Source organism: Coleofasciculaceae cyanobacterium (assembly GCA_036703275.1).
In the GTDB taxonomy this organism is placed as follows: Bacteria; Cyanobacteriota; Cyanobacteriia; order Cyanobacteriales; family Xenococcaceae; genus Waterburya.
Window position 1 is genome coordinate 173,014 of record DATNPK010000089.1, and the last position, 57,671, is coordinate 230,684.

The following is a 57,671-nucleotide window of genomic DNA, read 5'->3' on the forward strand; positions in this document are numbered from 1 at the left end:
TTTTGATCTGGCTCGGATTTTTGAGGCTGGAGCGAACTTTGAGGATAAATAGATAGTATTATCTGATGAGTTTGAAGATCGATTAATTGAATTTCTAAATTGTATCGAAAGACGTTGGCAATTGAATTGACAAACTTTAATGATTCTTGATTATCGGGATTTAACATACCCAAAACTAAATCCTTGCCGACTAGCTTTAGTGGCAGAACTTGGTAGTACCGACAAGAATCCACGGGAAAAATTTGCTCAATCAGCTGAAAAATTTCTTGATTATTAGCAAGACAATCGGCAAGTGTCGCTGTTTTGAAGTTACCAGAATTAGAACTATTATTCATTTGAGACATCGTGCCTAGCTTAAGAATTTGTTGAGTAATAATATAGATAATCTAGTAGTTGCCGAGCTGACTCTGATTTTGAGCTGCTGTTGATTGATAATTAAAATTCATTAGTTACTCCATCGCCTCGACAATGCCTTTAATTTTAAGTTACCCAAATAAGTCAATAAGATTAGCAAAATTCTGGAGGAATTATTCTGGTTTATTTTCCCGTAGCTAGTAATAGCTATTTATATTTACTATACTTTTGCTCTTTTGTTTCCCATCGTCTCATCGGCGATCGCTTATAGATCTCCTTGGTCCTCAATTTGTTTTAAAATAATCCCTCTAAAGACAGTTAATAAATATTGAGACAAATGACAAATAAATCGCCGATTCCAGTGGTAGTTAATGGTGCTTTGGGTCAAATGGGTAGGGAGGTAATCAAAGCCGTATCTCAAGCAGAAGACATGATGTTAGTTGGCGCGGTAGATCTTAATCCTGAATATATGGGTCAAGATATTGGCGAAATTATTGGTATTGGTGCGCTAGAAGTTCCTGTGCTGAATGATTTACAGAGTGTTTTGGTGTTGGCAACTCAAGAAAAGGTGCAGGGCGTGATGGTAGATTTTACTCATCCTGACAGCGTGTATGAAAACACTCGTAGCGCGATCGCCTATGGAGTTCGTCCAGTAGTGGGTACGACAGGGTTAACCGATGAGCAGCTTCGAGATTTGAGTGATTTTGCTGAAAAAGCTAGTACAGGGACTCTAATTATTCCTAACTTTTCAATTGGCATGGTATTACTCCAGCAGGCAGCGATCGCCGCTACTAAATATTTTGACCACGTAGAAATTATCGAGCTACATCACGATCGCAAAGCTGATGCTCCTAGTGGCACAGCGATAAAAACGGCTCAAATGTTGGCAGAAATGGGTAAATCGTTCAATCGGGCCAAAGTTGTCGCCAAAGAGACTATAACTGGAGCGAGAGGCGGTATGGCAAACAGTAATATTCCCATTCACAGCATTCGCTTACCAGGTTTGATTGCCCATCAAGAGGTGTTATTTGGCGCATCTGGTCAACTCTATACCCTGCGTCATGACACAAGCGATCGCTCTTGCTATATGCCTGGCGTACTGCTTTCAATTCGTAAAGTGACCGAACTAACTTCCTTGGTTTATGGTTTAGAAAAAATAGTTTAGCTATGATGTCGTTGCTGAGTATTTGACGATTAAGACGATCTAGAGTCAGCTTTAGGGAGTTTTGAATCTAGTTTTTAACCTTTTAGATTCGATTAATAATTTTTCATGCTTAAGCCTTTAACCAGGGAAAAAATGGAGCAGTTAATTCCTTTAATTGCTACAGGAAAACAATATAACTACTATTGGGGTAAGTGGTCTGATGTCTTAAATCGACTCTTAATTTCCGTAGTCGGAGTAGTTGTAGTTGTAATTTTGGATGTATTGCTTGGCGATCAAGGAGAAGCTTTAATTCTGCTTGTGGGTGGAATTGCCTCTCTCTACTGGTTGTGGTGTCCCGTTTATCAGGCAAGTCGGCGCAATGCTGCTAATCGTCGTTTCAAGTATGCAGGCTTTTGGCGGGGCAGAGTGCTAGAGGTGTTTCTCACCGAAGAATTAATCGGTGAGGAGGAAACAGTTAATCAACGTGGGGAACTTGTTATTGTTGAAAATCGCGAACGCTGGATTAATCTGATACTGGGGGATGAAACTGGTTTTGAGCTGCAAGTCCAAGCCCCTTTACAACGAATTTATAAAGGAATTAAGCCGGGACAGACTGCGGAATTGTTAGTGTTATCAAATAACTTAGATCTGAGTCAGATTAATAAGATTTCTGATGCCTACATTCCTCAACAAAATATCTGGGTAGGACAATATCCCTATATTCAAAGAGATGTCTTTATTGAGGTAAGTCGCCAACTAGGAGGAATAACTCCTCAAAGAGTAAGTCGCAATCGTAACCGCAATATAAAACGTCGCGATCGCTAAAGGAGGCAACAGGCAAACTATTTTCCCCATTCCCCATTTCCCATTCCCTAGAAGGGCGGTGTAACCTTGACTTCTGTTTTTGCTGTACCTATTGCTCCTTTGGCTTACCTATAATCCATCTTGGCGATATGCTTGCCAGGTTAACCTAATCAAACCATTAAAAATTGCCGCAGCTACGTTAGAACCACCTTTTGAGCTATTGACACAAACATGAGGAATATTAGAGTTTAGCAGTCTTTGTTTGACGGTTGATTCGATAAATATTGGGGGAGTGGCGATCGCTAAACTCGGTTCAATAATTTTATTTTGGAGTAAGTCTACCATCGTAGACATGGCAGCTTCATCTTGACCAATAATAAAAATGCTAGTTGGATGTTTAGCACCTAAGATCTCTAGTCCGCTAGATGCTCTAGTTGCTTTGTTGATAACTTCGGTGCTAGTAGTAGCGCAACAATAAACAGGATTGCCAAAAGTCTGCTGTAGTTTAGGAACAATGCTGACTTGAATCTCGGGTACATCTACTATGATGGGTGTAACTGCTGTTAGCGCTGCTGCACCTTTTGCCAACGCACCATCGGAAAATTTAAGCAGAGATTCATACTCTAAATCTGCTGTATGGTAGATAACCTGACGAATTATTTCGTATTGGGCAGGAGAAATATTTGCTTTGATCTCCTGAATTTGACGATCAATTATTGCCAAAGAAGAAGCCTCTGTAAAATTTAAATTCATCTGTTTTATTTATGATTAATCGATACTTTTGTTGAGAAAGTATTTTAAAGTTAGCTCTATCAAACGCCTAATAAATCAAAGCTATTCCAGAAAACAGCTTAAGGCTGCGATTGGTATAGTTATAGTTCACATATAATTCACATTCAGCAACTCCACAGCTAAAAATTGTCTCAAACCGTGATTTTCTTTTCAAGAAAAAGCTTAATTTAATCAACGAAGAATTAATTATCGTACATTTTAGGCTAATATAGCCGTACAAAATTAGATTAGGACACAAAACGGACATAACGAGCTTTTGAGGTTTCCTCAAAAGACGTGTCCTCAACTATTGGCTCGTAAGTAGAGGTTGCGACCCCGCGTCTATCACGGATGCCGCGAAGGACGCGAAGCTAATCCTTTAGGGCTAGTCCGTGCATGATAAGCTTCGAGACCGAAGGGAATCATGCACGGGCATATCCTTTAGGGCATATCGACGAAAGGCGTTTACCCTCAAAGCTATAAGGGCAAGCATCGCATAGTTTGATGCAAGGGCAGGAGTGCGGTTTAACCGTGAAAGCGCACCTCCCGAAGGGTAAGTACTAATCAAATAAAATTGTCCTAACTTTTATACGTAGTGCTATAAAACGATTAAAGGAGGTTAATGATCGTTAACCAACAAATCGACAGCAAATCAATAAGGTTAAAAATCTGTTAAACATCAATTTTGAAATGCTTTTGCTCTAACTAATTGCCACCAGCAAAACCAGCCAGAGATTAAAAATAAACAACCAGCTACAATTAATCCTGTAAATAGATCGTAGCCAGAGGCAATCGCACCAATCATCGGTGCAACCACAGCAAAACCAAGGCCAAATATTAAACTATTGATGGAAAGAATAGTAGCTCTAACCGATGAAGATATTTGTTGATTGATTGCGTTGAGAATCAAGGGTGAAGATAAACCCCGCACTAGATAAAGACTCATAATAAAAACCATGCCCCAAACCTGGTTGATACTGCCCAGGCAAATATAAGAAATTCCTAAGATTAGTATCAATAGAAAAGTAGCTTTTTTAATACCAAAAATACGCTCTACGCGATGTGCATTTACCGAAGCCACGCTCATACCTAGATGAAAGATTGCCCAAGCCCAACCAAAAGCCTGAATCGGAATATTTAATTGCTTTAAGTAATCTTGTGATAACCAGACAATTAGAAAGCTAGCACTAGAAAAAGTACCGCTTAATAATATCAACCATCTGAGTTTCGGACGATTAAAAACATTAATAATTATGGTTTGTAGCTGTTTTAGCTTCTGAGTTTGGGCAATGGCTTGATGATCTTTTGGCTCAACTAAGGTTAATGCCAAACAAAAATAAATGACTAAACAAACCGTTTGTAAATAAAAAGGATAGACTAAATTAATTGAAGCGATCGCCGCACCGATGATGCCACAAACCGCCTCACTAATTCCAGCGATCGCGACTAATCTTCCTTCCCAAACCTGATAATATTTTTCTCTGCCTAACTGTAATAAAGTATCGTAACCGATCGCCGTATTTGCTCCAGAAATCAAACTTGCTGCCACTCCCGCTAAGACTTCGGCGAGCGCAAATTGATTAAAAGAAGTACCGACACAATAAATTAACCAGCTAACAATCCAAACCCCACTACCAATAACTAGACAGGCTTTTCTCCCCCACAGATCGGCGAGGTATCCTGACGGCACTTCTAGCACCAAAACTGACAGAGATAAAATAGTTTTAAGTAGGACAATTTGCTCTATATCAAGCCCGTAACTTTCATAAAATAAAACAATAGTCGGAATCGGAAACCAAGCAAAAGCTAATCCTCGGAGAATGTATAGCTTGATTAGATTTGAGGCGAGGGATTTTTCCAAGTAATAATTAAAGTAATTAAAGCAGCTGGTTAGTGACTATGGTGCGAGAAAGTAAATTCTTGATTGTCAGATTGCATTTGGTATTTAATTTGTAGCCCGGGAATATTTAATTGCTCGATCAGCTTTTCGACAATTGATTTATCTGTAATTAGCTGCACATATATCTTATTATTCTGCATCGTGATGGGATAATGATGGTTACCCAGAACATGACCTAAGTAGACTAATTCAGCAGTAGAAACACTTAAATCTATAGCAGATAAATCTAATACTAACAACTCTTGTTCTTGCATGTAAATTAATAAGAGTTTACCCGAATTAGTTTTAAAAATGTCTCCCGATCGCAAAGCGAGATCGCGACTTTTAATTATTCCTACCGCCACTCCAGAATCAGTATGAGCATGAATTCTACCTTTATGGCGATCGCTTTCTAGTAGGGTTACTGCTAAACAAGTTTCGATGGTAATTAATTCAGCTAAATCTGAATTATCTTGAATATTTCCGATATATGTTTGAGCTACTTCTGTCATATTTATTATTTAGCAATGTAAGGCAGAGGCGATTGATTAGTTATGGTTCGGATACAATTAAGCGCATAGGTAAAATATTTTTTTAATTCTCTAGTTTTATTGCTTAAAGCGCGAATCAAAATACCGTTGTTTGTGGGTAAAATCGTTGTCGCTACTGCGATATTTTGCTGGTTAATTAATTTTAGATCTTTTAGATGTGTCGTTAATAACTGTAAATCAATATTTGGTAATATGGCGATCGCATTTCCCATAATAGGTAAGGAGGCAAAAATTTGATTATCTTTAAATTTATTTTGCTTACCTGCTAAACGCATCACATCGGTAAACAATAATTTTTCTTGTAAATCTGTAACTCTCAAGCGATTAAAGTAATAGTTAAAATTATAATATTCTCCCTTAGCCAATCTACCAGTCAAGATAATTTCACTTAAGAAAAGCCTTGCTGTCGGGTGAAGCCTAATTACTGTTTCCTGCTCTAAAACTGCATCCGTATAGAGGATAATTGGCTCGGGGACTAATTCTAAACTGGCACCAGCATCAACAGTAATTTGATAATTAACCCTTGCTTTGCTATTAATTTCTGGCATAGGATGTACTTTAGTTGCCGCCTGATCCGTAAGATACAAACTAGTGTTAGATCCAAGCTGCAAAGATAAATCTAATCGATCCCCAGCAAGTAACCCAGGGGAAATATTAATTAAGTAATGATAGGCTCGATTAGAGTTCGCTCCTTCTAAGCGAAAGATTGAAGACAAGCGCAAGGGATAGGTAGTGTATTGATGCTGACAAACTGTTTGAAAGCGATCGCACCGCAGCGACAACTCAAGATTATGTTGATATTTAATACTCTCCATTCTTTACCGCTAGCTTGAAGGCAGACAACGATTCGCCTCTACGTAAAATAAAACCGTTTCCAAAATAAAACTTTTAACTTGTTCTAAACCTTCTTTGGTCTTACAGTTAGTATAGGCAATGGGTTTTTCTTTGCGGTGTTGTGGTGCTTGCTGACGAATCAAATCCAAATTTGCCCCAACATAAGGAGCAAGATCGATTTTATTAATCACAACTAAATCTGCTTGAACAAAACCTGGGCCGTTTTTGCGCGGAATATCATCTCCCGCACCTACATCAATAACAAAGATATAGGAATCAACCAAATCATAGCTAAAGGTAGAAGCCAAATTATCTCCGCCACTTTCGATAAAAATTAAGTCCAGCTGAGGATAAAGTAACTCTAAATCTTTTACCGCTAACAAATTCATCGTCGGATCTTCTCGAATAGCCGTATGAGGACAGCTACCAGTTTCTACTCCAATAATTCTCTCGGGCGAGAGAAATCCTTTGCTTTTCAAACGATCTGCATCTTCAGTAGTTAATAAATCGTTAGTAATTACTGCAACTTCAATACCCTGCTGAGTTAGCATCGGGATTAAGCACTCTAGTAGCGCAGTTTTCCCGCTACCTACAGGGCCTCCTATTCCTAATCTGGCGACATTTTTCATTGAATTTTAAAACGACGATCGTCCCATCATACTTGCCCTTCGACAAGACCATTAAAACCGTAAATTTCTCTGCTTCCGGCGATCGCCACTAAGGTGACTGTCTTCTCGTCTCCTGGCTCAAATCTAACGGCTGTACCTGCGGGAATATCTAGGCGCATCCCTATGGTAGCCTCACGGTTAAACTGTAGTGCCGAATTAACTTCAAAAAAATGAAAATGTGAACCGATCTGGATAGGGCGATCGCCTGTATTAGCGACTTCAACTTCTAGAGTTTCTCGACCAACATTTAATTCAATTGTCCCTGGTTGGGTAATTATCTCACCTGGAATCATAATTTGATTACTGATTACTGAATTGGGTTATGTACCGTGACTAGTTTTGTACCGTCAGGAAAAGTAGCCTCTACCTGTACTTCGTGAATCATTTCGGCAATACCTTCGATTACCTCATTTCGACTGAGTATTGTCGTTCCATAACTCATTAATTCGGCAACAGATCTTCCTTCTCTTGCACCCTCTAAAATAGCAGCAGAAATGTAGGCTACTGCTTCAGGATAATTTAACTTTAGACCTTTATTTTTACGCCGTTCAGCAAGTAATCCTACAGTGAAAATAGTTAACTTATCTCGTTCTTGGGGTGATAGCTGCATTTCTATTTTGTCGCATAATGAACAACTAGGAGTTTAGTTTTATATCCTACAGTTGCAGGCTGTCTCAAGCTCCAAAACCTAAGATTTTGATCATAAATGCTTTAGCTTTAACCTTCGCTTGCCCATACGCGCCTATAGCCCGTCTCATTCAATTATGTGACAGATACTTAACTTAATATTTCTTCCCGAATAACAAACAAATAATAAACATCTTGTCGAAGTCTACAAAACTTAAAGAGATATATAGAGCAATAATTATAGCCATATACATTGATGGCAATTATCTGTTTACTGTCGATAGAATATATAAAAATATAATTACAGCAGCTTTGACACAGCACCAAGCGTAATAACTTTCGCAAATATTGCCCTGGCTGCATCATTTTTTGCGATCGTCAATTAAAGTTATGAACGATGCCATTTACGCCAACGCCGAACTTGATTTTCCTTATTTTTATCCCAACCAGGACGCCGAATTATTAAAACAGTTTGGCTTTATTCCTGGCTTAAAAGAGTTTTTGCTCATCCGTCAGGTACACGCCTTAGAACATGCTACTGTCTGGATGTTAAGCGATACAATTAATTTGACTAAAAGAACCAAGTTATCGACTAGCTATTTATCCGCAGATAACGAAACTATCGGCGGACTGTCCACAGAAAAAGGATTCTATCTTTACGGAGAGATTGACCCGCTTAAACTAAGAAAAGCAGTTAATTTAGCTTTAACTCGTTTACAACAAGGAGAGTGGAATTTAGCACTCCATCCTCGCTGTGGCACAAATTCATCTGTAGCAGCAATACTTACCGCAGGAATGGCGATGACAGCGCATTTTACCCTACCGCGATCGCCCCTACACCAAATTATGGGCGTGGGATTAGCTGCTGTTGCTGCCAACTATCTTGCCCCCGATCTTGGCATCTACGTCCAGAAATACATTACTACGGCAATTCCTTTTAATCTTAAACTGCAAAAAATTACTAAAATAACTGATAAATCAGAAAACTTAGGCTATTTCGTCAGTCTAAACTGGATAACAAACAGTAATTAGCTGTTTAAATGCTGTTTGCTCAAATTCCTGCGTGTCCCAAAGCAATACCTGTAAAGAGCATTCCGAATACTAAAAACGGCTGTGCGCTGGCTTGATACTTCACATCGTTTTCCAAAGGATCGCGGAGAAAATACATATCCTGAAACACAATTTGAGGAAGAACTAACAGAAAAACAATAGTAGCGTAGAGATTCTCATGAATTGCTACTAAATAACCGCTGATTCCAATTTGGAAAACATCGATCGCAATAACACAAATCCAAGCAGCAGTAGTCACGCCAAACATTACAGGGAGGGATTTTAAACCCAAAGCGCGATCGCCTTCTACACTTTTAAAGTCGTTAACAATAGCAATTCCTAACCCAGCACAGCTATAGATTAAGGTTAAAATGGCGATCGTCCAGTTCAAGTCGCCAAACAAAGCATGACCAGTCCACCAAGGTAAGGCGATGTAACTAGAACCCAAAGCATAAGTACCCAACCAACCATTTTGCTTTAGTTTTAACGGCGGTGCAGAGTAAATATATGCTACAAAAGCACCCCCTAACGCAATACACAAAATAGTCGGGAAATCATGACCCACTGCTACGTCCAAAGTATAAGCCAATGCCAACCCTGCAATCAGCAAAACAAAAATCTGGATCTTGACCTGTGGTAGAGAAATTGCCCCAGAAGGTATCGGACGGTAGGGTTCGTTAATCGCGTCAATTTCGCGATCGTACAGTTCGTTGACGGTTTGAGTATAACCAGTCATTAAAGGGCCTGAAAGCAACATACAGGCTGCTGCTAGTAAGACATTTCCCAACGTCCAGGTATAGTTGCCTGAAGAAGCTGCACCACAAATTACACCCCAAATCAGCGGAATCCAGGTAATCGGCTTCATTAACTGCAATCGTATTTTCCAGAGAGAAGTTTCTCCCGATGCTGCACCCTTCATCCCCAGTAGTTGACGGGTTTTAGAATTGCCTGAGTTTTCTGGTTTATCTAAATTATCTGGATTAGTTGTGATATCAGACATGGTGATATTAAACGCTTGGTGTGAATCAGCTTAGTTAATCTTAAACGTTTTTTAGCTTTTAGCTCTTCTTACGAAGTTTGCGACGCGCAGCTAGTCCTTTAGGGCTCAACGGGTCACAGACCCGCAACGCAACTTCGCGCTTAGCTTTTAGCTAAAAATTACCCATAGACAAGAAGGGCGTTTAACTTATTACTCCTGCTTACCTATCCTACCGTTACTTCCAAGTAACCATTAGCAAATTTTGCACCTGTCACAGAATTACCACGCCAAGCAGGAGGCAGGGTAATATTGCGTCTTTGATCTCCAGCCTCAATGGTAATTTCAGGACCATATTGAGTCAGCTTGACATCTTTTTTGTCAAGTCCTGGGAGAAAAACTTTAATTTTGCGCTCTGATATGATGAATTCCGTTGCTTGAGGTATATCGACGCTCTCCACCATAGCAGGTAGTCCATCAACTAGAGGCTGCCAGTTGCTACCGTCGTATTGAGGCAAAGAAATAACTTTCAAAGGAGCAAATTCAGTCGTTATCGAGTCTATAGTCTCTGCTTGAGTGACTAAAACTCCAGCCACACCTAAATTAACTTGTTGGGCGCTGCCCCAGAGATACTTTGCTGTTGCTACTGCTGCGGGGTCTGGAGTAGTTACCAGATAGGCAATAACGTTTCCCTTGCTCAAGGCTGCTGTTCCTTCTTCTAGCATCTGAGTTGCAGGGTTATTAGTATTTCCTTGAATGTCGTTCGCTGTCCATGATGTATTTAGTACCGCACTGGTTATTGGCTGAACAAAAGGAGAAAGAGTTTTCACAATATCAGATTCGGCAAAGATGCCTCGGAAGCGACGGAAATACCAGCTTAATATTTCTGGCATTCCCAACATTCTAAGGGTGTCGATTCCCCCCGTACCATCATAGATAATTACGTCGTATCGATCGCTTTGATAATATTCGCGGATTTTATTGAGAGCTAATGCTCGATCCATTCCTGGCAAAATACCCAACTCTTGACCATATACCTTTTTAAGAATTGGCGATCGCAAGTATTGGGCTTCTAGTTGCTTAACCTGTTCCCAGCTATTTTCTAGTAAGACAGCAGAATTTAATTGCATGGCGGCAAAATTAGCGCTAATCTCTTGCGGTTCAGTAGTAGGAGTTGTTCCTAATGCCATACCAAAAGCAGGACTAGAATCCTGAGCGAGCAAGAGAACTTTTTTGCCTTCTTTAGCTAGCTTTTTAGCAGTTGCGATCGCGCTAATGGTGCGACCCGTACCGCCTTTACCCAAAAAGGTGACGATCGATGACATATTTAAAAATTTAATCGGTTATAGATTTAATTTATTATGACTAGTTTACGGGCTTAATTTCATCTTCAAAAAACCAAGTAGAGCGGCGATCGTCAAATTGAACAACTACGCCAACCCCACTGCCGTCAGTCATTTTATATTCTTTAATAATGCCTACTTTACCTAACGTTCCGGCAACGTTTCTATTTACTCGATCTCTAAGGCGATAAACTTTTACTTTTTGCCCGATTTCCATTGCTGTCAATTTATTCTGAATTATAATGAGCCATCTCACAGTTTAAAGCAAAATCTCCCTTCTTTAAAGCAAGGAAATAGTCGCTGATGCGACTTGCCTGAAAAGCGAGCTGCTGAACCTTAATTATCTAAGTCATAGCTTCTGGGCGATCGCCTTAGAGATATTGCCATCTACCAGTAATTGAGTTTATAGTTACTGTCTAAATCAATCAAAGCAACAAAACTCATGCTCATTTTTTTTGCTTTGATTGACTACAATACGTCCCATAGGTAAAACTCGTAAAATAATCACTATATGGTGACATCTATTCCCAAAAATCTGCGAAATCACCAATTATCCTGGTATCGCGAATTATTAATTGTTTTGATTAGGCGTAACCTAAAAAGAAGATATCGCGGCTCTTTTTTAGGTATCTACTGGTCTTTATTAAATCCTTTGGTAATGACGGCATTGTATACGGCAATTTTTGGTACTACTTTTGCCCAGTACTATAACAACTCCGCTCTTAATTACGTTTTAGCTGCCTTTACTGGTCTAATAGTAATCAATTTCTTTTCTGCTTCCACGGCTCAAGCACTTGCCAGCGTAGTAGAAAATGGCTCAATAGTTAATAAGATTCGCTTACCATTATTTGTTTTTCCCCTGTCTACTATTGGGGCTAACATTTTTCAATTACTAATGGGCGCTTTCCCTTTACTAGTTGTAATCACCCTAATTATTTCTAAAAGTCTGATTAATGTAGCTGCTTTACTGTTACCCATAACAGGTCTAATTTTGGTTTGCACGGGAATTGGCATGCTGATGAGTGCGCTCTATGTATTTTTCCGTGACTTATCCTATTTTTATGAGTTACTGACCTTTTTATTGTGGATTAGCTCACCAATTTTTTATCCAGTTGATATTGTTCCTGAAGCTGTCAGCCGATTTTTAGTTTTCAATCCGATCTTACCCATTATTGAAAGTATTCGTCAGATTTCTCTGTCAGGAGATGTACCCGACTTGACTTTGATTGCTCACAGTTTAAGTAGTGGTGTAATAGTTCTAGTAATTGGGACGGTTGCTTTTTCAAATTGGCGTTCTCAATTTATGGATTTACTATAGAAAATAAATTAAATAATGCAAGAATCGATTAGATTAGATCAAGTGTCTTTATGGCGCAGAACTCAAGAGGAGTTCTCTTACGATCTTAAAAGAACTTTGCTTTCTTTCTTAGAAGGTAAATATCATCATCCTGCCAAAAAAATTGTTTTAGATAACGTTAATCTTACTATTGAGCGTGGGGAGAAGATTGGCATTATTGGCGCTAATGGTTCGGGCAAATCTACCATGCTTAAGATAATTTCAGGTATTCTCCAGCCTACTTCTGGCACAGTCAGAGTTAAGGGAAAAATTGCCCCTTTAATCGAGCTTGGCGCTGGGTTTGACACTGAACTAGCGGTTATAGATAATATTATTCTTTACGGAGTAATGCTGGGCTATTCTCAAGCAGAAATGAAGGCCAGAGCTAAATTTATCTTAGAATTTGCTGAATTAGAAAATTATGCCCTGGTGCCTGTCAAGGGATTGTCTTCAGGGATGACTGCCCGTTTAGGATTTGCGATCGCTACCGACGTAAAACCAGACATTCTGATTCTGGATGAAGTGTTATCCGTAGGAGATGTCAGCTTTAAAAATAAGTGTAGCCAGAAAATGGAAGAGTTTTGGCAAGATCATGTTACGGTGCTGCTCGTTTCTCACTCGATGGAATTAATTCGCAAAAATTGCCACAAAACTATCTGGATGGAGCAGGGACGAATCAAAATGATTGGGGCAGCCGATAATGTAGTAGATGAATACTTAAGATGCGTTGCTCCAGATGCAGAAATTCCTCAGTCAGTAATGACTTCGGGTTAACTATCAGCAAACCCAAACAGTTTAATCTAAAAGATAAAATCAAAGCATTTCTCTAACTTGCCGGTGGAGGGGATGCTTTTTCTAAATTTAATTAAATTTTAGCAATGGACAACCCAACCAATTCAAACTAATCTAGCTCAGATATTAAATAAGCTAGACGGCAAATTAGACAAGCTAGAGACTAAATTTAATGACAAATTAGACAAACTAGACGAAAAAATCGACAAGTTAGCAATAGCTCAAGCTGAAATCAAAGGCGATGTTAAAGCTTTAGATGTCAAAACAGAACAACTGAATACCAGAGTCGGTAACGTAAAGTTTGCCGTCCGAGGGATTTTAATCGGTTTGGCTGTAGTAGTACTCGGCGGATTTGCCATGTTTTTCTAGATGTCGAGTATTTAACTCAACTCCATTCAAACCCTCCACCCTCTACATTTAAACAATCATTTGAGGAATATCGCTAAAAAAAAATTGCTTCTTCTTAAGCAGATCGTTATAAATTGCTTTTAGCCGTACTAGAAAATACTAAATTTAGGGACTCTAGTCTCTAATTTAGCAAACACTTAAGATCTATACTCAGGCTGAACTATTACAATAAATGTATAAAATATAGACAAAATAGACAAAACATTTTTTAGATAGTATGGCTGCTGCCGTTTTAATCGAAAACCTACAAAAAAGCTATGGCGATATCCAAGCGGTAAAAGATATTTCTTTTACAGTTGAGCCAGGCGAGATCTTCGGTCTATTAGGCCCAAACGGTGCGGGCAAAACCACCATTATTCGCTGTTTGTGTACACTTGCTAAACCTGACAATGGCAAAATTGAGGTAGGGGGAATTAGCGCGATCGCATCGCCGAAAGCGGTACGGCAAAGGCTAGGTTATGTGGCTCAGGAAGTAGCGATTGATAAGGTATTGACGGGAAGAGAATTATTGAAGCTACAGGCAGCACTATATCATCTACCTAAATCAACAATTAGCGATCGCACAGAGCAGCTAATCGAAGTGTTAGGACTCCAGGAATATGCGGATAAGAAAACAGGCACGTATTCTGGGGGAATTCGTAAACGTCTAGATTTAGCAGCAGGATTACTACATCAGCCTGAGGTATTAGTTTTAGACGAGCCTACTGTTGGTCTAGATATCGAAAGCCGTATGGTAGTGTGGAAGTTTTTACGAGAGTTGCAAGCCGCAGGGACAACTGTACTGATTACCAGCCATTACCTAGAAGAAATTGATGCTCTAGCCGATCGCCTGGCAATTATCGATCGAGGAGTAGTAATTGATGAGGGAACACCATCGCAATTGAAAGACAAGCTGGGGGGCGATCGGGTAACTTTAAGGATTCGAGAATTCACCTCAGAGGTCGAAGCAGATAAAGCCAAACATATTTTAGAATCTTTACCTTTTGTCGAAGAAGTAATTATTAACTCTGTTCAGGGCAATTCCCTTAACTTAATTGTCAAATCTGGTCAGAGTTCACTCAGTCAAATTGAGCAGTCCTTGGCAGAAGTCGAGCTACCTACCTTTAGTCTAGCGCAGTCTCGTCCAAGCCTTGATGATGTATATCTGGCAGCAACAGGGCAAACCATTATGGATGCACAATTAGCAGCAGCTAGCACCAGAGATCTCAAAAAAGAGAAAAAACAGCAAATGAAATAACCGTTGTTTATTAGAGCGGCAATATTTTCAAAAATATCTTTAAATTGGTCTTTTGGTAGCTATCAGCTTTAAAGACAAGTTTTTTTCCCAAAGTTTATCATTGTAAAAAAATTATGAGTCAGTCTATTTCCAGTGGCAAAATTAAATCTGCATTAGCCCCTAATCCTAGTATTAGCAGACACAACGAGCAAAGCAGTTCCTTGAGTGATTTTATTCAAGAAACATTAGCCCTTACTCAACGTCTATTTATTCAACTGCAACGTCGTCCTTCGACTTTGGTTGCGGGAGTAATTCAGCCATTTATGTGGCTAATTCTTTTTGGCGCACTGTTTAGCAAAGCACCAGCCAATTTATTTGGTAACGATTTAAGCTACGCCAAATTTCTGGCACCAGGCTTGATTGTATTTGCAGCTTTTTCTGGGGCTTTAAATGCAGGACTACCCGTAATGTTTGACCGTGAATTTGGTTTTTTGAACCGTTTACTAGTTGCGCCATTATCATCTCGCTACTCAATTGTCGCAGCTTCGACAATTTATATTATTGCTTTGAGCTTTATTCAAACCGCAGTGATTGTCTTGGCTAGTGCTATTTTAGGAGCAGGATTACCAGGAATTATTGGCATAAGCGCGATCGCTTTAATTGTCTTTTTAATTGTTTTAGGAGTTACCGCCTTAAGTCTAGGCTTGGCTTTTGCCTTACCTGGTCATATTGAACTAATTGCGGTAATTTTTGTGACTAACCTGCCTCTGCTATTTGCTAGTACTGCCCTGGCACCGCTTAGCTTTATGGCCGGATGGCTACAGGTAATTGCTAGTCTTAATCCTTTAACCTATGCGATCGAACCAATTCGCTATATCTATGGTCATGGAGATTGGGCAATTAATAGTATCGTGTTTAATACTCCCTGGTTTGGTTTTAGTTTTGGTGCTGTTATCTTAGTATTACTGGCTTTCGATGCTTTAGTCTTACTGACAATTCAGCCACTATTACGTCGCCGTTTTGCCTAAAAAGTAACTTTAATTTTTATTTTGAGGTGTAACTATGTTTAAGAATAATCGACGCAACCAACTTAGTCTAAGTTTATCTTTGGGTATGGCTTTGACTTTAATGGCAGGATTGTATTCATCTGCTGTTGCTCAGTCTCGAACTGACGAACAGGGTTATCAATCCAACGAAAAAGATTCCCTTTATGGCGATGCACCTGGGGGATTAAATCCTTTAGATTTGATGCACCGCGCCCAACAATTGAATGGACGTAGCACCGCCGAGTTTAATCAAGAGTCTCAAGTGCAGCTCAATAATTCAGTCTCTGATTTTAAGCGGCTTCAGCAACAGAGGCTTTTAGAACAACAATCGACAACAACTACAGAACCAGCAGAAAGAGAAACAAGGCAAATAGAACAATAGAGTATAGCAGCTATTTAATTATTTATTAGGATGGTTTGGCGATCGCCGAACCTGTCTTTTTATGATTAAAATTAAGGCGAGCGTAATTATGGTTGGATTAACGGCATCTACTTTTAATCTAAAACCTCAATAATTGTCTGGTTTATCTCCTGCTCTTTTTTGATTTCCTCATACTCATATTGTCATAAGATATCTATAATATTTGTTGACAATTAATCAGCTTTGCTTTTCGTTAAAACAATTTATGATTTATTTTTAATGACATTAATTCGTATTCCAGAATCGTGGTCAATATCAGAAAATCAGATTACTCCTTCCAGACTTTATTACAGTCGCCGTAGCTTTATTAAAACTCTGATTGGTGCAGGTATAGGTGCTAATTTATTACCTTTGGCTGGATGTCGTTCGGGAATAGGCAAATCTGCCTCACAGACGGAATTAGAAAAAAGTATTAATTTGCCAGAAATAGACTCATTTAGCCAAAATTCCAATTTTCGTAAGGTAGGTCGCCCTATTGCCGACGAAAAAGTTGCAGCCCAATACAACAATTTCTATGAGTATGGCGGTACGAAAAGAATTTGGTTAGACGCGCAGAAGTTACCTACAGAAAACTGGAAAGTGGAAGTTGCTGGGTTAGTAAAAAACCCCCGTACTTACGATCTAGACGATTTAAAACAAAAGTTTCCTTTAGAAGAGAGAATATATCGATTTCGCTGTGTAGAAGCTTGGTCAATGGTATTACCCTGGATCGGTTTTCCCATGAATGCCCTGCTGCAAGACGTTGAACCAACTACTAAGGCTAAATATGTTAGCTTTACCTCTTTTTACGACCCTGAAATTACTACAGGACCTAATTTTCATCTTGGTGGTTCACTACCTTGGCCTTACACTGAAGGATTAAGAATTGAAGAGATGGCTAACGATTTGGCTTTCTTCGCTGTAGGGATATACGGTCATGATTTGCCCAAGCAACATGGCGCACCTCTGCGGATGGTGACTCCTTGGAAATATGGTTTTAAGGGTGCAAAATCGATTGTCAAAATCGAATTCTTGGCAGAACAACCAGCTACCTATTGGAATACTCTCGCTCCCAATGAGTATAAGTTTGAAGCTAACGTTGAACCTAATGTACCTCATCCGAGATGGTCACAAGCTACAGAGAAGTTTATTAGTAGTGGCCCTGGCTTATCTTGGGAAATCAAGGAAACTTTGCCCTATAACGGTTATGGAGATTACGTAGCTAATTTGTACGCCTAAAATTGGTTTGGCTTTAGACAATTGTGAGGTTAGGATAGCTTTTAAAATATTTTCCCTAAACCTCTAAAAAAAAGACAGCCATGAAAAAATCAATTTTGATCTTGGGTTTGAGTTTAGGTATGGTCGCCGTTAACTCTTGGGGGCAAGTAGCTGCTGTTCCCCTGCGCCAAATTTCACCAGAAAAACTCAAATATGTTGGCTTAGATGATCGATTGGGCGACAACCAGGCTGATTTAGAAAAACGTACTTTATGTCACTGGCAGAGCGATCCTAACTGTCCTGCGCTTAAACCAATCAAAACCTCAGGTTGGGACGAGTCTCAACGTCAGGCTTTACTAAAGGCGGTAGATTATAGTCTTGATTATTTAATTACGCCAAAGGCAGTTGAAAGCTATCATCAACAAGCTAGTACTGAATTTAATTTAAAGCGGGTTAAGCGATCGCTTCTACGATTCAAAGAGTTGTTATTAACTACTGAGTCTCCCGCAGCATTAGAACAAGCGGTTAAACAAGAATTTGCCTTTTATCAATCTGTAGGCAAAGATGGACAAGGCAAAGTGGAGTTTACGGGTTACTTTGAACCGACCTACAGGGCTAGTCGGGTTCGTACTGCCCAATACCGCTATCCTCTGTATCGTAAACCAGCTAGCTTTAATCGTTGGTCACATCCTCATCCTACCCGCGCTCAGTTAGAAGGTAATGATGGTTTAAATGGCAATAAAAGCATTTTAAAGGGTCATCAGCTGGTTTGGTTAAGCGATCGCTTAGAAGCTTTTTTAGTTCAGGTACAGGGGTCAGCTAGGCTAAAAATGACTGATGGTACAACGATGACCGTAGGCTACGATGGTACAACTAATTATCCTTATGTCAGTATTGGTGGTGAACTAGTAAAAGATGGTGTGTTTGAGCCAGAAGAATTGAGCTTACCGAAACTACTAAACTATTTTGTAGTCAATCCTCAACAGTTAGACAAGTATCTGACTCGCAACAACCGATTTATTTTCTTCCGCGAAACCGCTGGTAAACCGCCCACTGGTAGTTTGGGTGTTCCCGTTACAGGCGATCGCTCGATTGCTACGGATAAATCGATCATGCCCCCTGGTGCATTAGCTTTGATTGTTGCTTCTATTCCCGATGTCGAGACAACAGGCGAAATTGATTCTCAAGTAAAAGTAGTCAGTCGCTATGTCTTAGATCAGGATACAGGAAGCGCCATTAAAGGTGCAGGCAGAGTCGATCTTTTCTTGGGGAGTGGAGAGGTTGCTGGAGCAAGAGCAGGACTACTTAATTGTAGTGGTAATTTATTCTATTTGTTGCTCAAGTAGAATGAGACGCGATCGCGCTGTGGCAGAAAAATGCCGAAATTTTAGCTTTATTTTAAACTTTACAATGGCTACAAGTTAATGATTTTCTACAACTCTAGAGATCATTATTTTCAACTGCGGAACATCTTCCCAAAAGGACAAACACAAGTTAGGGAGAGATATTGCTCTGGCTTCGTAACTGTTAAAAAACGCACGTATGACAGAGAAATTACAAAAATTAATTGGATTTTGACAATCAAATGTTTCGATTTGATTATCGAGTTGCTTTGTCCCTAACAAAGTGCCTTTTACCCAAGGCGTGGGTATCTGGTGAAAAGTATAGGAATCGAACCTATTACACATCGATTATGAGTCGAGCGCTCTCTACCTACTGAGCTAATCAAACGCTGAGATAGTGATTAAGTACTCGGTGGTATGTATTTATACTATTATATCCTACAAGTAGGCGCACCAGTTAGGCATATAGAACCCAAACTACAATTTTGTAATTTTAATTACTACTTGCCATCTAATTTAGCACGAGAAATTAGGAAATTGGGCGCAAGTAATAGGTAATAAGTAATTAAAAAGAAAAAGAAAGAAGGCTATAAAAAAATGAGCAGTTGAAACAACCACTCATTGCTGAATTTATTTTATTTGTTAACCCAACAAAACAGAAACAAGTTTATACAGAAACAGTTGTTTTAGAGCTAGTAGACAATTCACCTTTAGCGTATTTAGCAGCATAATCGTCTAGAGAAACCTGCTTGATTTTGCTAGCGTTACCAGCAGTGCCAAAAGCTTCATAACGTCTGAGACATACTTTTTTCATGTATTCAATAGAAGGCTTGAGGAAGTGGCGAGGGTCAAAATTAGAAGGATCTTTAAAAGCCGCTTCGCGAATAGCAGCAGTAATTGCCAAGCGGTTGTCAGTATCGATGTTAACTTTACGCACACCACTCTTAATACCTTTTTGAATTTCTTCTACGGGTACACCATAAGTTTCAGGAATTTTACCACCGTTGGCGTTAATGATATCAATCCACTCTTGGGGTACAGAAGATGAACCGTGCATTACCAAGTGAACGTTAGGTAGACGACGGTTAATTTCTTCAATTCTGCTAATAGCTAAAATTTCGCCAGTAGGTTTGCGAGTAAACTTGTAAGCACCGTGGCTTGTTCCAATCGCTACAGCCAAAGCGTCTACTTGAGTACGTTCGACAAATTCAACTGCTTCATCGGGGTCAGTCAATAGTTGCTCTTTACTAAGACTACCTTCAAAACCATGACCATCTTCTGCTTCACCCTGACCAGTTTCTAGAGAACCTAGACAACCAAGTTCACCTTCAACACTAGCACCAACAGAGTGAGCTACTTTAACTACTTCTGCTGTTACGTTAACGTTATATTCAAAGCTAGCAGGAGTTTTCGCATCTGCTTCTAAAGAGCCATCCATCATGACGCTAGTAAAACCATTGCGAATTGCCGAGTAGCAAGTCGCAGGGCTATTTCCATGATCCTGGTGCATTGCGATCGGAAGATGAGGATAGCTTTCTGCTGCGGCTAATACTAGGTGACGCAGAAAATTTTCTCCTGCATATTTGCGTGCGCCACGAGAAGCTTGTAAGATAACAGGGCTGTCAGCTTCGTTAGCAGCATCCATAATGGAGATAATCTGCTCCATATTGTTAACGTTATACGCAGGAATACCATAACTATTTTCAGCAGCGTGTTCTAAAAGCAAACGCATTGGGACGAGCGCCATATATATTCTCCCTAAATTTATATTTTTGTAAAATAGTAAGTTTTTAAGAAAGTTAAACTTCTTACTTGTCAATCTTAAGATATTTTTTACATCTAGACGAATCTAATTTGTAAATTGCTCTAAATAAAATCGGTTTTAATTATATTTTTGGCTCGATCTTGCTTGGCGAAAAATTATAAATTTTAGAGATTAGCTATTTTTTTGATTGATTTACCCCAGCCAGATAAATATTATTAACGCAAATCGAGTTATCCTCTTCGATCGAGATTATTCCCTGGCGACGGAGCTTACCCATTAGTCTAGTAACAGTAACTCTGGTAGAGCCGATCGCACTGCCAATTTGGGCATGGGTTAAACTATAGGGTAAACAGCAATTTTGCCCCTGAGCAATACCATATTCTTCTACTAATAAAGTCAGAAAGCTAGTTAGGCGATCTATGGTTTTTCTTTGTCCTAAAGCACTAAGCCACAGTAACTTTCTTTGATGCTGATAGCGGAAAGCTTCGTATAGCTGTTGACGAAAATTTGGCCAATTTTCCAAATCTTGCCAATATAGCCAAACTACCTGAGTTCGATCAACATGAGCATAGGCATTAACGCTAAATGAAGATTGGGCGACAATTTCAAAAGGCTTTTCTGCTCCGACAAAACCTAAAAATGACTCCTCTAGTCGATCTAATTCCAATTTTTCTGATTCGCTAAAATGACCAACGGTTCGTGTCGTTTCCGTCGTTTCATCTCGTAGCGAAGTACGCGATGCGCGATCGCGCTGTCCTTTAGGCTGATTCTGCCTGCTAGGATGGCCCAGTTCCGTCAGGGGGGAGCGAGATAATTTCTGACTTTCGGCTTGATTTTGGCTCTGGCTTACTAAGCGTACCGCTCCTTGATTGACTAAATAAATTAGCTGAGGACGCGTAGGAATTTGTTCATCTTTGCGAAAAATGCGATCGCGGTAATGAATTTGCCCCCAGTCAATAATATTTTGCCAGGTAAAAGTTGGGCTACATTCCTCGGGCGAGTTTTCGGAAAATTGCATAGTGACAAGCAAAATAATAGATCGACGCATATTTGATTCTACATGGATAGCAATGTATCAAAAAATACTATTTCACATAAGTTTTTTAAACTACGACTTAATCAAGAAAAACCAGCTATTTTCGTAAAGAATTTATTAAAAAAACGGTTACTGATGAGCCTCAATTTATATCAACAAGAATTAAATAGACAAATCGATCTTGGGTTGATGGCTGCTACCCTTGAACGTAAAATCGTTCTTTCAATCTTTGAACTGAGACATTTATCTACCGAAATCAAGACTGAGCAAATTTTGTCTAATGCGAAATTTGCGCCGATTGTTTATAGCTGCCCAATTGGTTTGTGTCTGGCTTCAGCTCTGCAAATGTCACCATCAATAATTGTCGAGCAATTAGGACATTTACTTACTGTAAAACCAGATAATATTGCTGCTGAATCAGAGTTGGATTTGCTAATAGAAATAGTCTCATCGGGTTGGATTAACTTTTACTTAGACTCGGAGGCAATAGCAGGTTGGCTAGAGCGATCGCAATTAGTAATTACTAACCAAACTACGGCTCGAAGCTACTCAGCAACTGCGGGTATTTTGCTTGATGCTGGCAGTCGGACTTTAGACAAGCTATTTGTGATGCAGTATATTCATGCTCGCTGCTGTAGTTTGTTACAGCTGGGGGCAAGGGAAAAAGCGATCGCCATACAGGATAACTTCGACTACATCGGCTGGCAGATCGTCGAGCCACAGTTAATCTCATGGGCAGATGAGGAACATAATTTATGGTTTAGCAAATTATCAGAACACAATTTACTTTGTCGGCTGCTATCGGTAACAGACTCTTTTGCCAGTAATTCAAACGATTGGCTCAAGTTATCTTGGAACTTGAGTTGCGACACGGCAATTTTTTTGGCTGATTGCCGTTTTTTAGGAGAGGTGAAGCAGCGATGTCCTCAAAAAGCGATCGCGCGTCTGGGATTAATCGCTTTAGTTCAATATTGGCTGCAAAAAATACTGGTGGAAAAACTTAAGGTAGCAGCACCGAAGACGCTTTGAAGGTTAAATGTTAATCTAAGCAGTTAACGATTTGGCGACTCGTCGAGAGAAAGCAAAAACTCAAGCGTTACCGCTAAAAATTTATTACTTATTACTTATCTAAGATTAAAGTTAAAATAGACCAGCAATTAAAGTGAGTAACTAACGATTAAAACCTCAATGATGGATGCCAATGCCGAACCCAATGTTGGCGTAATTATTCCCACTTATAATTGCGATCGCTATATTGTCCAAGCGGTTGAAAGCGTACTGCAACAAGAAGAATGTACCTACGAAATAATTGTTATTGATGATGGTTCAACTGACTCGACAGAGCAAGTATTAGAGCCATATAGCGATCGCATTCGCTATCTTAAACAAAATAATTCAGGTGTAGCAGCAGCTCGCAATCATGGCATAGCAGAAGCCAAAGCTAATTTAATTGCCTTTTTAGATGCTGACGATTATTTTTTACCGGGAAAATTAGCTCGCCAAGCAGAAATTTTACTCAAGCGTCCCGATTTAGGTATGGTTCATAGCGGTTGGCAGCGAGTAGACGAGCGCGGCAACAAACTATTAGATGTATGTCCTTGGGAGCAAATTCCCGAACTAAATCTAGAAACCTGGCTACGTTGGAAGCCTGTTTTACCCAGTGCCATGATGTTTCGTCGAGAATGGTTGCAGTATGTTGGCGGATTCGATTCTCGTTTTCCTCCTGCTGAAGATACTAATTTGGTCTTAAAACTAGCTTTGAAAGGATGTAAAACAGCTTGGCTACGGGAAATAACAGTTTGCTACCGTCAGCATGAATCAAGTGCGATGCAAAAGGGGTTGCCTCAGGCTCGTTCTTTGTTAGCAGTTACTGATGACTTTTTTAATCAACCAAACTTACCACCAGAAATTAGATTAATGGAGCAATCTGTACGTCATGGTACATTAGTTTGGATTGCTTGGTATCTTTATTACACAAAACATCAGGCAGAAATGATTGAGTATCTCCAACAGGCTTGGGATTACCGTACTAGTTCTGGGAGCGAAACTTTAATAACCTGGATCGAAAGTTTTGCTGAATTTGCGCGCAATTGGGGAGTTAATTTCAACGTTAATGATTTGACCAGCTCAAAAGAATGGCAAGAGCTGGTTCAGTGGATGTGTAAGAACACTAGCCCAATTAACCAAACAACGATTCATTATTCATGATCGCTAATCAGTAACTGTATATTTTGCTATGACTATTGCTCGTACAATTTGTCTGGGGTTTCTCGCTCTAATTGTAATTGGAACGCTGCTGCTGATGATGCCTTTTACTACCGTTACCGATGCGGGAATTGGGAACAGCTTTATTGTGGCTCTGTTTACTTCCGCCTCCGCAGTATGTGTAACTGGTTTAGCAGTGGTAGATACGGGCAGCTATTTTTCTTTTTGGGGACAGTTAACCATCTTATTTTTGGTTCAAGTAGGTGGTTTGGGCTACATGACGACCACTACTTTCTTAATTTTACTTTTGGGGAGAAAATTTGATCTTAGACAAAAGTTTGCGATTCAAGAATCTTTTGATCGCCCTTTTTTACAAGGCAGCAGTAATTTAGTGCGATCGATTCTTGCCACCACCATGATTTTTGAAATTACGGGAATTTTTTTGCTACTGTTGGTTTTTGTTCCGCGGTTAGGTTGGTCTCCAGGTTTATGGTATGCAATTTTTCATAGCATTAGTGCTTGGAACAATGCAGGATTTGGTCTTTTTTCTGATAATTTCATTAGTTATAGTTCTGATTGGATCATTAATTTAGTTATTCCTGGTTTGATAATTTTTGGCGGTATTGGCTATCAGGTAATTATCGAAATGTATCTATACTTAAATAATGTAATTAAGCGCAAGCCTGAAAGATTTTGCTTTTCACTCAATTTTAAGGTGGTAGTCAGTACCACTATTTTGCTGTTGATTGTTGGTACCGTTGCGATTTTCTTCACAGAATTAAATAATATTGAAACCCTTGCGCCCTTTAGCTTTAAAGATAAATTATGGGCAGCCTGGTTTCAGTCTGTGGTCGCCAGAACGGCTGGATTTAATAGTATTGACTTAGGTGACATGACCACGGCGGGTTTGTTTATCATCATGGGATTAATGTTTATTGGTGCTAGTCCTAGCGGTACGGGAGGAGGCATCAAAACAACAACCTTCAGAATTATGTACAACAGTACTAAATCAGTTTTGCAAGGAAAAAACCAAGTAGTTTTATATCAAAGAGAAGTACCTAGTACCCTAATTTTAAAAGCGGTAGCAGTAGTATTTGGTTCAGCAGCATCAATTGTATTTATAACAATTTTGATCGCTTCAATTGAGACAGAGTTTAATTTTTTACCAATTTTGTTTGAGGTAATTTCTGCTTATGCAACGGTAGGTTTATCAACTGGCATCACATCAAGTTTTGGTGTCGCTTCTAAAATAATTCTGGTATTTACAATGTATATTGGCAGAGTCAATATTCTGCTTTTGATTGCTGCTATTATTGGCGATCCGAGTCCTAGTAGCCTGCAATATCCAGAAGAAAATTTACTTGTAGGCTAATCAATCCACAAATTAGCAGCCGCTGGCTGCATCGCTTGGGACTTTAGCTCCTTTAGAGCGGTAATTAATTTACCTTCATACCTCGATTCAGCAACAGCGAAAAAAGATTGGTGACCTATTACAAATGCTTTAAGTAATTGACATAATTGTGATATAAATATTAAGGATTGTGAAATAAAAGCCATATTCTTTCGTATTTCTGCGATAGTCGCGGGCTAACTGCCTGTTGCGGTCAAGAATTCAATCTTTGCCCGCGGTTACAGCAGAATTCGTCAGGTCTTGATGCGTGTTCCTTTACTAGGACAGTATTCCTGGGCAGAAAAATACGGTCTTGGCGAGAGGAAATACTAATTCGCCTGAATATTCGGGGGAGTAGTAGGGGTGGGTTGCTGCGCCCTTTGTGAACCTCGTTGCAGGCACTAACAATAGTCGTGGCAGAGTCTCAAGCAGGATCGAGATAATATGTAACTTTTCTACCTATATATTTTGTGTGTGGAAAGGTTCTTATAACCATAATTGTGCATCCTTGAATAACAATTTGTTCGGCAATAACGTCCAAAACTCTCAATAAATAATATTTGATTTGCTAAATAATTTTATGACAGCAGTATCCCCAAAGAATTTTAAGTCTTCTCAGTCTCCACAATTGTCTGACAGCATTAAGCTCAGAGACATTATCAATACCTTACCTAAAGAAGTTTTTGTTAAAAATCCCCGCAAAGCTTGGACCAAACTATTCATCAATATTTTATGTGTTGCTTTGGGTTATTGGGTTGTTGCAGTTTCTCCATGGTACTTGCTACCTTTGGCTTGGGTATTTTTAGGAACGGGTTTACAAGGCTTTTTCGTCATTGCTCACGACTGCGGTCATCGTTCCTTCTCTAATCGCATCTGGGTTAATGACCTGGTAGGACACATTATGACTCTACCTCTTATGTATCCTTATCATGCTTGGCGCATCTTACATAATTATCATCACAAGCACACGAATAAACTTGATGTAGACAACGCCTGGGCTCCTTTTACGACCGAAACTTTTGATCGTTCTTCTACTACTTTACAGTGGCTCTATCGTAGAATGCGCGGTTGGTTCTGGTGGATGGGTTCAATTATACACTGGGCAAAACTTCACTTTAACTGGCAGAAATTTGCAGGAAAGCAAAGGGAACAGGTTCGTTTTTCAGTACTGTTAGTTTTAATCGGTGGCGGTTTTGCTTATTCGGCCTTGCTATTTGCTACTGGAATCGCTGGCTTAATCAAGTTTTGGCTGATGCCTTGGCTGGTGTACCATTTCTGGATGAGTACCTTTACTATGTTTCATCATACTATGCCTGAAATTCCTTTCAAACCAGAGGAAGAGTGGAACGAAGCTCGCGCTCAACTATCAGGTACGGTAAACTGTAAATATCCTGGGTGGGTGGAATTTCTTTGCCACGACATCAACGTGCATATCCCTCATCACCTAACTACAGCTATTCCCTGGTACAATCTGCGTCAGGCTCATCAAAGTCTGGTAGAAAATTGGGGCGAATATCTCTATCAAGACTGTACTTTTAACTGGGAGTTAGTTCAGAAGGTAACTAAAGTTTGTCATCTTTACGAAGCGCAAAACAACTATCAAAGTGTTGAAGAATATCGTCGATTTAACTAAACTTGCGTAGCCAAGTAAGTTTAGCACTCGAAGCAAAGGTTCAGATACGTCGCTCAATAGCTAATAGCTATTAGCTCGTTTTATAACTAACGTCCTAATCTATAGTTCACTTGCTATAAAACAGATTGTTATATAGCTTTAAAGCAATTTTATTTAAAGGGATATGGCTACTCACCATATCCCTTTATCGTCTTTTTAGCTGCATTTGTAATGCGATCGCTTAGTGTGATTTTGTAGCTACTTGCTTAACATGAAACTTTGAGATTTTATTGTGGCTAATTTATCAACATCAGTCTTCGATCGCTTCTAGGTCTGTATAATTACCACAAGATAGTTGAGGCAAGAAAACTATTTTGGCATCGCATAAATAGGGTAAGAAATGGCTAGATTTTGGGGCAATAATACTCAGGTTACAATAACATCTTTAGCAATAGCCGATCGCGATCGCCAAATCAAAAAGCGATCGCACTATAATTCACTCAAATTATGGGGTAGTTTAACAGGCTGGTGTCTATTTAGCAGTCCTCTCGCGGCGCAGATTACCCCTGACGGCACTTCAGGTACAGAAGTCAATACTACTGATAACGTCGCCGAAATTACTGGAGGAACAGAAGCAGGCAGCAATTTATTTCATAGTTTTCAAGACTTTTCCGTCCAGACAGGCAATAGCGCTTTTTTCAATAATGCTTCAGAAATAAGTAACATTATCGGTCGAGTCACGGGCAATAATATTTCCAATCTTGACGGTTTGATTAGAGCTAATGGTAATGCAAATTTAATTCTGATTAATCCTAGCGGAATTAACTTTGGTGACAATGCCAGTTTAGATATCGGCGGCTCATTTTTAGGTAGTCCCGCAGCTAGCGTAATCTTTGAAGACGGTACTGTTTTTAATGCTGATATCAGCGAACCTTTTCTAACCATCAGCGCACCTATTGGCCTACAAATGGGTCAAAATTCTCAAGCAATCCAAGTATCAGGTGGAAATAACGCTGAGGCAAATTTAAGCGTAACTTCTGGCAATACTTTTGCCTTAGTCGCAAACGGAATTACTTTTAACGGTGGCGTAGTAACAGCCGAATCAGGATGAATCGATCTTGGCAGCATTGCCCAAGGACAAGTAAATATTAGTAATTTAGCTGCGGGTTGGCAATTAGGATACGAAGGGGTGACGCAGTTTGCCGAGCTTCAACTGTTGGCAGGATCGTCTTTGCTTAATCCGAACTCGGTGGCCAATCCAGATGGGGGAATACAGGTAAAGGGGAGTCAGATTACTTTAGAGCGATCGCAAATATCAGCTCCAACTTTGGCAAATAGTTTAGGGGCAGATATTACCATTGGTGCAAGCGAATCCTTATCGCTTCAGGGAACTACAGCAAACGACGTAACATCAGGCTCGCAAATTAAGAGTGAAGTAAGTCCTGGCGCTAGTGGTGCTGGTGGAGCAGTCAACATCGAGACAGATACCTTGAATATCGGCGATCGCTCTTTTATCAGCACCATGACTTTTGGTGCCGGAGATGGCGGAAATATCAATATTTTGGCTGGGAACATAAATATTATTGGTACGGGATTTAGCGAATTTCAACAAGATTTTCAAAGTGCTGGTTTTATAGGAACATTATTACCAAGCGATCGCACTACGGGCATTTTTACTGGCACGGTTGCAGCAGGGACTTCAGGCAATTTAACTATTGATGCTAGTTCGCTAAATCTCAACAACGGGGCGGTTATTTTTAGTCCTGTATTTACCGCAGGCAGAGGTGATCTTAATATCGCTGCTCCTGAAATTAACATTAACGCTTCGGCCATACAGATAGGAACGAGAGGTAATCTAGAATCTGCTGCTGGAGACATTAACCTAGAAACCCAACGCTTTAAAATCCAAGATGGCGGAATGATATTGAACATTACTTTTGGTGATGCTGCCGCTGGAGATATCAACCTCACTGCTACTGAGTCAATAGAACTATCAAACACGCCGCCCGAAGCCTTGTTGGTAAAAGGCATTTACGCTAACAGCAGTTTTGGTTCGGGAACTGCAGGAAATATCAATATTGAGACCAATCAGCTCAAGATGAACAATGGGTTGATTGTCAGCAATAGTGGATCGGTACTGTCAAATGGCACGATCATTGGCGCTGGAGGCAAGGGAGGAAGCATTAATATTCAGGCAAATCGAAAGTATTGAAGCAGCAGGAGTTCCCTCAAACCCAGCCTTTACTAGTGGCATTGGCACGTCTACCTATAGCGCGTCAGATGCTGGCGATCTGACTATCTCGACTGGCAGGTTAACTATCCGAGATGGAGCAGACTTGGCTTCGGCAACAGTAGGATCGGGAAGAGGAGGACAGTTAAAGATCAACGCTACTGATTCAGTAGAGTTAATTGGCATAACTACTGTTGCAGGAACAAATCGAGGCGGTTTATTAGCAACTTCTGGTAGAAGAGAGTTTCCTAGGGTAGAAGCCACTGGTGCTTCAGGCAATATTAGGATTACTACTCCAGAACTATCTGTACGAGACGGAGCTAGCATTGACGTGCAAAGTCTTGGCAGTGGAGATGCTGGGAATTTAGATATCACTGCTGATTCAATTTTGCTGGATAACAAAGGGAATATGTCTGCTTCTACCATATTTGGCGTAGGGGAAGGTATTACTATCAACACGAATACCTTACGACTCGATCGCGGACTGATTAATGCCTCGGTATTTGGTTCGGGAACGGGAGGAAACATTGAGATCATAGCCGGAGATTCTGTAGAAGTAATTGGTTCGGGCTTTGAATTTCTTCAAGCATTATTTTTCGACCCCAGTTTTCTTAGTCCTGAATCTTTAGCCAATCTCAAAGTCGATTTAATTAAAGAAGGTATTTTAGCTGCGACTATAGGTGATGGTGCAGCTGGCACAATTGATATTCAAACCGCTAATTTGCAAATTAGTGAAGGTGGTTTAATCGCGACTGCAACCGTTGGAGATGGGGCAGCAGGCTCTATTTTTCTCAATGCTTCAGAATCTTTGAGGTTAGATGCTTCTATTGTCACTGCTAGTACTGTATTTGCTGGACAGGGTGGTGATATTACGATTAATAGCGATCGATTAGAGGTTCTAGCAGGAGGACAGATAACTAGCTCTACATTGGGATCGGGAAATAGTGGCAACTTAACTATCAACGCCGCCGAATCAGTAACCGTATCAGGAGCATCATTCAACGATGTTTTGCGAAGCAATGTTGCGGTGGGAGTGCAACCCATAACCACAACTACAGGAGGAAATGGAGGCGATTTAACAATTACGACTCCTAAACTAAAGCTTGACGATCGAGGTGAAATTTCTATTGGTTCTACGGGTACGGGCAATGCAGGAAGCCTTCAGGTAGATGCTGAGTCTATTTTTCTAGATGGTCAAAGCTCGATCTTCGCAGCTACCCAATCTGGTGGTGGAGGTAACGTTTTTCTTAATGCTGACAATATTATTTGGCGAGGCGGTAGTTTTACCACGGCAACGGCAGGAGGAACGGGAAACGGCGGTAATATAAGCATTGATGCTAATATTCTTGTGGCTCTTGAAGCTAGTCAGATTACTGCTGATGCTTTCATCGGCATGGGGGGCAATATTCAAATCAATGCTCAAAACCTATTTGTTTGCGGTGAATGTAAAATTAGTGCTAGTTCTCAGTTGGGAGTAGATGGAGTGGTTGAGATCGAAACTTTAGAACCGAATACTTTAGATTCATTTGATATACCTCAAAAGCTAACTCAGCCACAAGAATCAGTAGCGGTGGCTTGTCCCTCCCAAAGACGAGCTAATATTAGTCAACTTACTATTACAGGAAGAGGCGGTTTACCCCGTCGCCCTCAAGAGCTACTGAATGCCGAATCTCTCATCGAATTTGATGATTCTGCTGCCCAAGCAGAGCGATCGCCCTCGGTTAGCCAAACGACCCTTCCAGCCCCCGCCCGTAGCTGGTACAAAGACGCTCAAGGTACTGTAGTTCTAACTGCTCGAGCTGCTGGTGCTGTACCTAATAATTCAGTTTCAAATCCAGTCGATTGTCGCGTTCGTCTTCCTTAAATAAAATAGAGATTAAAAATAATCGAAGAACAACTCATGAGCGACATTCTATATAGTGAAGTACCTGCTGTAGACCTTAAGGACTTTACTTCCCATGACTCTGTGCTTAGAGATAACTTTGTGCAAACTCTGGGTGATGCCTTTGAGAACATTGGTTTTGTGGCGGTAAAAAATCATGGCTTGTCTGATGGCATGACAGAAAACCTATATCGCTCAGTCAAACAGTTTTTTGCTCTACCTGAAGCAATCAAGCTAACCTATGAATTAGAAAACATTGGCGGACAAAGAGGCTATACCGCCAAAGGTAAAGAACACGCCAAAGGGCGTAGTGTAGGAGACTTAAAAGAGTTTTACCACATAGGACAAGAAATAACCGACGCAGACATAGCTCGTCTGGGATACCCCAAAAATATATTTCCGTTAGAGATACCCGAATTTGAAGCCGCCACTGTTACAGCCTACCGCACTTTAGAAACAGCAGGAGTAGAAATACTTAGAGCGATCGCAATTTACTTAGACTTAAACGAGTTTTATTTTGACGAGCGGATAAAATTTGGCAACAGCATCCTCCGCCCGATCCATTATTTTCCGATTAGCAACCCCCAAGATATTCCAGCAGATGCAGTACGGGCTGCTGCCCACGGTGATATCAACCTAATTACTCTACTGATGGGTGCAAGTGCCGAAGGGTTACAAATTTTACGTCAGGATGGGAAATGGATTCGGGTTACTGCTGTGAGCGAACAAATAGTGGTTAACGTAGGAGATATGCTGGAAAGACTGACCAATAAAAAACTCAAATCAACTATTCATCGGGTAGTCAACCCACCAGAGAAATTAGCTCACACGCCACGATACTCTATTCCTTTTTTTCTGCATCCAGTCTCGGATATGAATCTTAGCTGTTTATCTTCTTGCATTGATGAACATCATCCCAAGCAGTTTGCTGACATTACCGCAGGAGAATTTCTTAACCAACGTCTACGAGAAATTGGCTTAATTAATTAAAGTGTTAAGACACAAAAAACGATCGCCCTTTAGTAGAAGAGCGATCGTTGAAAAGCTAATAGCTAATAGCTAATAGCTAATTAAGCCACGCTAAACACTAAAACAAACCCCAAGACTGCGCCAAACACAATTAGGGCATAGAATTGGGCTCGACCATTTTCGAGGTATTTTAAGCCTTCTCCACTAAGGACAGCAGCCAAACCAGTTAGGTTAACTGCACCGTCTACGACGCGGTAATCTACCTCCATGATTTGTCTGGCGATACGACGTATACCCATGACAAATACTTTGTCGTAAAGGTCATCGAAATACCACTTGTTAAGAGAGAAACGGTATAGGGTAGGAACTTTTTTGGCGATCGCACCAGGATTGATAGTTTTAGTACGATACATTAATGCTGCCACAATTATTCCCGTTACGGCGATCGCTACTGATAATCCAGCCATGATCAAAAATTCATTCCAATCAAAAGCGTGTTCAGTCGCTGAAGCGACAATTTCGCCTGGGGCATGAATAAACTCTTCAAAGTAATTTTCCCAAGGACGACCAAGTAAACCAATACCAATCGAAGGTACGGCTAATAATAATAAAGGTAGCGCCATAGTTAAAGGAGACTCATGAGGATATTCGCTGTGACCATGATTGCCTTCTTTAGCATCCATTGCACCAGGACCAAAAGCCAATCCTGCTTCACTCATTAACTGTTGCTTAACTGCTGTATCGTTCCCGCGAAACTGACCCTCGAAAGTCATAAAGTACATACGGAACATATAAAAGGCGGTTAAACCAGCAGTTGCCCAACCAATAAACCAGAGAGCGGGATTAGCTGCCATAGCCTGTCCCAATATTTCGTCTTTGGACCAAAAACCCGCAAAGGGAGGTATCCCACAGATTGCTAAATTACCGACAAAGAAAGCACCAGCAGTAATCGGCATATACTTCCTCAAGCCACCCATCAGACGCATATCCTGTGCTATTAGAGGGTTATGTCCTACTACCCCTTCCATGCCGTGAATTACTGACCCAGAACAGAGGAACAGCATGGCTTTAAAATAAGCGTGGGTCGTTAGATGGAACAAACCAGCACTGTATGAACCAATACCCATTGCCATTACCATGTAGCCCAGTTGAGAAACGGTCGAGTATGCTAGACCCTTTTTAATATCATTTTGGGTTAGGGCTATACTCGCACCGAGGAAAGCGGTAAAAGCACCAGTCCAGGCAATAACTGACATTGCCAAAGGTACATTTTCAAACACGGGATACATCCGCGCAATCAAGAATACTCCCGCAGCTACCATAGTGGCAGCATGAATTAAGGCTGAAATTGGAGTAGGTCCTTCCATTGCGTCTGGTAGCCATACATGGAGGGGAAATTGAGCCGATTTGGCTGCTGGCCCTAAAAAGACCAGAATGGCAAATAAGGTAGCTAAAAATGCGCTGATAGCCCCAGAAGAAACAAGCTCTCCCAGGCGATCGCCCATCACGCTAAATTCAAAACTGCCAGTTGCCCAATATAGCCCCAACATCCCCAAAAGTAGACCAAAGTCACCGACGCGGTTCGCGACAAATGCTTTTTGACAGGCATCGGCAGCAGCTTGGCGATCGTACCAAAAACCAATTAGGAGATAGGAACACATCCCTACCAATTCCCAGAAAATATAGATCTGTACCAAATTAGGGCTAATTACCAACCCCAACATCGAAGAGCTAAATATACTTAAGTAGGCATAAAAACGGACATAGCCAGGATCGTGTGCCATATAGCCATCGGTATAAATCATCACCAAAAAAGCTACCGTGGTCACAATCACCAGCATCATTGTACTGAGATGATCGATAGTGTAGCCCATTGAAAGATGAAAATCTCCTGCCGAAGCCCACTCAATTGTGCGAGTCACAGTTTCATGCCCGTGAATTTGACTCCACAAAAGAGCAAATGACAGCACCATTGTGGCACCAATGATGGACACGATAAATACGGCAATTATCTGACGTAAATTGTTTGTTGCCTTGTTTACAGAAATTAAGCCAATTCCTACTAACATTGCTCCTAGTAAAGGTAGCACGGGAATTAGCCAAGCATATTGATAAAGCGGTTCCATGTTTAGCTCTAAATATAAATTGCTTAACTACAAGAGATGATTAACGTTAATTATTGTTACATATACGATTCCTTAAGGATATATTTAGAGATGGATATTTTGTCTTGAGAAGTATATTTATTAAGCTCGATCGCAATAGAAAAAAAATTGACTAGCTGTACCCGTGTTCGGTTAAAAACGAGAGGCTAATTGCTTCTGGTTGGGATTCGTTAGGTAGACGATGAGCAATTAGGCGATCGACGTATTTACCTAAAATATCGCTTTCGAGATTAACTAAATCTCCTGTTTGTAGATAGCTTAAATTAGTTTCGGCATAGGAATGAGGAATTACGGCTGCGCTAAACCAACTGCCATCAGGAGCGCATTCAGCGACTGTCAGGCTAATCCCGTTAACGGCAATACTTCCTTTTGATACCAAATAACGACCTATTTTTGATTGCCACTGTTCGTCCATTCCCGCAGGTATACCAAAGCTAATTGACCAGGAAGTGGCAGTAGATACTGCTTCAAGTAGGCAACCGATCCCGTCGATGTGTCCTGTGACAAAGTGTCCGCCAATTTTGCTTCCCATACGTAAAGAAGTTTCTAAATTGACATATTTAGCAGCACGCTCGCGATCGCCCAAAGTAGTCCTGGCTAAAGTTTCAGGAGAAGCAGTGGCAATAAAACCTCGCTCTTTAATTGTTTCTACCGTTAAACACACCCCATCAACGGCTACACTATCACCAATTGACAAATCAGACGTAATTGCAGCGTAATTGGGGTTAATGACCGATATTTCAAAGGTATCTTGACCATGGCTCTCAATTGAACCCAAAGACTGTACCAGACCTGTAAACATGATCGTATTTCTTTGACTGGAGTAATTTAAGTGTTATTTTTTCTTGAATAGTACAGGCAACAGCGAAAAACTGAGGCATACTGTGATTAAACAGTAACATTTAGAACAGCTTCGTTCTAGTTTTCAACCATATTTGAGGTTGAAAGATGCCAAAAACATATTTACATTTATTTAAGGGTAGATACGTTTAAATTTTGCTACCTATCGCTCTTATAATCTCAAGCCTAATTACTTCAGAGGTTAAATCAATGATTGAAATGAAAATTGCAGGCATTGTCTTAAATGCTGCTAGTCGCAGTCCGATGATTTTACTCAAGGACAGTTCAGAGCGTAGAGCCTTACCAATTTTTGTTGGTCAAGACCAAGCTGACGCTATTATTAAAGCCCTAGAAGGGCATCGTCCATCTCGTCCTCTAACTCACGATTTGATTGTTAATATCTTTAATGACTGCAATATTACCCTAGAACGAATTATTATTCACTCTCTAATCGATGATATTTTTTATGCAGTACTTTGTATTGACTCAAACGGAGTCAAAAAAGAAATTGATTGTCGTCCTAGTGACGCAGTTGCGGTTGCTATACGTACTGAAAGTTCTATTTGGGTACTAGAAGAAGTCGTTGCTGATGCTTCAATTCCTGTAGATCGTGATGCTGATATTGCCGAAAGAGAAGCATTTAGAGAATTTATCTCTAGCCTCAGCCCTGATCAGCTAATTAACAAGGGAGGCTACAGGGAACAGCATTAGTATTGCTAATTTAGCATAGCGAGTAAGATAAATGCGTCAGAGGCGGTTTGGTAAAACTAATCTCAATTTATCGGTATTTTCTTTGGGGACAATGCGTTGTTTGGCTTCTCCCCAAATCTGTCGTCAAACTATCAAAGATGCGATCGCTCTAGGGATCGATCATTTGGAAACTGCCAGAGGCTATGGTCAGAGTGAGCGTTATATAGGACAGGCATTACAAGATTTGGCAATCCCACGTTCGCAAATTTACCTCACTACTAAGCTATCTCCTACTCCAAATAAGCAGCAAATGAGCAAATGGATTGATGAATCTTTGGCTCGACTGCAAGTAGATTATCTTGACTGTCTAGCAATCCATGGGATTAATACCTGGGAACATCTGGAATGGGTAACTAACTCCAATGGATGTCTGGCTGCGATCCAAACTGCAATCGAACAAGGAAAGATTAGGCATTTAGGTTTTTCGACTCACGGCAGCCTGGAATTGATCTTGGCAGCCATTAAGACGGATTTATTTGAATTTGTTAATTTACACTATTATTATTTTTTTCAGCGTAACTATTCGGCGATCGCTCTAGCAGCAGAAAAAGACCTGGGAATCTTGATTATTTCTCCTGCGGATAAAGGAGGCAAACTATACACCCCTCCAGCCAAGCTAGAAGAATTATGCGCTCCTGTTTCTCCCTTAGAATTAAACTATCGTTTTTTGTTGAGCGATCCGCGTATTACTACTCTTAGTGTCGGTGCTGCCAATCCAGAAGAATTAACTACTCCCCTACAGGTAGCCGATAAAGTTCATCCTTTGAGCAGCGAAGAACAGGAAATATTTAAAAGATTAGAAAAACAGTTAGAAAATAGTTTAGCTACAGATCTTTGTCGCCAATGCGATCGATGTCTTCCCTGTCCCGAACAAATTAATATTCCCGAAATTCTTAGGTTGCGCAACCTAACTCTTGCCTACGAAATGCAGGATTATGGACAGTACCGATACGGAATGCTCGAAAACGCAGGACATTGGTTTCCCGGTAAAAAAGGCGATAAATGTAGCGACTGTGGGGACTGCTTACCTCGCTGTCCAGAAGAATTAGCAATTCCTGCTTTATTGCGAGATGCTCATCAACGCCTTAAGGGTAAAGAACGTCGCCGATTATGGTCGGAGTAATTATTAGTATATTTATTCAAGTGTGTAAAAGCTAAAAGTGAGACAGTTGCGTCCTAAAGGACGACGCGAAGCTAGTCCTAAAGGATACCGCTTCGCATATGCTTTAGCATACCGCTCCGCATATTGTGGGGGTTCCCCCCATTGAGCCCTAAAGGACTAGCGGCGGTTTTTGGGACAGAATCTTCTGACCCAAAACGCGCCTTAGCTCCGCGTCGCAAACTGTCGAACCCGAAGGGCTAAGAGCTTATAAGATATATAGATTGACAGTCCAATATTTTACCAAGCGTGGAGCGTAAAGCCGTGTGGCTTTAGCCCACGGATATAAGCAAGCAACAGATTTAGAAGCTGTTGAGTCAAATTTATTTGGCAGTCCTAAAGGATTAGAAGTTCGCGTCACGCGGAGCTATATGCGAAGCGGTATGCTAAAGCCCGTGCATGATTCACGGATAAACCGCACTCCGCCCTTCGGTCACATTTGCCCGTGCATGATTCACGGATAAACCGCACTCCGCCCTTCGGTCTCGAAGCTTATCCGTGATAGACTAGCCCTAAAGGATTAGCGCCTGGAGGCGCGTCCTTTAGGAGTCCTTTAGGGCATATGAAATATTTATCGATACACTTTCGACCTCAAATCTTTATATATTAATGGCTAGAGCCATTGTAAAATAGAATTGTCTTCAGGTTGGGATGCCGTCGCACCGAAGTGAAAATTCTAGATGAAACAAGCTAGCACTTTTGAGGGGAAAATAGAGAGACAAGAGGTAGCGATAACTCTTTAAACAGCACAGTAACCGATTAAAGTCGGCGAATGAATTAGTCAACATAGCGTTGTAAACAGTAATTGGGAGTAATCCCCGTAAGGTAGGGCATACCTAAACTCTAGTTGCAATATACTAGTACGCTTGGAGAGCTATCCATGCATTGGACAACTAGATAGCAAGTGATATTCTAGTACGTTCGGATAGGACATAATCGTGTAAGACGTGATTAGATTTAGGTCGAAAGTGCAGTGATTAGCTCAAGAATCCCCGTTGTTTTTAACACGGCGAGTGTCAAAAATGGATACATACTCTATTCTTAATCAAACCCAGCGTCAGCTTGTTAGTGACGGTGAAGTCAAGCCGATATTAGCAGATCTTACTGGCAAAACCTTAGTTTTACTTTGGTCGCAGCTGGGAGACTTTGATAATTTAGAATATGCGTGGTGGCTCAAACGAGAGTCAGCAAAACTTGAAGCTAAAAAAATTGCGGTTAAAGCTGTGGGAATTGGCGATCGCAATTCGGGATTAAAATTCTGTGAATACACGGGTTTTCCCCCAGAGTGTTTGTCTGTCGATCCTACCGCCGAGATTCATCGACAATTAGGGCTTTATCAGGGATTAACCAGCAAAATTCCGCTTTTATCTGCAAAATATAGTGCTTTTTTGAATTTAATGCTGATGTGTGCGGGTATTGGTAGTCCAGGAACGCTATCTGAGGTGTTTCGGGGTTACACAGGCGATCGCGCTGCGCCACAGTTGATTCAAAATGAAGAAATTATTAAAAATACTCCCCTGCCAAATTTTAAAGGCTCGATATTTAAGCTGGCAGGCGGAGAAAACTTTCAACGTCCATTTGAACTTGCTACCCTCAGACTGCGAAACATGACGGAGGTGTTGAGTAACTGGAATACTTATGTTCCTGATGCGACTTATCTAACTCAGCGTGGCGGTACTTTTTTATTTAATGCTGATGGGAAATTACTTTATGAACATCGCGATCGCCATATTCTCGGTTTTGCTGCTAACATGAGCAATCCCTTGTCATTTATCAATGAATATTAAACAACTGGCGTTGCTGATTCATGTAATGAGGTACAAAATGCTACTGTTTTTAGTGAAGCACTTTCGTTGCGGGGGTTCCCCCCGTTGAGAAAAGTGCTGAACCCAAAGGGCTCTTAGCTTTTAATTTTTAAGTAGTTTTATGTTTTCAGTAGATAAGTAAAATAATTATTTAGCATTACAATTAAGCAATGCCAAACAATTTAGCCAGCTCAGATAGAAATTGTTTTTGAGCATCTCTTAATTCGGCGGTAGGACGCGCTTGTTGAACCAGTGCGATCGCTTTTTCTGGGTCTTCTTCTTCAGCAACCAAGTAAGCAGCAAGTAACGTTCCTGTCCTGCGATTGCCACTGGTACAGTGAACTACTACTGGTTGATTATCTTCTATTAATAGCTCGGCAAATTGAACAAACTGCTTGACCTGATCTACAGTCGGCGGTTTACCTCCTGTAATGGGTAGCCAAAGAACTTGAAATCCAGCCTCTTTATATTCTTCAATTCCTGAAGGTTCATCCATTACCGAAACAATACCTCGCATTCCTGCTTGATAAAGTTGGGGTAAATCTTCTAAAGGAGGTCGAGACATCCCTGCTAGTTTTTCTGGTACGAGCCACCAAACATAATCGGGATATGGTACTGAAACTGACATCGATATATTCTCCACAAGAGTCATTACATTATTTGATAAAAGAAAAAATCTTTTAAGAAATTTGCTGAAGATAGGAAAAAATATTTACTAAACAGCAACTAGCTTGAGGATTGTTAACATCACATCCACATCTAATGTTTACAGTCATGACGATACCGCTAATAAGAAAGCATCGTTAGCCCTATCATGACCCCTAAGCTGGCAATAGAACGTAGTTGAGATAACTAACCAATGCATTTAAACTGACTGCTCCAAATAGAACGATCGATACTGGTGTAAGACAGCAAAGAGCAGCGATCGCAGTTCCTAATAAGCTAGTAATCAGTGCTATTTTTGGTTTTATTTTTGTTATCCCGTTCAATTATTCCGCAGATTTTACCCTGACAAATTTCTGTAGCTACAGCCGATGAATCGGGTATTATGGTTTCAATTTGCTCGTACCGTTCGGAAAGTTCTTGGCGAAATGCCAACATTTCTTGAATTCGCTGTTCTAAATCATTAAGATGTTTCTCGACCATAGCTTTTAGATTGGCACAGGGAGCAACGCCTTTAGCCCTAATCTCAATCAGACTCTTAATTTCTTCAAGAGATAGTCCAAAATGTTTGGCTTTTTGAATAAACTGCAACCGTTGTTCGGCTTCTTCTGAATAAATACGATAATGTGCAGTATTGCGCTCAGGTTCATTTAACAATCCTAAACGTTCGTAATATCGAATTGTTTGAGTTGAAATCCTCATTTTGTGACTCAGTTCGCCAATAAGAAATCCTTTTTGGCTCATTATTGCCCTATTCCAGCAGCTATCAGCATTTCACGAGATACAGGCTTTTGATTCTGACAGCATTCAGCCAGTTGACCATTAACAACTACAGCAGGAATTCGATGAATTCCATAGTTCGCTTTTTTTTCAAGACAATTATCAGTGGTATATTCCTCACGCAAATCGTAGATTTTCACTTCACAATTAGAGCAAGCTAAATCTCTGACCAGTTTGACGGTTTCATCACATAGAGGACAACCAGCAGTAAATACTTCAACTAAATTCTTGGACATTTTAGACCTCTGTTTAAATCTTCCAAGATTAGTCTAAACTTTATACCTAACTATAATGTCAAGGGTTTATTCCTAACTTTTCTGTGAGCAACTTGACAAAAAAGCGATCGCCTCTTCAGTATGAAGACGAATCTGGGGGACATCCCCAACTGATAAAATCCACCTATCTTCAATTTGTTCTAATTTCCAATTCCGATCTGATCGTTGGGACAGAATTAGCCAGTAGTTTGATTCCTGGCACCGAGATAAAACCCAACGTTCTGGCTTGACTAACTACTGGATCGAGCAATTTGAAATCTAAAGCTGAATTTACCACCGTCATTAAAACTTTAAATTAACCTCATTAAAACTAGCTTAAGCGAGATACATTTTCTCCAGAGGCGCTAACTAAATTGGTCAATTAATCTAGCCACTCGCTCTTTAATTTCATCTCTGACACGGTGAAACGTTTCAATAGGCTGTCTGTCTGGGTCATCTAATTCCCAATCTTCAAATACTGACTGTGTTACCCATTCAGCAGGTAAACCAGTACCACAGCCACACATGGAAATAACGGCATCGTAATCATCAGCCTTAAAATTACTCAAAGGATCTGAGGTTTGCTTACTAATATCGATGCCAATTTCTGACATCACCTCAATAGCCGTAGGGTGTACTCGACTGGCTTCTAAACCAGAAGATGTTACTTCTATTTTGCCCTCTCCTAATGCTCTGGGGAAACCTTCAGCCATTTGAGAACGACAGGAATTACGACGACAGACAAACATAACTTTTTTCATGGTTTTTAAAACTATTTATTGGCTGTTAATTCTTGGGCTTTTCTCTCGCTGTAACGGTCGGTCAAATAATCTACCCGATCTCGTAGTAGTAAGGTAAATTTATATAATTCCTCCATCACGTCTACTACCCTGTCTCGGTAAGCAGAATCTTTCATCGTGCCGTCTTCATGGAACTCTTGATAGGCTTTAGCTACCGAGGATTGATTGGGAATAGTAAACATCCGCATCCACCGTCCTAATATCCGCAGAGTATTAACGGCATTAAACGACTGCGAACCACCGCTAACCTGCATCACTGCTAAAGTTTTGCCCTGAGTTGGACGTACCGAGCCAATAGTTAGAGGTATCCAGTCGATCTGATTTTTGAGAATACCCGTAACATTGCCGTGCATCTCGGGAGAAGACCACACCTGACCTTCGGACCATAGGCTCAAGTCTCTCAACTCTTGCACTTTGGGATGGGTTTCTGCTACCTGTCCTCGTAGTGGTAGTTCTTGGGGATGAAAGAATTTAACTTCTGCCCCCATATCGGTAATAATTCGGGCTGCTTCTTCTGCTACGAGACGACTATAAGAACGCTCTCTTAAAGAGCCATATAAAAATAGAATTCTCGGTGGATGGTCGAAATTGGTCATGGTTAAATCTGTACTACAGCAAAGTTATCGATAAGGACTTGCACAGCGAGGGTCGAGTAAGGTCGCTTTTTCGGGTTGTCTGGGAAACCAATTAGCTGTGCGCTTACAGAATTCCACCAGCATCAACATTACCGGTACTTCAATCAGTACTCCTACAACTGTTGCTAAAGCTGCACCAGAATTAAGACCGAATAAAATAACTGCCGTCGCGATCGCAACTTCAAAATGGTTACTTGCCCCAATTAAGGCAGCGGGGGCTGCATCTTCGTAATGAAACCCTAATTTCAAGGCTGCAACGTAGGTAATAAAGAAGATAAAGTTAGTCTGTAGAAATAACGGTACGGCAATTAAAAGAATATGTAGAGGATTATTGACAATTAATTCCCCTTTAAAAGCAAACAGCAGAACTAGAGTTAAAAGTAATGCTGCGATCGCCACTGGAGAAAGATAGTGCAAAAACTTCTCTTCAAACCAACGTCTTCCTTGATGGTGAAAAATCCAGTAACGGCTGAAAACTCCTGCTGCTAGAGGTAAACCGACATAAATCAAAACTGATAAAACAATCGTTTCCCAAGGTACAGTAAGATTATTAGCTGAAAGCAACCATTTACCCAGAGGTGCATAGAGAAACAGCATCGCTAGGGAGTTAACTGCTACCATTACCAAAGTATGTCCTTGGTTACTGTAGGATAAATAGCCCCACATCAGTACCATTGCCGTACAGGGAGCAATCCCTAGTAAAATCGTCCCTGCTATATAGGAATTAGCCAGGGTAACTTCTACACCCCGTATTAATTCTGTTTCTGATAACCAAGATTGAAATAGCCAACCGAGGAAAAACTGAGAAAACGCCACCATTGTAAAGGGTTTAATCAGCCAGTTGATTACCAAAGTTAATAATACTGGTTTCGGAGATTTTGCGGCTTTTTTCGCTTGGGAAAAGTCAATTTTCACCATGATCGGATACATCATGAAAAATAGACAGATAGCAATAGGAATTGAAACGTTATAAACGCTCATCGCATCCAAGGATTGAGCCACCCCAGGGAAAAGTTTGCCTAAAGCAATCCCCGCAACAATACACAGAGCTACCCAAAGAGTAAGATATTTCTCAAAGAAACTAAGCTGACTGCCAGCTTTAACAGCTTTAGCGTTGATTTGTGAGTTTTCTGGGTTCATAGAAATTACTTGTTTAAGAATTAATATTGGGCTTGTCTCCGCAAGAGTTCGGGTATGCTTACATTGAACTGAGATTGACCATCAAAAACAGTTCCTACTTCACCTCTGTAAAAGGTAACTTCATTGATTTGATAAGCTTCATCAGGTAGGGGAACATAGCCTACTTGACTAACAATCTTTGAAGCATTTTCGAGATAGAATTCTGTAAATCTAACCAATGCCTCATTTTCTCTAGCAGCAGCGTTGACGTAGACAAATAGAGGACGAGCTAAAGGTTGATACTGAGATTGCTCGACTGTTTCTACTGAGGGTAAAACTGCTCCTTCCCCGCTATCAACAGCTACAGCTTTCATTTCAGCAGCACGTTGTTCGTAGTAAGCTAAACCAAAGTAACCCAAAGCATTAGGATCTTGGCTTACTCCTTTTACTAAGACATCATCATCTTCACTCTTGGTAACATCGCTACGACTTGCCCCTGCTTCTCCGACTATAGCTTCGGTAAAATAATCAAAAGTCCCTGAATCTTCACCAGGAGCATAGAAATTAAGCGGTGTATCGGGAAAACTCGGTCTTACCTGATTCCAACGAGTAATTTTTCCTTGAGCGTCGGGCGACCAAATTTTAGCCAACTCTTCGGTGGTAATCGAACTAAGCCAATTGTTAGCTGGATTAACAACTACAGTCAGCGCATCAAAAGCTACGGGTAACTCTATGTATGCCACCCCTGCTTCTCGGCAGGCTTCCATTTCTTTTAGTTGGATTGGACGAGAAGCATTATTAATCTCGGTTTCTCCACTACAGAATTTATCAAAACCACCACCAGTCCCCGAAAAATTGACCTCAATATCTACTGGTTTCTTTCGACTGGCTTGATAATCTTCGACAATTTTCTGAGTGATGGGATAGACGGTACTAGACCCATCAATCTTTATTGATTGGTTTTCTTGAGCAGTTAGAGAGTTAGTAAAACTCAGCCAAGCTACTGTTAACCCTAAACTAACAACCAGAATTGAGGTTAATTGTGTTTTGTCTCGAGCATTCATTTTTACTTACTCCACTAGAAATCGCAGGAGTAGTTTTATCATATATCAAGTTTAGTTGATATATAAAAAAATGTTGATGCGTTAGATTCTAAGGTGTAGAGTTTTAATTTAAACAGCACCAACTATGACTATATGCGTTTATACGCTCGATAAAAGCCTTAAAAAATTACTTACAGCTTCTCGCTGGTAATATGTCGCCCAAACGTCGATATTCAGCCAAATACTGTTCGAGAATGACAAATTGAGCCAAATTAAGACTATAGTACATCCAACGACCTTCTTGACGAGAACGAATTAAGTTAGCTTCTTTGAGATTTTTGAGATGAAAAGATAATTTGGATTGGCTAACCTCAAGTTTTTCGCATAGTTCACACACACAAAGTTCTTGAGAACGCAGTAGTTCAATGATTTGTATTCTCAAAGGATCCGAAAGCGCGCGAAAACCTGCCCAAACCAAAGTAGAGTCTTGAGTAGTAACTTGTTGCATCAAAGTTTGTTGATATGTTTTTTTTATTCTAATCAATTATTAATTGACCAGCTATCCGAAGTCTAGTTATCAAATGTTTTTTTCCGACGCTTAATTATCCAGTAAATAGAAGTTATGAGAACTAAGGTTAAAACGATCCAAGAAAATGGTTTGAGATATATACTAATCCGTTCGTAATTTTCACCCAAAATATAGCCTGAATACGTAAGTAATATTACCCAAACAATTGAGCCTGCTGTTGAATAAATCAAAAAAGACAGCAAAGGCATTTTGCTAATCCCTGCGGGAATAGAAATGTAAGTTCTGATTCCTGGTACTAAACGACCGATCGCAGTTGCTGCATAACCTCGGCGATCGAACCAGCGTTTTGCTTTCTCTACATCTTCTCCAGATACTGTTAACCATTTGCCATGCTTATCGGCAATTTTTTTGGTTCGCTTTAAGCCCCAGTACTTGCCTAAAAAATACCAGGGAGTCGCTCCAAGTACCGATCCGATCGTTCCAGCCATGACTACAAATATAAACTCTAGTTTTCCTTGAGTTACAGTGAAACCAGCCAAAGGCATAATCAATTCAGAAGGAATTGGCGGAAATATATTTTCTAATGCCATTAATAAAGCAATTCCTATATAACCGAGAGAATTAATTGTATTAATAATAGATTCAAACATTTAATTATTATTTGATAACTTTAATTGAGTCAGGTTTTTCAAGATCTCAATAATTATTGTTAGAAAATTGAAAATTTTTCTGATTCGCAATTTATATTCGATCGCTCAAACATAAATTTAGTCTGTCTTTGCCCAGGGTACTCAAGAACTTGATTTGAGCGTGAAGAGAATTTAGAATAAACAAAATTTATTGACAACTCGAGTTTCTTGGTTTTTCAGCTAAAGAACAACGTCACTTTTAATAAATTCCCACAATTTAATTGGTTGAAGTTTATTGAAAGTTGATTAAAATATTAGCTTTTAAACAAACAATTACATTCTTATATTTTTAATATGTACAGTAATAAGTGCATCCCACTCTGGATGTAGATCGATCTAGCGGTTTAGTGAATTACCAAAGCATGATTAGTTTATTTCAGGCAAAAAATAATAGTGCTTATGAAGTATATTTGAACTATTATTAGAAAATATACGTAAATAGACTGCAAATCAAATTGAATTAAGTAGGATCACGGTTGATTTTGCTCTAAATAAAAAGCCTAATATAGGTTATAGCTCGAAATAAAACAAAGCTATTGCAGTAAGAATGCATTAAAAACCAGTCTTTAAGTGATTAGGAAATATTACTCAGCCATGAGATAAAGCAAATAATCACCCGATCTGGAAAATATTCATTTTTACATTTTCAATCATTTTAGTAAATCTGCAAGTATTACATAATTCAAACTTCTTGAGAGTATTTACTAATAATCACCATCCAAAACAATAGTGTTAAATAATTATTTCTACCCAGGAGTCCACCATGAAAATTCAGAATGTAATCGGAATTGATGGCTATACTTTATTGATTTATCGTTCTTTGGATCAGCTTTATCGTTTTAGTATTATTGACTTCTCAGGAATTGCATTTAACTTCGACAGCATCTTTCTAACCGCAGAAGAGGCAAATGTCAAAGGACGCGCAGCGGTAGAAATTGCCTGTGAATTTGATGGTAATCTTTAATAAGCTTGAGACATAATCAGAGCCAAAGCTTCGGTGCGATCGCTTAGGTAGATTGACGATTAAATGGTAACTTGTGCTACGAACAATAAAAGATTAAGTTTTTTAAATGAGCATTTTACCTATAATTAATGAATAAACTTCACCAGGTCTTAGTTAAACCCGAAGCTTGCTTCTATGGCTATCTAAAGTTTCTTTACTTGTCTGCTACATAAGTCTTTACCATTAATATTACCATTAATCATAGTGCGGCATTAATGAAAGGAGAAATAACCAGAACTCTATAGCTATCGAAATTGATTACTCATTTAGTTCCCTATGGCATTACTATTGATGGTCAACATACAGGTCGTTCTCGCAGTTGCGATTGAGAACTAATTAAATACTACGTTTTAAAACATGGTTTTTACGGTAAAAGAGGCTAAATCAGTTAATTTTGGTCAAATACGATTAGAAATACGCAATTTGCAGCAGAGTTTGGTAGAGTGGCGACGCAGACTGCATCAAAAACCCGAATTAGCTTTTGAAGAGCAGATTACGGCCGAGTTTATTCGGCAAAAACTTGAAGAATGGGATATTCCTCACCAAACCGAGATTGCCAAAACAGGCATTACTGCTACTATTTCCAGCAACCGTTCTGGAAAAGTTTTAGCAATTCGTGCTGATATGGATGCTTTACCAATTCAAGAGGCCAATGAAGTAGCTTATCGATCGCAACACGAGGGCAAAATGCACGCCTGCGGACATGATGGACATACAGCGATCGCTCTGGGTACAGCGTACTATCTCAATCAGCACAAAGCCGACTGGCAGGGAACGGTAAAAATTATCTTTCAGCCAGCGGAAGAAGGGCCTGGGGGAGCTAAACCCATGATTGAAGCAGGAGTCTTACGTAACCCCGATGTTGATGCCATTATTGGCTTACACCTGTGGAATAATCTGCCTTTGGGAACTATAGGAGTTCGCCCTGGAGCATTTATGGCTGCGGTGGAATGCTTTCGCTGCCAGGTTTTCGGGAAGGGTGGTCATGGAGCAATGCCCGATCAAACCGTAGATTCAATTGTAGTAGCCAGTCAGATCGTTAATGCCCTACAAACAATTGTGGCGCGGAATGTTAAGCCTTTGGATGCTGCTGTAGTTACCGTAGGAGAATTACACGCAGGCACAGCTTTGAATGTAATTGCGGATACCGCTAAAATGAGTGGTACGATTCGCTATTTTAATCCAGAATTAGAAAGCCTGATTCGAGATCGGCTAGAGGCAATTATTTCTGGTGTTTGTCAAATGCACGATGCAAAATATGAACTCAACCATTGGCAACTGTATCCCCCGACGGTTAATGACAATGCGATCGCTGAATTAGTTCGCTCGGTAGCAGTGGAAGTAGTAGAAACTCCTTTAGGAGTAGTGCCAGAGTGTCAAACTATGGGTGGAGAAGATATGTCCTTCTTTTTAAATGAAGTACCTGGATGCTATTTCTTTTTAGGTTCGGCTAATCCAGCCAAGGGTTTGGCATATCCACACCATCATCCCCGCTTTGATTTTGATGAGACTGCTCTGAGCATGGGAGTAGAAATGTTTGTCCGTTGTGTAGAAAAGTTTTTGAATGATTGAAAAATCGCTATCGCTGTGATCGAGGGATAATTTGACCGTGAACGGTCAAAAGTATTATCTTGGCTTATCTATCTACAGTAAAAGAACTCGTTTGAGAATTTTTAAAATACTGATAGGTAGTGCGGGATGCCTCCTGGATAAATTCTTTAGCCTCAAGAGAATTATCTGGACGTTTAACTAACATAGAAGCTATGTAGCGTTTCCCGCTGGGCATATCAATAATGCCAACATCTCCCAACACAGGCTTGATATCTCCTGTTTTATGAGCAATAATTGCGTTTGATTCTAAACCTTCGGGTAGCAAAGTATTTCTGACGATATTACGCATAATATATAAAAGCCGATCGCGCGATCGCGAAGAAATTATATTTCCATTGTCAATCTTGACTAGTATATTGCCTAAATCTTCAGGGGTAGTGGTGTTAGTTCCAGTTAAATCTGGCAAGGGATTTCGCAATCTAGTTGCTTTTAAACCCATTTTGTCAAATCGCTGGTTTAATTGCTCCATTCCCCCTAAGCGTTTAATTAGCATATTAGTAGCAGTATTGTCACTAATCGTCATCATTTTATCGGCAGTCTCTAAGGCAGAAAACTTAGTTCCTGCTTTTTCGTACTGCATATTGCCAGAGCCTTCAGCAATAACATCTTCAGTAATGGTCAAGGGTTCTTCTAGCTTAATTTTGCCTTGGTCTACATCCTGAAAAAATGCTACCAAAATAGGCAGTTTGATCGTGCTGGCAGCAGCAATTATTGCGTCTCCTTTAATACTGACAAAACCTTTAGTATCTAGATCCACGATAAAAATTTCAGGCTCAAGGTCAGGATAGCGGGCGGCTAACTGCTGTAAATTAGATTTGAGAGTAATTAGTTCTTTGCCTAGTGATGCGATCGCAAATAAGTCATCCAATTTACTCTTAGTCTGGGAATTTGCTGCTACTGCGGTAAGAATATGAGAATTGTCTGGAGCGGCAGTTTTGAACGAGCCTGCTATAGAAACTAATGTCCCCAAAATTGTACTTAATCCCACGGCAATTGTTATGGCATAGATAGCCGAACGTAAAGCCAATCGAGGTTTTTTTGGTTGGATAAGTGAATTTTTTTTAGCACTACCAGATTTAGCAACAGGATTTTTTTTAGCAGCTAAGCTTGGCTTTAGTCGCGGATTATTATCTACTATTGCTTTGGCTTGAGCTTTTTTGCGCTTAGATTTAACTAAATTCTTAGCTCCAGCAGAATCACCTTTAAAATTGAATAAGCCGCGACCTTTTTGATTGACTTGACGCTTAGATCCAGCTTTAGCACCTATAGCTCTGGTAAGAGGATTTTTGCCTTTGCGATTCACTCTCAACTCCTGGAAAACAATTACAAATTAACGAAGTCAGAGATTACTCTGGCTATAGATCACGAGGGTAAAAAGGTTTGAAGTAAACTTGCTAGCGCAACCACTTTGAAGCCCGATTAACGACGAAACAAGATCCGCTTTGATCGCCGCTGTCATCTCATACTAATCCATTCCAATGGTAAGCAAAAAAGATGCAAGCTTCTACCGCTTAGTAATTCCGTATTCTCAGAAAACTTAAAACTTTTATGGTATGTGTAACTTTTAGGCAGCATTTTTGACCCGCTCTTTAAAGGTCAAAACTTAGCTTACTATTTTTCTATTGCTTTATTTTGTCCCACCCTAACTTTTACAGATATCCACGTTGTTCTTTAAGTCATTAACGGTATGATTTGCAGTCATAAAACAGTATGTGATGTTTCCCAAATAAATTACATTGATAAAATTACTGATTTATCCAAAAAAATCATGTATCAATATCAGTATCATCATTAATTAATCATCGGGTGACTTTGATTGATTGCGGTTTGCCCAGCGAATTTGACGCAAAATGCCCCTTAGCATAGCTACCTCTTCTGTCTGTAAATTAGCCTTATTGTATAAGCGACGAAACTTTTCCATTTTGATAGAAGCAGTATGAGAATATAAATAGCCAATTTCCAAAAGCAACGCCTCCAAATCCTGATAATAACCTTCTAATACTTCAATTGGCGCGTTAGTAGTTAGCGTAGACTCGATCGCTGGCTGGGGTGGAGGTAAGACTAATGGTTGAGAACTACGCTCAATTTTTAGCCAGGCTTGATAAAGTTCATAGGCGCAAACAGCTACCGCTTGAGCCAAATTTAGCGAGGGATAATCAGGGTTTGACTCGATGCAAACAAACCTTTGGGCATATTTTAGTTCATCATTACTTAAACCTCTCTCTTCTGCACCAAATATCAAAGCAGATTGAAGACCAGGCGTGAGTAACTGGGGAAGTACTATCGAAGGAGATTCCAGCTTAATTGGCACACTGCGAGAACGAACAGTAGTAGCGATCGCTTGATGACATCCAGCTAATGCAGCAGGTAAACTACTAGCAATTTGGGCGTTGCCTAAAATATCCACCGCATGAACCGCCATCAGCCTGGCTGATTCAGAATCACGATCGCACTTAGGATTGACTAGCACCAGTTTAGTCAACCCCATATTTTTCATAATTCTTGCGATCGAACCTACGTTCAACGCCCCCGCCGGTTCGACTAAAACAATTCTAATATTCGCTAACAAGTTTTGATTCATTTGTTTAAATTACACCTGATTTGAGTTAGCTTCGTTGGTATTAAACTTTTCTTAGCTGTTAGCTTTTCCTAAAGGACGACGCGAAGGACGCGCCTCCAGGCGCTAATCCTTTAGGGCTAGTCCTAAAGGATACCGGTCCGCATATGCTTTAGCATACCGCTACGCATATAGCTTCTTGCTCAAAAGTAACTTTTGATTCTCACTAGACATGGTTTATGAGGAATAATGAAATGATGTTATGTTCGTGATCCTCGACCTTTTATTTTTTATCCTTTAAGACATGGCTCGACAGCGCAATAAATCAGATCTGCCGACTAAAATTTGCCCTGTATGCGATCGCCCCTTTACTTGGCGTAAAAAGTGGGAGAAATGCTGGGATGATGTCAAATATTGTTCGGATCGTTGTCGCCGTCGTAAGCAGTCTGTCGATAGCGAATCGTAAACGAAAATACTCTCAGACTCAAAGACCTAAAAATATTAATTAAGTAACCGTCAATAACACTATTATGTCTGTTAACCAAGTACAGCCCAAGTTAATCATTCACGGTGGCGCAGGAGGGCATTTAAGAAGCGAAAAAGGAGAAGCCAAAGTTCGACAAGCACTTCATTTGATTATTGAAGAAGTTTACGATCTGCTGGCTTATGGAGGTAGTGCTATTGATGCTGTGGTTATGGGATGTCGGCTATTAGAAAATCAGCCGACTTTTAATGCGGGTACGGGTTCGGTTCTACAGTCCGATGGTCAAATTCGCATGAGTGCTGCTTTGATGGATGGTGTCAGACAACGCTTTAGCGGCATAATTAATGTTTCTCGCGTCAGACATCCAATTGAACTAGCGGAGTTTTTGCAGGGAGAAGACGATCGCGTGATCTCAGATTATGGTTCAGGAGAACTAGTGCGGGAATTGAATGTACCTGTATACGATCCGCTGATCGAAATCCGCCTCCAAGAATGGATACAGGAACGAGATGAAAATTTTGATAAGGATACGGCGGGAGTAATTGCCGAACAGGCATTAATTCATGAACCCCGCAAAGGCACAATCGGCGTTGTAGCACTAGACTGCAACGGTAAGATTGCAGCAGGAACGTCTACGGGGGGGAAAGGTTTGGAAAGAATTGGTCGAGTTAGCGATTCAGCAATGCCCGCTGGTAATTATGCCGATGCTTCTGCTGGAGTAAGCTGTACGGGTATCGGCGAAGATATTATGGACGAATGTTTAGCTGCCAAGATTGTAATCCGCGTTACCGACGGAATGTCCTTAGCCGATGCGATGCAAAAGTCGATGAGCGAATCTCGTAGCCGTAAACGAGATTTGGGGGCAATTGCGATCGCTGCCGACGGCACTATTTCTTGGGGTAAAACTAGCGAGGTGATCTTAGCTGCCTATCATGATGGCAAAAAGATTGGCGATACACTCAACTGGAATAATTCAGATCTAAGCGGCTATCAATCAGGTAATTAGCAATCATCTACGTAATACTGCTCCATCTTGCTGCATTGTGCTAAGTAATGAAGGGGATAATTTACTTAAATCGACATCTAAATCTACAAGCGATGCTTGGCTGAAATTGGGATAGGGATTGGTAAGTTTCCAGCGAAAAGTGTACAAAATTTCCCATTCTGCTGTCTGCTTTGTGGGGTCATATTGTTTGACTCCAACCAAGTTAGTCACAAAGTCGATCGCTTCTCCTGGTTGCAGGCGATAATCTACGGGAGAATCTTGAAAGACTAGTTCAAATTGCCCTAGGTTATTGGGATTTTGAAAATGATGACGAGGTTGACAGCGATCGCACTGGACTAAATCCCAGTAAAAAGGTAGCTCGTCTGCTGAATCATAATTATATCCACCTTTTGGTGGATCGTTGTATGGTGTATGTACTACCTGCCCCGCTTTGTTGGTAATGCCATAGGGGTCTTTTTCTACATAGTTCACCCAGTTAAAATGGTCATAGTTTAAACTTGAGGCTAATTTATTAAGATCGATGTTTTGACCTTGGCTATTTTTAGGCGTAAATTGAGTAATTATTTTCGGACCAATAAATTGATGCGTAATATCTTGAGCGTAAGCAAAGCTGTGGTTTTTTCTCAAAAATTTATCACGTTCGACTGAGGCATTTTTTCCAGGTTCACTTACACTTACTTTGGTGTCTAAAAACGGGGAAAATATGACGCAAATAGTAAAAATACTTAAAGACAAATTTTTAAACTTCATTTAGGTCGATCAATTGAAACTTGGTTAATACACCCATGCTATTACGCATTTTTACTTAAGGCATTACACTGAGCTTTAATTGATGAAATCTTGATACGGATCGCTTGATGCTTGATATTTCCTTAATGAAAAAGCGAAAAAGAACGTACTTTAGGTTATTAAAAATCTCAAAAATCAATGAACTTACGTAAAGTCGGGAGATTACTCCGAGAAACTTTTAAACAGTGGCAGGAAGACAAAGCATCTCGGATCGCAGCAGCTTTAGCCTATTACACGGTTTTTTCTATTTCACCTTTACTGGTAATTGCGATCGCGATCGCGGGGGCGTTTTTTGGGCAGCAAACGGCACAGGATCAAATTATCGCTCAGGCAACCGATTTAGTCGGAAAAGATGCAGTTAAACCAATTTTGTTGGCGCTAGATAATATAAGTCAGCCAGAAATTAGGGGAATAGCGTCTTTAATTAGTATTGGAGTTTTGCTACTTGGTGCTTCAGGAATTTTTGCTCAACTGCAAGATGCTTTAAATACGGTTTGGAAAGTTAAACCACAGCCAGGGCAGGGCGTTGGCATATTTATTCGCAAGCGCATATCTTCTTTTTTGATGGTGTTAGCGATCGGTTTTTTGTTGATTCTGTCTTTGATACTTAGTGCTATTGTCTCTGCCTTGAGTAAGTATCGAACCGACTTTCTCCCTGGTTCGGCAATTCTTTGGGAAAACTTGGATTTTATCGTCTCTCTGGGCTTAATGACTTTTTTATTCTGCCTAATGTTCAAATATGTTCCAGATGTTAAAATTGCCTGGAAAGATGTGGTGGTTGGCTCAGTAATTACCGCCCTGTTGTTTTTGTTCGGTAAATTCTTATTAGGCGTATATATTAGTAAGGGCAGTCTGGGTTCAGCCTATGGTGCTGCTGGCTCTTTAATTGTCTTTCTTGCTTGGGTATATTATTCAGCCCAAATTGTTTTGCTGGGGGCAGAATTTACTCAAGTTTATACGCGGATGTATGGTTCAAAAGTACGGGCAAGAAAATATTCCCAGATTGATTAAGTTATCAAGTTATAGTCTGTCAATCAGGTTGAAATAGCTGTTGAAGTAGTTATAGCTGTCATTTGTTATTTGTCAGGTGATTGAAAATTAATTAGATTGCTCTAGTGCTGAAGATTCGCTGGATTTTGCCAGATAAATGCCAACTAAAATTAAAACTAAAGCAATACCGTTAGTAATGCTGATTTGTTCGGCAAATATAATCCAAGCTAGTAGAGCAGTAATTAAAGGTTTTAGCAGGGCAAATATGCCTACAAAACTCGAAGAGAAGCGTTTGAGACTGTAGACAAGTAAACCCTGTCCAAAAGTCTGGCAAATAACTGCCAAGGCAATTATAATTAACCAACCTGACCAGGAAATAGGTAAAATTTGAGTATCTGTGAGGCAAACCACGGGCAAAACCATCAAAGTACCGCAACCACATCGCCAGAACAGCACTTTGTCAGTAGTACAATCGCGATCGCGTAGGTAGCCGACAATCAAAATATTTGCTCCATGCAGGGCAGCAGAAAATAGAGCCATACCATCACCCAGCAAATGAGCTGTACCCAACTGTAAATCATCCCAGCCAATTGCCATTCCCCCAATCGTTGATAACATCATGCCCAAAATAAATTGGCGATCGAAGCTTTGTTTTAAAATTAACCATGCCCCTAAACTAATAAACAAAGGAGTAAGACTACGCAGTACAGTTGAACTAGCAACACTGGTCTGAGTTAGAGATATTGCCCATAAGACGGCAGAAAAAGTGGCGCAAAGACTAGCCAAAATCAATAAACTTGCTTGTTTATTCTCAAAAAAAGCTACTTTTGCGGGAATTTGCGGAAATTTGGGGTCAGTTTTAGTTAGTTGCCAACAACCCGTAATAATAGTGGCGATCCAGAGACGATTGAAGATGGTTGCAGTAGGGCTAAGTTCTATCTCGCTGAGTTTAGTAAATATAGGCGAGAAAGCCAAAGCAATGACGGCTATAGTTAAAACTCCCAAACTTAAAACATCTTTAATTAGCTTGCTTTGAGATGAATAATTGATTTCATCAGGAGAGGTTAATAAAATATTTTTATTCAAGTTAATTTGATGTTAATCAGATATTGATAGTTGCTTAATTCGATCTTAACCATAGCATCTGAAAGTAAAATATAATTGCTGCTTCAACTAGCCTTTAACTATGTATCTGAGCATCTGACTATTCATGTCTGCTATAAATCAGAATCAACTCCGTAGCCTTTTACCCCGCTTCTATCGATTGGCTACCGTAAGCGTTTTATCTAATATGATGGTTCCTTTAGCTGGATTATGTGATACAGCTTTTTTGGGACATTTACAAGATTTGAAACACTTGGCTGGAGTAATTTTGGCAAGTATTTTGTTTGACTACCTTTATCGTATTCTTAAGTTTCTACGTAATAGTACTAATGCCATGACGGCACAAGCAGTAGGAGAAGAAGATCGCGACGGGGTTTTGTTAGCAGGTTTACGCAGTGGCTTAATTGCCATAGCGATCGCCTTACTGATTCTAATTTTGCAATATCCGATTCAAAAGCTAGGATTTTTACTTTTGTCTGGCACACAGGATATTGAACTGACTGGGGTGGAATACTTTAACGCGAGGATTTGGGGCGCACCGGCAGTATTGCTCAACTTTGTGCTGATTGGGTGGTTTTTAGGCAGAGAAAAAAATGGTACTGTACTGTTGATTTCAGCGATCGCCAATGGCTCAAATGTCTTGTTAGACTACCTAATGATCTCTCGCTGGGGTTGGGAGAGTATGGGGGCAGGTTTGGCTACCGCCCTTAGTCAATATTTAGCTTTATCAATCGGTTTAATCGCGATCGCGATAACGTTCAACTGGCAAGATTTCAAACAGTTATTACCACAAGTTTTAGAACCTCAGGCATTACAGAGTGCTGTTACTCTCAAGGCAAATATTCTGATCCGTTTTTTAAGTTTAATTTCTGCTTACGCAATTTTTACCAACGGTCCGTGCCGTCTCCGTCGTTTTATATGCCCTAAAGGACTAGCTTCGCGTCGCGGAGCGGTATCCGTGATAGACGGCGGAGTAATCTGTGACTAACCTTAGTGCTGGTATTAGCACCGAGTTGCTAGCAGAGAATGGATTGTTGTTGCAAATTGCGCTGTTGAGTCAGTTTACGATTCAAGGAATTGGCATGACGACTCAAACTTTAATTGGCAATTTCCAAGGCAAAAGCGATATTACCAAACTAATGCCGCTGATGGCGATCGCAATTATTAATAGCTTACCTATTGCCCTAATGTTCGCGCTGGTATGTTGTCTTTTCCCGCACACATTGTTTGGCTTGTTAACCAGTCACAACGAAATCAACCAGGGAATTACTCAATATACCGTTTGGTTGTTGCCTCTTTTAAGCTTTACCGCGATCGCATTTATGCTAGAAGCTTATTTTATTGGTTTAAAAGCAGGCGCGGTATTACGTAACGCTTCCTTGATTGCTTTCTTATCTGGCTTTTCTTCCTGTTGTTACTTCTGTCTGGTATTTTGGTAGCGTCGATCTATTGTGGTTTTCTCTCACTGTCTATATGTTTGCCTTGGTAATTTATCTCGGTTGGCAGATGTTAAAAATGCAGCGCAGTTTAACCCAACAAATAATTACATCCCTAGAAACCGTGCAGTAATTAGCTTAAATTTTAACTAACTTGTTGCACTTGTTCGGCACTTTCTAGCAAAATTTGCGGATTTGCTTGTTCGGGAGAAACAATACTGCCTAAACCAGTAGCTTCAATCGTAACTTCGGGATTAATCAGCATATTTCTGCCAGATATGGCGGTTGCTGCGTTTTTATCCCAAATGTTAGCCAGCTTTTGGCGAATATTATCAAATTCTGCCATATTTTCAAAATTAATCAAGGTGAAGTAGCGTTTGATTCCTTTGGTATCTACTTCCATCGCATAGACATCAAATTTAAGCTGGGGACTTTGGGGAAACTTGACTAAATTCCCTGATAAAGTTTTAGGCTGACCATTCCAGGCGGCGATCGCATCTATTACTTCTATGGGTTGTCCTACTGTAGTATCTAATTGAAGATGTAATGGTCTTTGAGGATATTGTTGAATTTGATAGGTAAGTTTAATGATATCTCCCCGATATAAACCCTGGGTATATTCTGTTGCGGAGACAAAAATCGGGATTACCGCATCCTGATATTCGATCACTAAGATTTTGCCAGCTTCGCCAATGGCGTGTACTGTAGCGACAATGCTGGTTTGCTTCTTTAATTCAGCGGCGATATTTGTCTGTCTTTCATAAGGCGCAAAACCTTTTGGCTGCGCCCAAGGTTCAATAACTTGAATCGAATTTAAGGCAATATGTTTTTGTGGACTAGGATTGGCGATAAACTCACCCTGAATACAGACAAGATCGTGACGATTAAGTCGGTTTAGCGTCTCTTTGGTTTCCCGCTCTTTGGTTATTAAAGAAAATTCTCGATGACTAAAAAAATCAGTTGGTTCACGCACAGCCATGACATACATCTGAGACTCTTCGGCTGCACCATGAATTCTGCCTAACAATCCTGTATTGGTTAATTCCTGAGATAAGCGTGCCATTGACAAACCTTGATAGGCTTCGGGATTGTAGGTACAAGTATCAGCAGGAGAACTGAGAACTTGAGGCACAATTATTGCAATTAGGGAAAAGCAGATTAGCAGCGCGTATAAATGTTTTTTAGTCATTTACGATGTTGGAAAGTTAGACAAATACAAATAAATGTATATCAAAGATATCAGGCGATAATAATTAAGGCACTACATTAACGACATACGTTAGTTTAAAGGGTGTAAAGCTGTCGTTTTTGGCTGTACCGCTTATTTCTAGCTCATAAGCACCTGCTTGGGGAAAAATAATTTCTGCCCCAGGTATCTCTTGGTATTTTTCGACATCGATCGCCATCAATTCTGGTTTTAAAATTGGTTCTGCTGACTCTGTACGAGGAACAGCATATACCTTTAGAGCGCAGTTACATTCAGATAAAGGGATGCTATTACCACCGCGACTAGTTAAGGCAAACCAAGCTCTACTTGTCTTGCCTGCATTGGGGTTGTGGTTTGGTTCAATGTGAAATGTAGCAGCTACTTCATTAGATATTTCAACATTA

General features: G+C 40.2%; 60 protein-coding genes and 1 tRNA gene (2 of these 61 only partly in view). 30 read left to right on the top strand and 31 right to left on the bottom strand.

The genetic code is table 11. The features are described from left to right. Positions 1-344: the 5' end (the start) of a hypothetical protein gene (locus V6C71_17360; GenBank protein ID HEY9770231.1), read on the bottom strand. Its footprint begins 985 nt before the window's first position; the window shows 344 of its 1,329 coding nt (coding positions 1-344); the start codon lies at positions 342-344; its stop codon lies beyond the left edge, outside the window. A gap of 347 nt (positions 345-691) precedes the next feature. Here V6C71_17360 and dapB point away from each other — a divergent pair, with 347 nt between their 5' ends. Continuing rightward, positions 692-1,519 (top strand): 4-hydroxy-tetrahydrodipicolinate reductase, encoded by an 828-nt coding sequence (gene dapB, locus V6C71_17365; protein ID HEY9770232.1) that lies wholly within the window; start codon positions 692-694, stop codon positions 1,517-1,519. Positions 1,520-1,624: 105 nt separating this feature from the next. After that, positions 1,625-2,323, top strand: coding sequence for a phosphate ABC transporter permease (locus tag V6C71_17370; protein ID HEY9770233.1), 699 nt, complete (start codon positions 1,625-1,627; stop codon positions 2,321-2,323). A 108-nt stretch (positions 2,324-2,431) separates the two neighbouring features. Here the strand turns inward: V6C71_17370 and V6C71_17375 are convergent, their stop codons facing one another. The 7 genes from V6C71_17375 to ureA form a co-directional block, all read right to left on the bottom strand. After that, on the bottom strand, positions 2,432-3,055 hold the full coding sequence (locus tag V6C71_17375) for a precorrin-8X methylmutase (GenBank protein HEY9770234.1): 624 nt from the start codon (positions 3,053-3,055) through the stop codon (positions 2,432-2,434). 697 nt (positions 3,056-3,752) lie between these two features. Then, positions 3,753-4,934: an MFS transporter gene (locus V6C71_17380; GenBank protein ID HEY9770235.1), complete on the bottom strand. Its 1,182-nt coding sequence runs from the start codon at positions 4,932-4,934 to the stop codon at positions 3,753-3,755. A gap of 29 nt (positions 4,935-4,963) precedes the next feature. Beyond that, positions 4,964-5,464 (bottom strand): hypothetical protein, encoded by a 501-nt coding sequence (locus V6C71_17385; GenBank protein ID HEY9770236.1) that lies wholly within the window; start codon positions 5,462-5,464, stop codon positions 4,964-4,966. Between the two features lie 5 nt (positions 5,465-5,469). Continuing rightward, complete coding sequence (locus V6C71_17390) at positions 5,470-6,318, bottom strand: urease accessory protein UreD (GenBank protein HEY9770237.1); 849 nt, start codon at positions 6,316-6,318, stop codon at positions 5,470-5,472. Positions 6,319-6,327: 9 nt separating this feature from the next. Next, the gene (gene ureG, locus V6C71_17395) at positions 6,328-6,966 is read right to left on the bottom strand and encodes an urease accessory protein UreG (protein HEY9770238.1); all 639 of its coding nucleotides are present in this window, start codon (positions 6,964-6,966) and stop codon (positions 6,328-6,330) included. Positions 6,967-6,992: 26 nt separating this feature from the next. Further along, complete coding sequence (gene ureB / locus V6C71_17400; GenBank protein ID HEY9770239.1) at positions 6,993-7,298, bottom strand: urease subunit beta; 306 nt, start codon at positions 7,296-7,298, stop codon at positions 6,993-6,995. 14 nt (positions 7,299-7,312) lie between these two features. After that, on the bottom strand, positions 7,313-7,615 hold the full coding sequence (gene ureA / locus V6C71_17405; protein HEY9770240.1) for an urease subunit gamma: 303 nt from the start codon (positions 7,613-7,615) through the stop codon (positions 7,313-7,315). 407 nt (positions 7,616-8,022) lie between these two features. On the opposite strand from ureA, the gene V6C71_17410 reads away from it, so the two are divergent. Then, the gene (locus V6C71_17410; GenBank protein ID HEY9770241.1) at positions 8,023-8,664 is read left to right on the top strand and encodes a DUF6391 domain-containing protein; all 642 of its coding nucleotides are present in this window, start codon (positions 8,023-8,025) and stop codon (positions 8,662-8,664) included. A gap of 19 nt (positions 8,665-8,683) precedes the next feature. Here V6C71_17410 and chlG read toward each other — a convergent pair whose 3' ends face one another. The 3 genes from chlG to V6C71_17425 all read right to left on the bottom strand — a co-directional run bounded on the left by chlG (position 8,684) and on the right by V6C71_17425 (position 11,218). Then, positions 8,684-9,682: a chlorophyll synthase ChlG gene (gene chlG / locus V6C71_17415; protein ID HEY9770242.1), complete on the bottom strand. Its 999-nt coding sequence runs from the start codon at positions 9,680-9,682 to the stop codon at positions 8,684-8,686. A gap of 203 nt (positions 9,683-9,885) precedes the next feature. Then, positions 9,886-10,983 carry an ArsA family ATPase gene (locus V6C71_17420; GenBank protein HEY9770243.1) on the bottom strand — a complete coding sequence of 366 codons (1,098 nt, stop codon included), beginning with the start codon at positions 10,981-10,983 and terminating at the stop codon, positions 9,886-9,888. A gap of 40 nt (positions 10,984-11,023) precedes the next feature. Beyond that, positions 11,024-11,218, bottom strand: coding sequence for a DUF2862 domain-containing protein (locus V6C71_17425; protein HEY9770244.1), 195 nt, complete (start codon positions 11,216-11,218; stop codon positions 11,024-11,026). Between the two features lie 294 nt (positions 11,219-11,512). Between V6C71_17425 and V6C71_17430 the strand changes: the two genes are divergently transcribed. From V6C71_17430 to V6C71_17460, 7 genes are all read left to right on the top strand, one after another. Then, the gene (locus V6C71_17430) at positions 11,513-12,319 is read left to right on the top strand and encodes an ABC transporter permease (protein ID HEY9770245.1); all 807 of its coding nucleotides are present in this window, start codon (positions 11,513-11,515) and stop codon (positions 12,317-12,319) included. Between the two features lie 15 nt (positions 12,320-12,334). After that, complete coding sequence (locus tag V6C71_17435; protein ID HEY9770246.1) at positions 12,335-13,111, top strand: ABC transporter ATP-binding protein; 777 nt, start codon at positions 12,335-12,337, stop codon at positions 13,109-13,111. Positions 13,112-13,754: 643 nt separating this feature from the next. Then, on the top strand, positions 13,755-14,774 hold the full coding sequence (locus V6C71_17440; protein HEY9770247.1) for an ATP-binding cassette domain-containing protein: 1,020 nt from the start codon (positions 13,755-13,757) through the stop codon (positions 14,772-14,774). A gap of 113 nt (positions 14,775-14,887) precedes the next feature. After that, the gene (locus V6C71_17445) at positions 14,888-15,781 is read left to right on the top strand and encodes an ABC transporter permease (protein ID HEY9770248.1); all 894 of its coding nucleotides are present in this window, start codon (positions 14,888-14,890) and stop codon (positions 15,779-15,781) included. Between the two features lie 34 nt (positions 15,782-15,815). Beyond that, complete coding sequence (locus V6C71_17450) at positions 15,816-16,181, top strand: hypothetical protein (protein HEY9770249.1); 366 nt, start codon at positions 15,816-15,818, stop codon at positions 16,179-16,181. Positions 16,182-16,439: 258 nt separating this feature from the next. Beyond that, entirely contained in the window at positions 16,440-17,438 is a 999-nt protein-coding gene (msrP, locus tag V6C71_17455; GenBank protein HEY9770250.1) for a protein-methionine-sulfoxide reductase catalytic subunit MsrP, read from the top strand. Positions 17,439-17,518: 80 nt separating this feature from the next. Then, positions 17,519-18,763: an MltA domain-containing protein gene (locus V6C71_17460; GenBank protein HEY9770251.1), complete on the top strand. Its 1,245-nt coding sequence runs from the start codon at positions 17,519-17,521 to the stop codon at positions 18,761-18,763. A 307-nt stretch (positions 18,764-19,070) separates the two neighbouring features. On the opposite strand, the gene V6C71_17465 is transcribed toward V6C71_17460, so the two are convergent. The 3 genes from V6C71_17465 to V6C71_17475 all read right to left on the bottom strand — a co-directional run bounded on the left by V6C71_17465 (position 19,071) and on the right by V6C71_17475 (position 21,543). After that, a tRNA-Met gene (locus V6C71_17465) sits at positions 19,071-19,144 on the bottom strand. A gap of 283 nt (positions 19,145-19,427) precedes the next feature. Then, a complete protein-coding gene (gene fba, locus V6C71_17470; GenBank protein HEY9770252.1) occupies positions 19,428-20,507 on the bottom strand; it encodes a class II fructose-bisphosphate aldolase in 1,080 nt (359 codons plus the stop codon). 193 nt (positions 20,508-20,700) lie between these two features. After that, entirely contained in the window at positions 20,701-21,543 is an 843-nt protein-coding gene (locus V6C71_17475; protein HEY9770253.1) for a Crp/Fnr family transcriptional regulator, read from the bottom strand. Positions 21,544-21,696: 153 nt separating this feature from the next. On the opposite strand from V6C71_17475, the gene V6C71_17480 reads away from it, so the two are divergent. The 8 genes from V6C71_17480 to V6C71_17515 all read left to right on the top strand — a co-directional run bounded on the left by V6C71_17480 (position 21,697) and on the right by V6C71_17515 (position 31,870). After that, positions 21,697-22,590 carry a hypothetical protein gene (locus tag V6C71_17480; GenBank protein HEY9770254.1) on the top strand — a complete coding sequence of 298 codons (894 nt, stop codon included), beginning with the start codon at positions 21,697-21,699 and terminating at the stop codon, positions 22,588-22,590. Between the two features lie 159 nt (positions 22,591-22,749). Then, positions 22,750-23,769 (top strand): glycosyltransferase, encoded by a 1,020-nt coding sequence (locus tag V6C71_17485; GenBank protein ID HEY9770255.1) that lies wholly within the window; start codon positions 22,750-22,752, stop codon positions 23,767-23,769. A gap of 28 nt (positions 23,770-23,797) precedes the next feature. Then, complete coding sequence (locus V6C71_17490) at positions 23,798-25,138, top strand: TrkH family potassium uptake protein (GenBank protein HEY9770256.1); 1,341 nt, start codon at positions 23,798-23,800, stop codon at positions 25,136-25,138. A 598-nt stretch (positions 25,139-25,736) separates the two neighbouring features. Beyond that, positions 25,737-26,789 (top strand): fatty acid desaturase, encoded by a 1,053-nt coding sequence (locus V6C71_17495; GenBank protein HEY9770257.1) that lies wholly within the window; start codon positions 25,737-25,739, stop codon positions 26,787-26,789. Between the two features lie 379 nt (positions 26,790-27,168). Further along, on the top strand, positions 27,169-27,879 hold the full coding sequence (locus tag V6C71_17500; GenBank protein ID HEY9770258.1) for a filamentous hemagglutinin N-terminal domain-containing protein: 711 nt from the start codon (positions 27,169-27,171) through the stop codon (positions 27,877-27,879). A 78-nt stretch (positions 27,880-27,957) separates the two neighbouring features. Then, complete coding sequence (locus V6C71_17505; GenBank protein HEY9770259.1) at positions 27,958-28,980, top strand: hypothetical protein; 1,023 nt, start codon at positions 27,958-27,960, stop codon at positions 28,978-28,980. Then, the gene (locus V6C71_17510) at positions 28,913-30,862 is read left to right on the top strand and encodes an S-layer family protein (protein ID HEY9770260.1); all 1,950 of its coding nucleotides are present in this window, start codon (positions 28,913-28,915) and stop codon (positions 30,860-30,862) included. The genes V6C71_17505 and V6C71_17510 overlap by 68 nt, the downstream gene beginning before the upstream one ends. Positions 30,863-30,898: 36 nt before the next feature. Continuing rightward, positions 30,899-31,870, top strand: coding sequence for a 2-oxoglutarate and iron-dependent oxygenase domain-containing protein (locus V6C71_17515; GenBank protein HEY9770261.1), 972 nt, complete (start codon positions 30,899-30,901; stop codon positions 31,868-31,870). Between the two features lie 80 nt (positions 31,871-31,950). On the opposite strand, the gene V6C71_17520 is transcribed toward V6C71_17515, so the two are convergent. Together V6C71_17520 and V6C71_17525 are read right to left on the bottom strand one after the other, a co-directional pair. Further along, positions 31,951-33,975 (bottom strand): NAD(P)H-quinone oxidoreductase subunit 5, encoded by a 2,025-nt coding sequence (locus tag V6C71_17520; protein HEY9770262.1) that lies wholly within the window; start codon positions 33,973-33,975, stop codon positions 31,951-31,953. A gap of 151 nt (positions 33,976-34,126) precedes the next feature. Then, complete coding sequence (locus V6C71_17525) at positions 34,127-34,816, bottom strand: riboflavin synthase (protein ID HEY9770263.1); 690 nt, start codon at positions 34,814-34,816, stop codon at positions 34,127-34,129. A gap of 248 nt (positions 34,817-35,064) precedes the next feature. Between V6C71_17525 and V6C71_17530 the strand changes: the two genes are divergently transcribed. The 4 genes from V6C71_17530 to V6C71_17545 all read left to right on the top strand — a co-directional run bounded on the left by V6C71_17530 (position 35,065) and on the right by V6C71_17545 (position 38,550). After that, on the top strand, positions 35,065-35,565 hold the full coding sequence (locus tag V6C71_17530) for a bifunctional nuclease family protein (GenBank protein ID HEY9770264.1): 501 nt from the start codon (positions 35,065-35,067) through the stop codon (positions 35,563-35,565). Positions 35,566-35,596: 31 nt separating this feature from the next. After that, positions 35,597-36,727 (top strand): aldo/keto reductase, encoded by a 1,131-nt coding sequence (locus V6C71_17535; protein ID HEY9770265.1) that lies wholly within the window; start codon positions 35,597-35,599, stop codon positions 36,725-36,727. Positions 36,728-37,029: 302 nt separating this feature from the next. Beyond that, complete coding sequence (locus V6C71_17540) at positions 37,030-37,227, top strand: hypothetical protein (protein HEY9770266.1); 198 nt, start codon at positions 37,030-37,032, stop codon at positions 37,225-37,227. 558 nt (positions 37,228-37,785) lie between these two features. Continuing rightward, the gene (locus tag V6C71_17545) at positions 37,786-38,550 is read left to right on the top strand and encodes a peroxiredoxin-like family protein (protein ID HEY9770267.1); all 765 of its coding nucleotides are present in this window, start codon (positions 37,786-37,788) and stop codon (positions 38,548-38,550) included. A 181-nt stretch (positions 38,551-38,731) separates the two neighbouring features. Here the strand turns inward: V6C71_17545 and V6C71_17550 are convergent, their stop codons facing one another. The 3 genes from V6C71_17550 to V6C71_17560 all read right to left on the bottom strand — a co-directional run bounded on the left by V6C71_17550 (position 38,732) and on the right by V6C71_17560 (position 40,247). Further along, positions 38,732-39,196 carry a dual specificity protein phosphatase family protein gene (locus V6C71_17550; GenBank protein ID HEY9770268.1) on the bottom strand — a complete coding sequence of 155 codons (465 nt, stop codon included), beginning with the start codon at positions 39,194-39,196 and terminating at the stop codon, positions 38,732-38,734. Positions 39,197-39,510: 314 nt separating this feature from the next. Continuing rightward, on the bottom strand, positions 39,511-39,975 hold the full coding sequence (locus V6C71_17555; GenBank protein ID HEY9770269.1) for a MerR family DNA-binding protein: 465 nt from the start codon (positions 39,973-39,975) through the stop codon (positions 39,511-39,513). Next, the gene (locus tag V6C71_17560) at positions 39,975-40,247 is read right to left on the bottom strand and encodes a thioredoxin family protein (protein HEY9770270.1); all 273 of its coding nucleotides are present in this window, start codon (positions 40,245-40,247) and stop codon (positions 39,975-39,977) included. Before V6C71_17560 ends, V6C71_17555 begins: the two co-directional genes overlap by 1 nt. A gap of 83 nt (positions 40,248-40,330) precedes the next feature. Between V6C71_17560 and V6C71_17565 the strand changes: the two genes are divergently transcribed. Next, on the top strand, positions 40,331-40,516 hold the full coding sequence (locus V6C71_17565) for a hypothetical protein (protein HEY9770271.1): 186 nt from the start codon (positions 40,331-40,333) through the stop codon (positions 40,514-40,516). A gap of 114 nt (positions 40,517-40,630) precedes the next feature. Here the strand turns inward: V6C71_17565 and arsC are convergent, their stop codons facing one another. The 6 genes from arsC to V6C71_17595 all read right to left on the bottom strand — a co-directional run bounded on the left by arsC (position 40,631) and on the right by V6C71_17595 (position 45,041). Beyond that, a complete protein-coding gene (gene arsC, locus V6C71_17570) occupies positions 40,631-41,026 on the bottom strand; it encodes an arsenate reductase, glutathione/glutaredoxin type (protein HEY9770272.1) in 396 nt (131 codons plus the stop codon). 11 nt (positions 41,027-41,037) lie between these two features. Continuing rightward, positions 41,038-41,661 (bottom strand): arsenical resistance protein ArsH, encoded by a 624-nt coding sequence (arsH, locus tag V6C71_17575; protein ID HEY9770273.1) that lies wholly within the window; start codon positions 41,659-41,661, stop codon positions 41,038-41,040. Positions 41,662-41,685: 24 nt separating this feature from the next. After that, positions 41,686-42,840 (bottom strand): ACR3 family arsenite efflux transporter, encoded by a 1,155-nt coding sequence (gene arsB, locus V6C71_17580; GenBank protein ID HEY9770274.1) that lies wholly within the window; start codon positions 42,838-42,840, stop codon positions 41,686-41,688. 20 nt (positions 42,841-42,860) lie between these two features. Next, a complete protein-coding gene (locus V6C71_17585; GenBank protein ID HEY9770275.1) occupies positions 42,861-43,883 on the bottom strand; it encodes a PstS family phosphate ABC transporter substrate-binding protein in 1,023 nt (340 codons plus the stop codon). 166 nt (positions 43,884-44,049) lie between these two features. After that, positions 44,050-44,370: a metalloregulator ArsR/SmtB family transcription factor gene (locus tag V6C71_17590; GenBank protein ID HEY9770276.1), complete on the bottom strand. Its 321-nt coding sequence runs from the start codon at positions 44,368-44,370 to the stop codon at positions 44,050-44,052. Positions 44,371-44,432: 62 nt separating this feature from the next. Next, complete coding sequence (locus V6C71_17595; protein ID HEY9770277.1) at positions 44,433-45,041, bottom strand: DedA family protein; 609 nt, start codon at positions 45,039-45,041, stop codon at positions 44,433-44,435. Positions 45,042-45,843: 802 nt separating this feature from the next. Here V6C71_17595 and V6C71_17600 point away from each other — a divergent pair. Together V6C71_17600 and V6C71_17605 are read left to right on the top strand one after the other, a co-directional pair. Continuing rightward, positions 45,844-46,044: a hypothetical protein gene (locus tag V6C71_17600; GenBank protein HEY9770278.1), complete on the top strand. Its 201-nt coding sequence runs from the start codon at positions 45,844-45,846 to the stop codon at positions 46,042-46,044. 396 nt (positions 46,045-46,440) lie between these two features. Then, positions 46,441-47,655 (top strand): M20 family metallopeptidase, encoded by a 1,215-nt coding sequence (locus V6C71_17605; protein HEY9770279.1) that lies wholly within the window; start codon positions 46,441-46,443, stop codon positions 47,653-47,655. 64 nt (positions 47,656-47,719) lie between these two features. Here the strand turns inward: V6C71_17605 and V6C71_17610 are convergent, their stop codons facing one another. Both V6C71_17610 and V6C71_17615 read right to left on the bottom strand, forming a co-directional pair. Continuing rightward, complete coding sequence (locus V6C71_17610; GenBank protein HEY9770280.1) at positions 47,720-48,997, bottom strand: serine hydrolase; 1,278 nt, start codon at positions 48,995-48,997, stop codon at positions 47,720-47,722. 492 nt (positions 48,998-49,489) lie between these two features. Continuing rightward, a complete protein-coding gene (locus V6C71_17615) occupies positions 49,490-50,275 on the bottom strand; it encodes an RNA methyltransferase (protein ID HEY9770281.1) in 786 nt (261 codons plus the stop codon). A 280-nt stretch (positions 50,276-50,555) separates the two neighbouring features. Between V6C71_17615 and V6C71_17620 the strand changes: the two genes are divergently transcribed. Both V6C71_17620 and V6C71_17625 read left to right on the top strand, forming a co-directional pair. Beyond that, a complete protein-coding gene (locus V6C71_17620; protein ID HEY9770282.1) occupies positions 50,556-50,717 on the top strand; it encodes a DUF2256 domain-containing protein in 162 nt (53 codons plus the stop codon). Positions 50,718-50,781: 64 nt separating this feature from the next. Beyond that, on the top strand, positions 50,782-51,741 hold the full coding sequence (locus V6C71_17625; protein ID HEY9770283.1) for an isoaspartyl peptidase/L-asparaginase: 960 nt from the start codon (positions 50,782-50,784) through the stop codon (positions 51,739-51,741). A gap of 3 nt (positions 51,742-51,744) precedes the next feature. Here the strand turns inward: V6C71_17625 and V6C71_17630 are convergent, their stop codons facing one another. Next, positions 51,745-52,491, bottom strand: coding sequence for a hypothetical protein (locus V6C71_17630; protein HEY9770284.1), 747 nt, complete (start codon positions 52,489-52,491; stop codon positions 51,745-51,747). 177 nt (positions 52,492-52,668) lie between these two features. On the opposite strand from V6C71_17630, the gene V6C71_17635 reads away from it, so the two are divergent. Then, positions 52,669-53,541, top strand: a complete 873-nt coding sequence (locus V6C71_17635; protein HEY9770285.1) for a YihY/virulence factor BrkB family protein — start codon at positions 52,669-52,671, stop codon at positions 53,539-53,541. Between the two features lie 87 nt (positions 53,542-53,628). On the opposite strand, the gene V6C71_17640 is transcribed toward V6C71_17635, so the two are convergent. After that, on the bottom strand, positions 53,629-54,606 hold the full coding sequence (locus tag V6C71_17640; protein HEY9770286.1) for a DMT family transporter: 978 nt from the start codon (positions 54,604-54,606) through the stop codon (positions 53,629-53,631). A 124-nt stretch (positions 54,607-54,730) separates the two neighbouring features. Here V6C71_17640 and V6C71_17645 point away from each other — a divergent pair, with 124 nt between their 5' ends. Further along, entirely contained in the window at positions 54,731-55,612 is an 882-nt protein-coding gene (locus V6C71_17645; GenBank protein ID HEY9770287.1) for an MATE family efflux transporter, read from the top strand. Beyond that, the gene (locus V6C71_17650) at positions 55,605-56,063 is read left to right on the top strand and encodes an MATE family efflux transporter (GenBank protein HEY9770288.1); all 459 of its coding nucleotides are present in this window, start codon (positions 55,605-55,607) and stop codon (positions 56,061-56,063) included. The genes V6C71_17645 and V6C71_17650 overlap by 8 nt, the downstream gene beginning before the upstream one ends. Before the next feature lie 142 nt (positions 56,064-56,205). Here the strand turns inward: V6C71_17650 and V6C71_17655 are convergent, their stop codons facing one another. Then, the gene (locus V6C71_17655; protein ID HEY9770289.1) at positions 56,206-57,249 is read right to left on the bottom strand and encodes a hypothetical protein; all 1,044 of its coding nucleotides are present in this window, start codon (positions 57,247-57,249) and stop codon (positions 56,206-56,208) included. A gap of 64 nt (positions 57,250-57,313) precedes the next feature. Then, a protein-coding gene (locus V6C71_17660) for a hypothetical protein (protein ID HEY9770290.1) crosses the window boundary here: on the bottom strand, positions 57,314-57,671 show its 3' portion. Its footprint extends 74 nt past the window's final position; 358 of the gene's 432 nt are visible here — the last part of the coding sequence; its start codon lies off the right edge, out of view; it ends in the stop codon at positions 57,314-57,316.

Coding starts and splice junctions, on each gene's coding strand:
- dapB (HEY9770232.1), top strand. CDS start 692: ATGACAAATAAATCGCCGATTCCAGTGGTAGTTAATGGTGCTTTGGGT.
- V6C71_17370 (HEY9770233.1), top strand. CDS start 1,625: ATGCTTAAGCCTTTAACCAGGGAAAAAATGGAGCAGTTAATTCCTTTA.
- V6C71_17375 (HEY9770234.1), bottom strand. CDS start 3,055: ATGAATTTAAATTTTACAGAGGCTTCTTCTTTGGCAATAATTGATCGT.
- V6C71_17385 (HEY9770236.1), bottom strand. CDS start 5,464: ATGACAGAAGTAGCTCAAACATATATCGGAAATATTCAAGATAATTCA.
- V6C71_17390 (HEY9770237.1), bottom strand. CDS start 6,318: ATGGAGAGTATTAAATATCAACATAATCTTGAGTTGTCGCTGCGGTGC.
- ureG (HEY9770238.1), bottom strand. CDS start 6,966: ATGAAAAATGTCGCCAGATTAGGAATAGGAGGCCCTGTAGGTAGCGGG.
- ureB (HEY9770239.1), bottom strand. CDS start 7,298: ATGATTCCAGGTGAGATAATTACCCAACCAGGGACAATTGAATTAAAT.
- ureA (HEY9770240.1), bottom strand. CDS start 7,615: ATGCAGCTATCACCCCAAGAACGAGATAAGTTAACTATTTTCACTGTA.
- V6C71_17410 (HEY9770241.1), top strand. CDS start 8,023: ATGAACGATGCCATTTACGCCAACGCCGAACTTGATTTTCCTTATTTT.
- chlG (HEY9770242.1), bottom strand. CDS start 9,682: ATGTCTGATATCACAACTAATCCAGATAATTTAGATAAACCAGAAAAC.
- V6C71_17420 (HEY9770243.1), bottom strand. CDS start 10,983: ATGTCATCGATCGTCACCTTTTTGGGTAAAGGCGGTACGGGTCGCACC.
- V6C71_17425 (HEY9770244.1), bottom strand. CDS start 11,218: ATGGAAATCGGGCAAAAAGTAAAAGTTTATCGCCTTAGAGATCGAGTA.
- V6C71_17430 (HEY9770245.1), top strand. CDS start 11,513: ATGGTGACATCTATTCCCAAAAATCTGCGAAATCACCAATTATCCTGG.
- V6C71_17435 (HEY9770246.1), top strand. CDS start 12,335: ATGCAAGAATCGATTAGATTAGATCAAGTGTCTTTATGGCGCAGAACT.
- V6C71_17440 (HEY9770247.1), top strand. CDS start 13,755: ATGGCTGCTGCCGTTTTAATCGAAAACCTACAAAAAAGCTATGGCGAT.
- V6C71_17445 (HEY9770248.1), top strand. CDS start 14,888: ATGAGTCAGTCTATTTCCAGTGGCAAAATTAAATCTGCATTAGCCCCT.
- V6C71_17450 (HEY9770249.1), top strand. CDS start 15,816: ATGTTTAAGAATAATCGACGCAACCAACTTAGTCTAAGTTTATCTTTG.
- msrP (HEY9770250.1), top strand. CDS start 16,440: ATGACATTAATTCGTATTCCAGAATCGTGGTCAATATCAGAAAATCAG.
- V6C71_17460 (HEY9770251.1), top strand. CDS start 17,519: ATGAAAAAATCAATTTTGATCTTGGGTTTGAGTTTAGGTATGGTCGCC.
- fba (HEY9770252.1), bottom strand. CDS start 20,507: ATGGCGCTCGTCCCAATGCGTTTGCTTTTAGAACACGCTGCTGAAAAT.
- V6C71_17475 (HEY9770253.1), bottom strand. CDS start 21,543: ATGCAATTTTCCGAAAACTCGCCCGAGGAATGTAGCCCAACTTTTACC.
- V6C71_17480 (HEY9770254.1), top strand. CDS start 21,697: ATGAGCCTCAATTTATATCAACAAGAATTAAATAGACAAATCGATCTT.
- V6C71_17485 (HEY9770255.1), top strand. CDS start 22,750: ATGATGGATGCCAATGCCGAACCCAATGTTGGCGTAATTATTCCCACT.
- V6C71_17490 (HEY9770256.1), top strand. CDS start 23,798: ATGACTATTGCTCGTACAATTTGTCTGGGGTTTCTCGCTCTAATTGTA.
- V6C71_17495 (HEY9770257.1), top strand. CDS start 25,737: ATGACAGCAGTATCCCCAAAGAATTTTAAGTCTTCTCAGTCTCCACAA.
- V6C71_17500 (HEY9770258.1), top strand. CDS start 27,169: ATGGCTAGATTTTGGGGCAATAATACTCAGGTTACAATAACATCTTTA.
- V6C71_17510 (HEY9770260.1), top strand. CDS start 28,913: ATGGCACGATCATTGGCGCTGGAGGCAAGGGAGGAAGCATTAATATTC.
- V6C71_17515 (HEY9770261.1), top strand. CDS start 30,899: ATGAGCGACATTCTATATAGTGAAGTACCTGCTGTAGACCTTAAGGAC.
- V6C71_17520 (HEY9770262.1), bottom strand. CDS start 33,975: ATGGAACCGCTTTATCAATATGCTTGGCTAATTCCCGTGCTACCTTTA.
- V6C71_17525 (HEY9770263.1), bottom strand. CDS start 34,816: ATGTTTACAGGTCTGGTACAGTCTTTGGGTTCAATTGAGAGCCATGGT.
- V6C71_17530 (HEY9770264.1), top strand. CDS start 35,065: ATGATTGAAATGAAAATTGCAGGCATTGTCTTAAATGCTGCTAGTCGC.
- V6C71_17535 (HEY9770265.1), top strand. CDS start 35,597: ATGCGTCAGAGGCGGTTTGGTAAAACTAATCTCAATTTATCGGTATTT.
- V6C71_17545 (HEY9770267.1), top strand. CDS start 37,786: ATGGATACATACTCTATTCTTAATCAAACCCAGCGTCAGCTTGTTAGT.
- V6C71_17550 (HEY9770268.1), bottom strand. CDS start 39,196: ATGTCAGTTTCAGTACCATATCCCGATTATGTTTGGTGGCTCGTACCA.
- V6C71_17555 (HEY9770269.1), bottom strand. CDS start 39,975: ATGAGCCAAAAAGGATTTCTTATTGGCGAACTGAGTCACAAAATGAGG.
- V6C71_17560 (HEY9770270.1), bottom strand. CDS start 40,247: ATGTCCAAGAATTTAGTTGAAGTATTTACTGCTGGTTGTCCTCTATGT.
- arsC (HEY9770272.1), bottom strand. CDS start 41,026: ATGAAAAAAGTTATGTTTGTCTGTCGTCGTAATTCCTGTCGTTCTCAA.
- arsH (HEY9770273.1), bottom strand. CDS start 41,661: ATGACCAATTTCGACCATCCACCGAGAATTCTATTTTTATATGGCTCT.
- arsB (HEY9770274.1), bottom strand. CDS start 42,840: ATGAACCCAGAAAACTCACAAATCAACGCTAAAGCTGTTAAAGCTGGC.
- V6C71_17585 (HEY9770275.1), bottom strand. CDS start 43,883: ATGAATGCTCGAGACAAAACACAATTAACCTCAATTCTGGTTGTTAGT.
- V6C71_17590 (HEY9770276.1), bottom strand. CDS start 44,370: ATGCAACAAGTTACTACTCAAGACTCTACTTTGGTTTGGGCAGGTTTT.
- V6C71_17595 (HEY9770277.1), bottom strand. CDS start 45,041: ATGTTTGAATCTATTATTAATACAATTAATTCTCTCGGTTATATAGGA.
- V6C71_17600 (HEY9770278.1), top strand. CDS start 45,844: ATGAAAATTCAGAATGTAATCGGAATTGATGGCTATACTTTATTGATT.
- V6C71_17605 (HEY9770279.1), top strand. CDS start 46,441: ATGGTTTTTACGGTAAAAGAGGCTAAATCAGTTAATTTTGGTCAAATA.
- V6C71_17615 (HEY9770281.1), bottom strand. CDS start 50,275: ATGAATCAAAACTTGTTAGCGAATATTAGAATTGTTTTAGTCGAACCG.
- V6C71_17620 (HEY9770282.1), top strand. CDS start 50,556: ATGGCTCGACAGCGCAATAAATCAGATCTGCCGACTAAAATTTGCCCT.
- V6C71_17625 (HEY9770283.1), top strand. CDS start 50,782: ATGTCTGTTAACCAAGTACAGCCCAAGTTAATCATTCACGGTGGCGCA.
- V6C71_17630 (HEY9770284.1), bottom strand. CDS start 52,491: ATGAAGTTTAAAAATTTGTCTTTAAGTATTTTTACTATTTGCGTCATA.
- V6C71_17635 (HEY9770285.1), top strand. CDS start 52,669: ATGAACTTACGTAAAGTCGGGAGATTACTCCGAGAAACTTTTAAACAG.
- V6C71_17645 (HEY9770287.1), top strand. CDS start 54,731: ATGTCTGCTATAAATCAGAATCAACTCCGTAGCCTTTTACCCCGCTTC.
- V6C71_17655 (HEY9770289.1), bottom strand. CDS start 57,249: ATGACTAAAAAACATTTATACGCGCTGCTAATCTGCTTTTCCCTAATT.